Below are 55,616 nucleotides of genomic sequence, written 5' to 3' on the forward strand. Positions count from 1 at the left end.
TGAGGTTTCAGTCGTGTTGCTGGTGTTCCTGTTGCGGAGCCGCATAAGCGCGCAGCACTGCCTGGAGCGCCCCGTCCACAGGGGTCACCGGCAGGGCGCGCCGCAGGGTCACGCCAAGACCCGCGATCAGCAGTGCGAGGAGAAGGCAGCGTGAGGCCGTCCGCATCGTCGGTTCCGAACGGTCGCTGGCGATCTTGGCTTCGCACGGCGACCGCGAGATCGGCCGCTCCCGATCGGGCGGCGGAGTTCCGGTCGAAAGCCTAGCCCCAAAACGTCGAAAGGACCACCGACCCGCAAGTCGATGGTCCTTCGAGAGGACCGGGGCGGCTTCCTGATGGCAGAGCGAGGGGGCGAAGCCCTGCCGGCAGGTGTGCCGCACCGGCCGTGACGAGAAACTACGATACGAGTGATGAAAGTCAACATTCGTCAGCCGTCAGATTCCGGAGGCGCGATGCGTCTGTGCGCATGCGCACATTCCGCAAGGATCGGTGGCCATGCTACAGGCCGGCCATGCTGAGCCCGTCCCGGCCCGACCACCCGTTTCACGCCGCATGAATCCGGTCTTCGCGACGCTGCCCACGACGGTGTTCGAGACGATGTCGCGGCTCGCCCAGGCCCACGGCGCGGTCAATCTCGGCCAAGGCTTCCCCGACGATCCCGGGCCCGCCGACATCCGCCAGCACGGTGCCCGGGCCCTGGTCGACGGCTGGAACCAGTACCCGCCGATGATGGGCGTGCCGGCCCTGCGTCAGGCGATCGCGGCGCATTACGCGGCGCATCAGGGTCTCGCCCTCGATCCGGAGACCGAGGTGATGGTGACCTCCGGCGCCACCGAGGCGCTGGCCGGTGCGTTGCTGGCGCTGGTCGAGCCCGGCGACGAGGTCGTGCTGTTCGCGCCCATGTACGACGCCTACCTGCCGCTGGTCCGACGCGCCGGCGGCGTGCCGCGGGTCGTGACCCTGACGCCGCCGGCGTTCCGCCTCGACGAGGCTGCCCTGGAGGCGGCCTTCAGCGACCGCACCCGGGTCGTGCTTGTGAACAATCCGCTCAACCCCAGCGCCACCCTGTTCGGACAGGACGATCTCGCGCTTCTGGCCCACTATTGCCGCCGCTTCGACGTGACGGCGCTGTGCGACGAGGTCTGGGAGCACGTGGTCTTCGATGGCGCGCGCCATACGCCGCTCATGGCGCTGCCCGGCATGCGCGAGCGGACCGTGAAGATCGGCTCGGCGGGCAAGATCTTCTCGCTCACCGGCTGGAAGGTCGGCTTCGTGATGGCCGATGCCCGGCTGATGCAGGGGCTAGCCAAGGCGCATCAGTTCCTCACCTTCACCACGCCGCCGAACCTCCAGGAGGCGGTAGCGTACGGCCTCGCCAAGCCCCCGGATTGGTTCGACGCCATGCGGGCGGGTTATGCCCGGTCCCGGGACCGGCTGGCCGGCGGATTGCGGGCGCTCGGCTTCGATGTCCTGCCGGCCCAGGCGACGTGGTTCCTCAACCTCGACATCGCGGGCCTCGGCCTCGGGGACGATGCCGCGTTCTGCGAGGCGCTCGTCACGCGGCACGGCGTGGCGGCGATCCCGGTGAGCGCCTTCTACCCCGATGCCTCCATGCGGACCCTCGTGCGCATCTGCTTCGCCAAGGACGACGCCACCCTGGACACCGCCCTCGACCGGATGAGCGGGCTCGCCCGGAGCCGGCCATGACGGACGCGGGGCCATTCCTTGCGGGGATCCGACCGTGGGGCCACATCGTTGAAAGCGATGGCTTCCGCACGGACCGCAACCATGGATTTTACCCAGGCCCCCCCGACCGGCCGCTTCGCCCGGACCGAGACCCGTCCCGGCGGCGAGGACCGCCTCGGCGCCCGCCCGCCCTTCCTGTCGGCGGATCTCGGCCGGGAGGCGAGCCTCGCCCGGCTGGAGACGCTGGCCCACCTGATGGACACGGCCTTCGTGATCCCGGGGATCAACCGGCGGGTCGGGTTCGACGCGCTGATCGGCCTCGTGCCGGTGATCGGCGACGTGGCCGGCATGGTGATCTCGTCCTTCATCGTCTACGAGGCCAAGCGCCTTGGAGCGCCGGGCTGGCTGGTGGCCCGGATGGGGCTCAACGTGGCCTTCGACGGTCTGATCGGCGCGGTGCCGATCGCGGGCGACCTGTTCGACGCGGCCTTCAAGGCCAACCGCCGGAACGTCGGCCTGCTGCGCCGCTGGATGGAGCGCAGCGGCGGCCTGCGCCCGAGCGAGATCGAGGGCACCGCGACCCGGCTCGACGGCTGAGGGGTGTTGGAGGGACGGGCACCGTCCTTCCGCCCACGGGCCCGGCGCGCTTGAAAACCGAGACTGGGCGCTTCCGCTTCTCTTCCTCCCCCCGCAGAGGGGAGAGGGGGATACGTGGAGAGACCTATCCACGTCTCCGACCCAGATGCGTCGGTTGCGCCATCCATAGCGCGGGGTGGCCGAGCCCCCGTCGGCTTGGGAGCCTCCAGCCATGAACGAACTTGCCCGCCCCGGCGACGGCATGGCCGTGCCCGCTCCGATGCCGGGCGCCCAACCGCTCGTCCTGCGGCCGGACGAGGGCGCCCCCCCGCCGCTCGCCCCGGCCGGGCGCCGTGGCCTGTCGCCGATCAACCGGCGGCGGCTCGACAATTTTCGCCGCAACCGCCTCGGTTTCGCGTCGTTCCTGATCTTCACGATCCTGTTCGTCGCCAGCCTGTTCGCCGAGTTCATCGCCAACGATCGGCCGATCCTCCTGTCCTACAAGGGCGAGTGGCTGGTGCCGGTGCTGGTCGACTACCCGGAGGAAAAGTTCGGCGGCTTCCTCGCGCAGACCGATTACCGCTCCTCCGAGATCCGCAAGGAGATCGCGCAGAACGGCTGGGCGCTCTGGCCGCCGATCCGCTTCTCCTACGACACGATCAACGAGGATCTGCCGACCCCCTCGCCGTCGCCACCGACCTGGATGCTCACGGACGCGCAGTGCCGGCCGGTCGCGGAAAAGCTCGGCGGCACGACCTGCGCCGACATCCCCCAGCACTGGCTCGGCACCGACAACACCACCCGGGACGTGCTGGCGCGGGTGATCTACGGCTTCCGCATCTCGGTGCTGTTCGGCCTGATCCTGGCCGCGGTCTCGTCGGCCATCGGCGTGGTGGCGGGGGCCGTGCAGGGTTATTTCGGCGGCTGGGTCGATCTCGCCTTCCAGCGCTTCATCGAGATCTGGGGCGGGATCCCGACCCTCTACCTGATCATCATCATCTCGGCCTTCATCGCGCCGGGCTTCTTCGTGCTGCTCGGGATCATGCTGCTGTTCTCCTGGGTGGCGCTGGTCAGCGTCGTGCGCGCCGAGTTCCTGCGCGCCCGGAACTTCGAGTATGTCCGCGCCGCCCGGGCGCTCGGCCTGTCGAATATTCGGATCATGACGGTCCACCTGCTGCCGAACGCCATGGTGGCGACGCTGACCTTCCTGCCGTTCATCCTGAACGGCTCGATCACGACCCTGACCTCGCTGGACTTCCTCGGCTTCGGCCTGCCGCCGGGTTCGCCCTCGCTGGGCGAACTCCTTGCCCAGGGCAAGGACAACCTCACGGCACCCTGGCTCGGGCTCACGGGCTTCCTGGTGATCGCCGTGATGCTGAGCTTGCTCGTCTTCGCCGGCGAAGCCGTGCGCGATGCATTCGACCCGCGCAAGACCTTTGCCTGACCCTCGGGTTGGCAGGACTTGAGGTTATCGGCGCGCGAATCAGTCGGATGCCCGACGGGGCCGAATGTCGCTGCGGCCCGCGGGTTTCACGAAATCTTGCGCGGAGACTGCTGATGTTCTGTGCAGAGCGCTAAACCCGAACGCTGGACCGTCCGAGACTGCGATCGCCTCGGGGCGTAAAGGTCTCTCCCATCTACGAAAACTAGCTTTCAGGATCCGCCCAGCATTCGCGCGTCAGACCGCGATAAAGCGACTGCGAAGTGCCTTCCCGTTGTCGCCAATGCAACCGCACCCTGTAGAGACGGGCTCTTAATGCACACTTAGACTTATGTCCGCGCGCAGATCCGTATAAGGGTGAGCTTGCTTTTTCCGACCGGTGTCTTAACTCGCGAAAAGAGCGGTTCCCACCAGGTTTTGAAGCAAGGAAGAGAAAATGTCTGACGCTGTGCTGACAGCCCAACTGGATTACATCGAACGGACCGTGGACGTCGTCGCGGCCTACGTTTCCAACAACTCGCTGCCCTCGGCCGAATTGCCCAGCCTGATCGCGAGCATCCACGGCGCGTTGAATTCGATCGCCTCCGGATCGGTCACCCCGGTCGTCGACACGGTCGAGCGGCCGACCCCGGCCCAGATCCGCAAGTCGATCCGGCCCGACGGCCTGATCAGCTTCATCGACGGCAAGTCGTACAAGACGCTGAAGCGCCACCTCACCAAGCACGGCCTGGACCCGCAGACCTATCGCGAGCGCTTCGGGCTGCCGGCCGATTACCCGACCACGTCGGCGAATTACTCGGCGCAGCGCTCGGCACTGGCCAAGAGCCTCGGCCTCGGTCAGCCCGGCCGCGGCCAGCAGGCCGATCAGGACGATGAGGCCGCTGACGATACGGTTTCCGCCGCCCCGCAGGGCCGGCGCCAGGGTGCCGCGGGCCGCGGCCGCCGCAAGAACGAGGCGGCCTGAGGGCTCGCCAGGAGGGTCGGCTCCGGTTCAGGCCGCGAGCCGTCCCTCCAGCGGGAAGACCTTGGCGGGGTTCAGCATCCAGTCCGGATCGAACACCGCCTTGACCCGCATCTGCTGATCGAGATCGACCTGATCGTACTGGAAGCGCATCAATTCGCGCTTCTCGATGCCGACGCCGTGCTCGCCGGTCAGGCAGCCGCCGACCTCGACGCAGAGCTTCAGGATCTCGTCGCCGGCTTCCTCGGCCTTCTGCAACTCGCCGGCCTTGTTGATGTCGAACAGGATCAGCGGGTGCAGGTTGCCGTCGCCGGCGTGGAACACGTTGGCGACGCGCAGACCCTTCCCGGCGCAGATCGCGCCGATCCGCTCCAGCACCGGCCCGAGCTGGCCGGTGGGGATCGTGCCGTCCATGCAGATGTAATCGGAGATCCGGCCGGTGGCCCCGAAGGCCGATTTGCGGCCCTTCCAGATCGCGGCCGATTCCGCTTCCGAGCGCGAGACCCGCAGGCTGGTCGGGCGGAAACCTTCCGCGATGCGCTCGATCCGCGCCAGCATCGCCCCGCACTCGGTATCCGAGCCCTCGACCTCGATGATCAGCATCGCCTCGGCGTCGCGGGGATAGCCGGCCTGGGCGAAGTCCTCGGTGATCAGGATCGCCTCGCGATCCATGTATTCGATCGCCACCGGGATGATGCCGGCCGCGATGATCGCCGCAACGCAATCGCCCGCATCCTCGACCTTCGAGAAGCCGACCAGCGCCGGCCGCGCGCCCTCGGCAGCGCGCAGGATCCGCACCGTCGCCTCGGTGACGATCCCGAGCTGCCCCTCCGAGCCGCAGACGAGGCCGAGCAGGTCATAGCCGCCGGCATCGAGGTGCTGGCCGCCGATCTCCACCACGGTGCCGTCGTTGAGCACCAGGGTGACGCCGAGCAGGTTGTTGGTGGTCACGCCGTATTTGAGACAGTGCGCGCCGCCGGAATTCATCGCGATGTTGCCCGCGATGGTGCAGGCGAGCTGGCTCGACGGGTCGGGGGCGTAGAAGAAGCCCTCGTGGCTGACCGCCCCCGAGATCGCCAGGTTGGTGATGCCGCTCTGCACCCGGGCGGTGCGGTTGGCGAAATCGAGGTCGAGCACCTTGGTCATCTTGCCGACGCCGAGGATGATCGCGTCGGCCTGCGCGATGGCGCCGCCCGCCAGCGAGGTGCCGGCACCCCGGGGCACCACCCGGACGCCGTTGGCGTGGCAATACGCCATGATCGCCGAGACCTCCGCGGTGGTGGAGGGCAGCACCACGGCCAGCGGCATCTGCCGGTAGGCGGTCAGCCCGTCGGTCTCGAAGGCCCGGCGCTCGTCCTCGCTCACCACCAGAGCCTCCGGCGCCACCAGGGGCGCGAGGCCGGCCAAAATCGCCTCGCGCCGGGCGAGGATGGCGGGATCGGGGTCGGGGAAGCGGATCGACATGGGGCTGGAGCCCTCGATTTGTGTGGCGTGCCGGCAGCATGGACCCGGGCGGGCGCGGCTTCAACCGCGTTGCGGGCGGCCGACCTGCGGCGCTGCGTCGTCCCGGCGTCACATTTCAACCACGACGGCTGCCTAGCGTCGGCGTTCACGCTTCGCATCGCCGGCCCGGCCGCCGGGTTCAGAACGGAACCGATGAACGCTCCCGCCTCCAGCGCCCTGCGCGACGACCTCTACGACGCGCCGGCGCCGCATCTGGCCACCACCCGGGATCTCGGGATCCGCAGCCTGCAGCTCGGCATCGCAGCCCTCCAGGAGGCGAGCGCGGCGTTCCAAGGCCGGCTCGGCGTGGCCTTCGAGGAAGCGGTGCAGACGATCCTGCAGAGCAAGGGCCGGGTGATCGTCAGCGGCATCGGCAAGAGCGGCCATGTCGGGCGCAAGATCGCCGCGACGCTGGCCTCCACCGGCACCCACGCGTTCTTCGTCCACCCCACCGAGGCAAGCCACGGCGACCTCGGGATGATCGCCCGGGACGACGTGATCATCGCGCTGTCGTGGTCGGGCGAGACCGCGGAACTGTCGGACCTCGTGGGCTTCAGCCGCCGCTTCTCGATCCCGCTGGTCGCCATCACACGCAACGGCGAGAGCACGCTCGGCCGGGCCGCCGACGTGCTGCTGGAGCTGCCCCGGGTCCGCGAATCCTGCCCGCACGACCTCGCGCCGACCTCCTCCAGCCTGGTCCAGCTCGCGCTGGGCGACGCGCTGGCGGTGGCGCTGCTGGAGCGGCGCGGCTTCACCTCGGCGCGCTTCCACACGCTCCATCCCGGCGGCACGCTCGCCGCCCGCCTCAAGACCGTGCAGCAGGTGATGCACGGGCCGCAGGACATGCCGCTGGTCCACGAGACCGCGCTGATGTCCGAGGTGCTGATCGAGATCGCGGCGCGGCGCTACGGCTGCGTCGGCGTCACCGATGGGGCCGGGCGCCTCGTCGGCATCGTTACGGACGGCGACCTGCGCCGCCACATGGGCCCGGCGCTCCTCGACACGCAGGTCTCCACGATCATGACCCGCGATCCGGTCACCGTGGAGCCGCACAAGCTCGCCCAGGCGGCGCTGGAAGTGATGAACCGTCGGCTCATCACCGCGATCTTCGCGGTCACGGACGGGCGGCCGGTGGGCATCGTCCACGTCCACGACCTGCTGCGCGCCGGCATCGCCTGACCGGCCAGGGCTCTGCCCTGGCGACCCGTCAAAGGGCGACGCCCTTTGGAATCCCGGGTATCACAGCGCGAAATCGGGACAGGCCTTACAGCCGCGCCAGCAGCTCTGCCTTCTTGTCGGAGAATTCCCGGTCGGTGAGCACGCCCCGGGCGTGCAACTCGGCCAGCCGCTCGATGGTGGCGAGCACGTCGCCGGGCGGAGCTTGATCCGGCACGGGTGCCGGTGTCGGAGCCTCCGCCGGATCCGCCTGCCGCGGGGCAGCTGTCTCCGCCTCGATGCGGCGCAGCCGGGCGAGATCGATGGCGCCGGCCTGACCGGTGAAGCCGAGGCTGCCGTTCGCTTGCGAGACCCCCGTGATGTGGTGCTCGCCCGTGTCGTAGACCGCCACGCCTGCCCCCGATTCGACAGCAAGCCGCCGGCTCTCCGGAAAATAGGCGTAGCGCATCCCGTTCTGCGAGCCGGTGCTCGCGGGGGACCCGAGATCCGCCGGCCACCATTCGCCGCCACCACGCCGCGACGCCGGGGCCGTCTCCGAAAATCCGCTCGCCGGCAGCGCGGCGGCGAGTTCGGTGCAGAGGGCATCGACCCGCGCCTTCAGCCCGTTGTCGAACATCCGGCCGACCATCACCATGCCGCCCGAAAACCACTGGCCCATCCCGCCGAGGTCGGGATGGTCGAACTGCGCCATGGTGCCGTGGCCGCGCTCCAGCGCCCGCACGAGGTGACGCACCGCATCGAGGCTGACCCCGTGGCGCTCGGCGACGCTCTGCAGGCCCGAGGCATGGTCGAACCGCCCGTCATCGAGGAACGCGGCGGCCGTGGTGCCGCTGTCGGACGAACCCATGAGCCAGCTCCCGAATGTCATAGGGCGGATAGGACATGCCTGGGCTCGGCTCGAAGATGACGCCGGCCGGGCTCAGGACGGATCTGCAATGCGGACACAATCCGCAGTTGCTGGCACCGGTTCCGGCCCGCGTCAGCCCGCGGCCGGCGGGAACGGCCCCGCGATGGTGAAGTCGGTGATCGGCCGGCGGCCGTTCGGGGTCTCCCGCGGCCGCTGCTCCTCGGTGAGCTCGGCTTCCGGAATCTTGCGGCCGACCGCGAAGGCGGCCTCGATCCGGTGGTTCTCGGGCAGGCGCAGCACTTCCGGGGCGCGGACATGGTCGAAGCCGACCATGCCGTGGGCGTGCCAGCCCTGGTGGATCGCCTGGAGCTGGAACGCCAGGGAGGCGGTGCCGGCATCGAAGGAGTGGCTGTAGGAGGGTTTCAGCTCATCCCCGACCTTCATGAACCCGTTCGAGACCAGGAACAGGATCGCGCCGGTGCCCGAGACCCATTTCTGATTGCCGGGCACCAGCAGGCCGAGGAACGTCTCCCAATGAGCATCGCCCCGGAGCGCGTAGAGGAAGCGCCAGGGCTGCGAGTTGTAGGCCGAGGGCGACCAGCGCGCCGCCTCGATCATCCGCAGCAGCTCGGATTCGGGCACGGCCTCGCCCGTGAAGGCCCGGGGCGAGTGCCGCTTCACGAAGACCGGATCGATGGCGTGGTCGGGCTGGCGGGGCGGGGGCAGGCTCAAGGCTTCGTCTCCGGAGGGCGTGGGCGCCCGACTGGCCGAGCTTGCCCGAAAGGGCCGGTCGGAGGCAACGGCGGCCTCACGCCACGCTGCGCTCGATCTCCTCCTCGTCGCAGATCACGCCGGCATTGCCCTCGAATTCCGCGGCGAGGTCCACGGGCGCGTGGGTCGGGGCCGGGGAGACCCGGTCGCGCGCAAAGGTCGCCAAGAACAGGCGCATGACGTGGCGGACGCCCGCGTCGTTGATGGTGCGCTGGTCCTCGTTGTAGTAGCGCCCGGCATTCACGTTGCTGGTGACGATGTCGTAGGCGGGGAAATAGACCGCCCGCGGGTCGCCCCGGCCGACCACCTCGCCGGCCGCCACCCGCAGCACCGACTTGGAGTAGCTGTTCGACTCCATCACGTGCCGGTCCATGTAGGTGGCGATCATCGGCACCGGCGAGACCGTGAAGATCACCCGCGCCTTCGGGTTCACGCTCCAGAGCCGGTCGAGGAAGCCGTTGAGGTCGCCCAGCACCTCGCCCGCGCCCGCGTTGACGCACGCGTAGAGGTCCGGATCGAAGGTGCCGCCCGCGACGCCGGGGGCGAGCGGCAGCGCCGCGCCATCGGCCCGCCAGCGCCAGCCCTCCGTGAGGCCGAGCGTCAGCACGAACACGTCGAGCGTCTCGAACAGGCGGCGCACCTCGGCGAGATGCGCGTCGCGGGCCGCGATCACCTCGGCCTCGCTGGCGAAGCCCGCCGGCTCGACCGTGGGGCGGAACGGGTCGACGTAGCGGCCGTCGTCGCGCAGCCAGGCCTTCAGCTCCGGCTCGAATTGCCCGTAGGCCCGGTCGAACAGCTGCACGAATTGGCGCGTGTAGTAGAGGTTGCCGTAGCGCGCCGAGAACGTGCCGAACTGGCGGGCATTGGCCTCCTCGGCGCTCATGCCGGGAGTCGGCGGCTCGGTCAGATAGTAGTTGAACCCGGCGCCCCGCACCGCCTCGGCCACCCGCTGCGCGAAGCAGGAGCCGCCGGTGGCGACCTTGTCGGTCGGCGCGATCACGAACGTGTCCTTCGGGTGCGGATTGACCGCGAAGGGCGGCACATTGGTCACGACCTTGCGCCAGAATCGCTCGGCCGGTAGACCCGTATACGGATTCAACGCCATCTTCGAACCCTCTTCCTCACGACGGCGACGGCCCTCGGGACCGCTGACCCGTCTGCTGACACCGGCACGCGACGTGGCCCTGAACGACCTGCCCCGGCGCGCCCGCAGCGCGTTCACGTTTCCGACGTCCAGTTGGGCCCCCACCTGGGCGACACCATGGCGGAACCGCGCCCGCGCCGCCACCGGCCGGGACGGGCCTAGCATCGCGGTGCTGGGCAATTGCCAGGCCCGGGGCGTCGCCCAGGCGATGCGCCTGCTCGCGCCGAAGAGCCCGGTCCGCTACCTGCCCATGGGCTCGCTGAAGCGCGACCACGGCCATATCGACACTCTGGTCCGGACCCTGCGGGCCCACGATCACGTCTTCTCGCAAACCTTCCCGGCCGGGCTGATCCCGGGGGGCGACGCCGCCACCCTGCGGGCCGCGGACCCGCGGCTCAAGCTGTTCCCGTCGATCGTGTTCTCGGCCTTCCACCCCGACATGGTCTATGCCGGCCAAGCCTCGGACCTCGCCGCGCTGAAGCTCGCGCCGTCTCCGATGGGGCAGTACCACTCGGCGATCGTGCTGACCGCTCATCGGCTCGGGCTCGCGCCTGAGCGCACCGCCGCTCTGTTCCGCGAGGATGTCTTCCGGCGCCTCGGCTATCTCGACCATTGGGATCCGGCCGTGCGGGAACTCGTCGGCGCCGCCGAGGCCGTGGGTTTCGGCCTGGAGCGCGAGCTGACACGCTGGGCGCGCCGGGGCGCCTTCATGCACCTGATGAACCACCCGAAGGCGCATGTCGTCGGCGACATCGCCCGGCGCCTGCTCGTGGAGAGCGGGATCGCCCCGGAGCCCGTGGAGATCGAGGATTACCTCGGCGACGAGCTGACCCAGGACGTGATCTGGCCGATCTACCCGGCGGTCGCCGAGCAGTTCGGGCTGACCGGATCGTACCTGTTCAAGGCCAAGGCGGTGAGATCCAAGGTCGTGGGCGAGGCGTTTCCGGTGCTCTACGACCTGCCGGGCTTCATCGCGGCGAGCTTTTCGATCTACGATGCCCTGCCGGCCGGCGACCTCACCTGTCCGCGGGTGGAGGCCTGGCTCGCCGCGCCGGAGATCGTGGCGTTGTTCCGGGCGGGCTGAACCCGCTCAGCCGGTGGCGCAGAGCGGCGCGCCGCGATGCGCCTCACCAAGCCCCTCGACCATCGCGCGAACCAGCCGGTTGACCTCCTGCACCTGGAACGGCTTGCGCAGGAAAAAGCTGCCCGGAACGCCGGTGCGGCCCATCGTGTCGGTCGAGGTGTAGACCACCGGCCGGTCCGGATGGATCGTCCGGAAGGCGTGCGCCACCGTCCAGCCGTCGATCAGGCCGGGTAGATGGATGTCGGTGAACAGCCAGTCGATGGTCGCGCCCTGCGCGCGCAGGAGCGTCAGCGCCGCCTCGCCGGTAGAGGCCTCGACCACCCGGATGCCGTGCGTCTCGCACAGGCTCGCGATGATCTCGAGGAGCAGGTAGCTGTCCTCGACGATGAGGACGCTCTGGGCGGGGCGCATGGCGGGATGTCCGGTGTTCGGGCTGCCGATTAGGGGCGAGATAGGGTTGATGATGTCTTAATCGTCCCCGTCGGTCTGGTACCGGACGCTGCCACACCGGAGCGATGCTGTTGCAGCGCCGCAACCGATCCGCGTGAAATCACCCGTTCGGTCGCGCCGCCCCGGCGCTGCCGCATTCCGGGCGCGTCCCGGGTGCGTCAGCGCACGGCGTCGAGCGGCGTGGATCGCCACCACGCGCCGGTGCCGCCCGGTGGAACCGTCGCTTAACCATCCGCGCCTACCAACGGCATCAGAACGACGCGGACCCGCCTCGAAGACCCGCAGCCGGCCTTCGGCACCGCTCGAGGAGTTTTGACGATCATGCCCCAGCGTTTCCGTGCCGCCGCCCTCGGCCTCGCCCTCGTCGCCGGTCTCGGCCTCGGCGCCTGCAGCAACGACAAGGACCTCGCCGACGCCTCCGCGTTCGGCGCCGGTGCCGCGACGCCGGGCAGCGCCCAGGACTTCGTCGTCAATATCGGCGACCGGGTCTTCTTCGAATCCGATTCCACCGACCTGACGCCCACCGCGACCGCGACGCTGGACAAGCAGGCCGCCTGGTTGCAGCGCTACCCGCGCTACACCTTCATCATCGAGGGCCATGCCGACGAGCGCGGTACCCGCGAGTACAACTTCTCCCTGGGCGCCCGCCGCGCCCAGTCGGTGAACGACTACCTCGCCACCCGCGGCATCACGGGCAACCGGATGCGCACCGTGTCGTACGGCAAGGAGCGGCCGGTGGCGGTGTGCAACGACATCTCGTGCTGGTCGCAGAACCGCCGCGCGGTGATCGTGCTGGACCGCGGCGCCGGGGCGTAACGCAAGGCAGGTTCGCTGGGGCGAAGATCGATTTCCGCCCCAGTTTTGCCGCGGACCGGCGCATCTGTTACGGCCACGCGCCGCCATCGGACCGCAGCTGCCCCATGCTCGCCCGCCTTCGCACCCGTCTCGCCCTCGCCACCGCCCTCGGCACCGCGCTCCTCGGCCAACCCGCCGCCGCGCAGGACGCCTCGGAACTGGTGGTGCGCCTCGGGCGCATCGAGAACCAGTCCCGCGTGATGGCGGGGCAGATCGAGACCCTCCAGTACGAGAACCGCCAGCTCAAGGAGCAGCTGCGCAAGTTCCAGGAGGATGTCGAATTCCGGCTGAACGAGGGTAAGGGCAAAGCCGAGAGCAAGGGCGAGGGTAGAGGCGCCGGCAAGCCCGCGCCTGCGGCCGCGCCGGCCTCCGGACCGGCCGGCACCGTCAACGGCGTCAATCCGGGTTCCGGTCGGCCGGGCAAGCGCGGCGACGCCTTCGACCCGTCGCAAACGCCCGGGGCGCCGGGCGCGCCGATGCAGCTCGGCAGCACCCAGCCCTCCGCGCCGCTGCCGCCGCGGGAGGCCATCGAGGCAACCCAAGAGACAACTCGAGAGACGACCCGAGAGACAACCCAAGCGGCCGAAGCCGCGCCGCGGCCGCAGCGTTTGCCCCAAGGGGCGATCGAAGGGGCCATGGAAGGGACCGTCGAGGGCGAGGACGACGCCGAGGCGGCAGCCCCCGGCTACGACCAGCCGGTCGACCTCCGCCCGCCGGCCCGCACGGGTGCGATCCCGGCCCGGCCCTCCGAGAGCGTCGCCGCCACGCGGACGGGCGATCCGACCACGGATTACGAGGCTGCGGTGGAGCTGTACCGCGGCAAGCAGTACGAGCAGGCCGAGATGGGCCTGCGCCAGTTCATCCAGTCGCATCCCCGCGACAACCGCGTTGCCGGCGCCACCTACTGGCTCGGCGAGAGCTACCTCGCCCGCGGTCGCAACCGCGAGGCGGCCGAGCAGTTCCTGAAGGTCTCGACCGACTACGCCCGTTCCGCGCAGGCGCCCGATGCCATGCTGAAGCTCGGTGTCACGCTCGCCGCGCTCGGGGCCCGCGAGCAGGCTTGTGCGACGCTGGCCGAGCTCGACCGGAAGTTCCCGAACGCCGGATCGGGCGTCCGCCAGGGCGTCACGCGCGAGCAGAAGCGCGCCCGCTGCGGCGCTTGAATCGTATTCGGGATTCCAAGGGGCTCAGCCCTTTGGCGGGGTATCGGGACGGGGCCGTGAGATCGGTCGAAGACCGACAATCGGGCTTTGCCCGAGCCCAGCAGGGCTCTGCCCTGCACCCGCAAAAGGTCTCGGACCTTTTGGATCCATGACGGGCTCTGCGGACGATTCTGTTCTTCAAGCCCTTGAACCCTGGCTCGGGGGCGGGGTGCTGCTTGCCGTCTCGGGCGGCCCCGATTCGAGCGCGCTGATGCACGCCGCCGCCGCTCTGGGCGCGACCGTGCAGGTCGCCACCGTCGATCACGGCCTGCGCCCGGATGGGCGCGCGGAGGCCGAAGGCGTCGCCGCCGCCGCCCGGGCGCTCGGCTTGCCGCACGCGATCCTCGCTTGGGCGGACGCGAAGCCCGGCACCGGCCTTCAGGCGGCGGCCCGGGCCGCCCGCTACCGGTTGCTCGCCGCCCATGCCGCCGCCATCGGCGCGGCCCGCGTCCTCACCGGCCATACCCTCGACGATCAGGCCGAGACCGTGCTGATGCGGCTCGCCGCCGGCAGCGGTCCCGCGGGGCTCGCCGGCATGCGCGTCGAGCGGGCGCTGGCACCCGGAATCTCCCTGGGCCGGCCCTTCCTCGCCCTGCCCAAGGCCGCGCTCGTCGCGTGGTGCGAGGCCCGCGGCATCCCCTACCTGCGCGATCCCAGCAACGCCGACCCGCGCTTCGCCCGGGGCCGCCTGCGCGCGGCCTGGCCGATCCTGGAGCGGGAAGGCCTGACCCCCGCGCGTCTCGCCCGCCTTGCCGAGCGCGCCGCCCGCGACGAGGCGGCGCTGTGCATCGCTGCCGACAAGGCCCTCGAAGCCGCCTGCCTGTCGGCGGATGGCCCGGCCCTGCGCCTCGACGGAACCGTACTGGCCGCCCTGCCGGACGCGATCGTCCTGCGCTGCCTCGACCGCGCCCTGACCCGGGCGGGGGCGGCGCCCCGCCGGCTCGAACGGCTCGAAACTCTGGTCCTCGGATGGCTGCTGCCGGCCCTGCGGGACCGGGTGGCGGTCCGGCGCAGCCTCGCGGGTTTCCTGATCGCAACGGAGCCCGCCGGTACGGTGAGCCTCGCCCCCGCGCCGCCACGCCGGCCGAGGGCGAAGAGTGCTGCCCTCGCCGCAGGGGCGTCGCGATTACTTGGCAAGGGAGGCCCCCCCGCTTACATTGGCGCTGTGTGCACGGATGGACCGGTCGCGCCGGACGACGCGTCCGTCCTGGGGGTCGCACACGCCAAGGATTGATCGATGAACCCGAATTTTCGCAACTTTGCCTTGTGGGTCGTCATCTTCCTGCTTGTGCTGGCCCTGGTCACCCTGTTCCAGAACCCGGGGCATCGGGGCGGCGGCAGCGAGATCGCCTACAGCCAGCTCCTGAACGATGCCGATGCCGGCAAGATCCAGTCGGTGGTGATCTCCGGGCAGGACGTGTCCGGCACCTACGTGGGCGGCGGCAACTTCACCAGCTACGCGCCGAACGACCCGGGCCTGGTCTCCAAGCTTCAGGGCAAGGGCGTCCAGATCACCGCCCGTCCGCCGTCCGACAACACCCCCTGGTTCATCCAGCTGCTGGTCAGCTGGCTGCCGATCCTCGTCTTCATCGGCGCCTGGATCTTCCTCTCGCGCCAGATGCAGTCCGGCGCCGGCCGCGCCATGGGCTTCGGCAAGTCGAAGGCGAAGCTCCTGAACGAGGCCCACGGGCGCGTCAGCTTTGATGACGTCGCCGGCGTCGAGGAAGCTAAGGAAGACCTTCAGGAGATCGTGGAATTCCTGCGCGACCCGCAGAAATTCCAGCGCCTCGGCGGCCGGATCCCGCGCGGCGTGCTGCTGGTCGGCCCCCCCGGCACCGGTAAGACCCTGATCGCCCGGGCGGTCGCGGGCGAGGCCAACGTGCCGTTCTTCACCATCTCGGGCTCCGACTTCGTCGAGATGTTCGTGGGCGTCGGCGCCAGCCGCGTGCGCGACATGTTCGAGCAGGCCAAGAAGAACGCGCCCTGCATCATCTTCATCGACGAGATCGACGCGGTCGGCCGCCATCGCGGCGCCGGCCTCGGCGGCGGCAACGACGAGCGCGAGCAGACCCTGAACCAGCTCCTCGTGGAGATGGACGGGTTCGAGGCCAACGAGGGCGTCATCATCATCGCGGCGACCAACCGCCCCGACGTGCTGGATCCGGCGCTGCTGCGCCCCGGCCGGTTCGACCGCCAGATCATGGTGCCGAACCCGGACGTCACCGGCCGCGAGCGCATCCTGCGGGTCCACGTCCGCAAGGTTCCGCTGGCCCCCGATGTCGATCTCAAGGTGATCGCTCGCGGCACCCCCGGCTTCTCCGGCGCCGATCTGATGAACCTCGTCAACGAATCGGCCCTGCTGGCGGCCCGCCGCGGCAAGCGCATCGTCACGATGCACGAGTTCGAGGACGCCAAGGACAAGGTCATGATGGGCGCCGAGCGGCGCACCCTTGTGATGACCGAGGACGAGAAGCGGCTCACCGCCTATCACGAGGGCGGCCACGCCATCGTGGCGTTCAACGTCCCGGCGACCGACCCGGTCCACAAAGCGACCATCATCCCGCGCGGCCGGGCGCTCGGCATGGTCATGCAGCTGCCCGAGCGCGACAAGCTCTCCATGAGCTTCGAGCAGATGACCTCGCGGCTGGCGATCATGATGGGTGGCCGCATCGCCGAGGAGATGACCTTCGGCCAGGATAAGGTGACCTCGGGCGCGCAGTCGGACATCGAGCAGGCGACGCGGCTGGCCAAGATGATGGTGACGCGTTGGGGCTTCTCGCCCGAACTCGGCACCGTCGCGTACGGCGAGAACAACGACGAGGTCTTCCTCGGCATGTCGATGGGCCGGCAGCAATCGGTCTCCGAATCGACCGCCCAGAAGATCGACGCCGAGGTGCGCCGTCTGGTGGAGACCGGGCTGGAAGAGGCCCGCCGCATCCTCGCCGAGCACAAGGACGATCTGGAGGCCCTGGCCCAGGGGCTCCTCGAATACGAGACCCTCTCGGGCGAGGAGATCCGCAACCTGTTGAAGGGTAAACCCCCGGTCCGCGACGGCGGCGACGTACCGCCGACCCCGGCCCGGGGTTCCTCGGTCCCCTCGGCAGGCCGCGGCCGGCCGAAGGAGAGCGACGGTGGCCTGGAGCCGCAGCCGCAGGCCTGAAGCGCCGGACAAGACGACGATCGAGAGGGGCGCCGCGAGGCGCCCTTTTTCGTGCCTGACAAACCGGAGCCGCTGTCGGCAATTCGGCGCCGCCAGCTTGGCCGGAGACTCGGCCCATCCCATCGAATCGGAAACACAGGCCTCTCCACAAGGCGCTGTCAACCCTCATGCCGGTCTCGACCTATCTCGTCGTCGCCCTCGGCGCCGTCGCCGCCGGCTTCGTGCAGGGGCTCTCGGGTTTCGGCTTCGGGCTCGTCTCCCTGTCGTTTTGGGCCTGGGTGCTGGATCCGAAGCTCGGCGCGTTCCTGGCGGTGTCCGGGGCCTTCACCGGACAGGTCGTGGCCGCCGTCTCGGTCCGGCGCGGCTTCGACCTTCGGCGCCTTGCGCCCTTCGTGCTCGGCGGTCTCGCCGGGATCCCCCTCGGCATCCTCCTGCTGCCGCGGCTCGACGCCGACTGGTTCAAGGCGATCCTGGGCCTGCTGCTGCTGGTCTGGTGCCCGGCCATGCTGTTCGCCCAGAACCTACCCCGCATCACCGTCGGCGGCCGGTTCGCCGACGCGCTGGTCGGCCTTGGCGGCGGCATGATGGGCGCGCTCGGTGGGTTCACGGGGGTGCTGCCCACTCTCTGGTGCACCCTGCGGCGCTACGAGCGCGATGTGCAGCGCGCCGTGATCCAGAACTTCAACCTCGCCATGCTCAGCGTCACGATCGTCACCTACCTGGCCTCCGGCCTCGTCACCCGGGCCATGCTGCCGATGCTGGCCGTGGTGCTGCCGGCGATGCTGATTCCGACGCTGCTCGGCGCGCGGGTCTATCTCGGCATCAGCGAGGCGGCGTTCCGCACCCTCGTGCTGAGCCTCCTGACCCTCTCGGGCCTCGCCCTGGTCGGCGCGGCGCTCCCGCGGATCCTGTAGCGACCGTCGGGCGCTCGGCCCCATTTCGACCGCCTTTGTCGGGAAGCACCGGATGGACCCGGCCGGCAGCGCTGCATCCGGCGTAAACGATTATCTGCTAGCTTTGTCCGGCCGGTGAGACCGCGCCTCGGAGACGACTTCGTGCGAAAGTATTTCGGAACCGACGGTATCCGCGGTCGCGCCAACGGGGTGATCACCCCCGAACTCGCCCTCAAGGTGGGGCAGGCGGCGGGCCTCGTGTTCCAGCGCGGCGACCACCGCCACCGGGTGGTGATCGGCAAGGACACGCGCCTGTCGGGCTACATGATCGAGACCGCGCTGGTCGCGGGCTTCACCTCGGTCGGCATGGACGTGCTGCTGCTCGGCCCCGTGCCGACGCCGGCCGTCGCCATGCTGACCCGCTCCATGCGGGCCGATCTCGGCGTGATGATCTCGGCCTCGCACAACCCGTTCGAGGATAACGGCATCAAGCTGTTCGGGCCCGACGGCTTCAAGCTCAACGACGCGATCGAGCACGAGATCGAGGGCCTGATCGACGCCGACATGCACAAGCGCCTGTCCGGCTCCAACGATCTCGGCCGGGCCAAGCGGATCGAGAGCGTGCATGCCCGCTACATCGAGTTCGCCAAGCGCACCCTGCCGCGGCAGGTGACGCTGGAGGGCCTGCGCGTCGTGGTCGACTGCGCCAACGGCGCCGCCTACCGGGTCGCCCCCGAGACCCTGTGGGAACTCGGCGCCGACGTGATCGCCATCGGCACCGAGCCGGACGGCTTCAACATCAACCGCGATGTCGGCTCCACCGCGCCGGCGGCTTTGGTCGCCAAGGTGCGCGAGCGCCGGGCCGATATCGGCATCGCGCTGGACGGCGACGCCGACCGGGTGCTGATCGTCGACGAGAAGGGGCAGGTGGTCGACGGCGACCAGCTCATGGCGGTGATCGCCCGCTCCTGGAAGGAGGACGAGCGCCTGACCCAGCCGGGGGTGGTGGCCACGATCATGTCGAATCTCGGCCTGGAGCGCTATCTCGGCGACCTCGGGCTGACGCTCGCCCGCACCGCGGTGGGCGACCGCTACGTCCTCGAGCATATGCGCGAGCACGGCTACAACCTCGGCGGCGAGCAATCCGGCCACATCATCATGTCGGACTACACCACCACGGGCGACGGACTCGTGGCGGCGCTCCAGCTGCTCAGCGTGGTGCAGCGTCAGAACCGGCCGGTGAGCGAGGTCTGCCACTGCTTCGAGCCGCTGCCGCAGATCCTCAAGAACGTGCGCTACAAGGCCGGGGAGCCGCTCCGCCAGGACAGCGTGGTGAGCGCCATCGAGCATGCCCGCGAGCGCCTCGGCAATGGCGGCCGCCTCGTGATCCGCCCCTCCGGCACCGAGCCGGTGATCCGCGTGATGGCCGAGGGCGACGACCGCGGCCTCGTCAACGATGTGGTCGACGAGGTGGTCGACGCCGTCACCAAGGCCGCGGCCTGAGTCCGGGGTTTCCAAAGGGCAAGCCCTTTGGCGGGGTTCGGGGGCGGAGCCCCTGAGGTTCGGGCAAGGCCCGATACCAGGGCTCCGCCCTGGACCCGCAAAAGGTCGGAGACCTTTTGAAACCAGGACTTTGAGGATCAATCGTAGGCGGCGCTCAGGTCCGGCGGCGCCGTCATGCGCCAGGCCGCCAGGAGGGCGGTGCGGAGCGTCTCCTCCTCGCACAGGTCGAGATCGAGGTTGGTCCAGCCCCGGCGACCCCAGGCCCCGTCGAGGGGCGTGAACAGGTCCGGCTCGGCCTCGCACAGAGCGGCCTGATCGTCGGGCGCGAGCCGCAGCACCACCCGCGCCTCCTCGACCCACAGGGTCGCGAACACACGGCCGCCGACGCGGAAATCCGGATTGCCGCTATGGGCGCCCGCCACCGCCTCGGGCAGCATCAGCGCTAGGATGCGCACGTCCTCGGGGAGCATGGGCGACTCAGCCCGCTCGGCCCGGACCCGCGACCATCCGAGGCCCGACCCAAAGGCGGTCCCAAGCGGCGGGGAGCATCCGGTTCATGCAGTCTTTCTCCCTGTACAGTGGATCCCCGAAGAGGCCACTGCATGCCTCAATGGAGGCCGGCCAATATTTGTGGAGCAACGGTTTGCGCCGGCGGGTCGAGAACACGCAAGGCTAAGACTTAACGTTAAGCCGGATTTAAGACGTTGCGCGCATTCTTCACAGGCTAACCACAGAGCACGCACGCGGAGCGTCGGGCTCACGGCTCCAGTAAAGGAATTCTTATGGCCCGCTCCAAGCTCAACGCTTTGGTGCGTAGCCTGACGCTCGCGGCGAGCGTCGGCGCGCCCTGCCTCGCCGCTGCGGCAGACCTGCTGCCTCCGCCGCCCCCTCCGCCGCCCGAGCCGATCGAGGTCGGTGGCGGCTGGTACCTGCGCGGCGACGTGGGCGCCAGTGTCTACACCCGCCCCAAGTACAGCGAAGCCTACGATTACACCGGCTACCCGGACGCCAACCGCTCCTTCGGTAACGTGATCGGCGGCGGCGGCTTCGCGGGCGTCGGTGTCGGCTACCAGTTCACCCCGTTCCTCCGCGGCGACATCACCGGTGAGTATCGCTACGCCACCGGCCTGCGCGGCAGCGAGTACTACCGCGGCCCGGACTACGATGACGGCCTCGGCTCCTACGGCGTCAACAAGTCGAGCGGCAACTTCGACTCCGCAGTCGTGCTCGCCAACGCGTATTTCGACCTCGGCACGTGGTACGGCATCACGCCGTTCATCGGCGGCGGCGTCGGCTACGCCTTCAACCACATCTCGTCCTACTCGACCAACCAGCAGTTCACGAGCCCGACCTACGGTTACGATTACGGCAACCCGGTCTATGGCTGCGACTGCGGCGCGCCCTCCTACAACTACAAGCCGGTCTACGACTCGAACGGCAACGCGGTCTACAACACCAACAGCGGCAGCAAGTTCTACAAGGACAAGTCGAGCGGCAGCTTCGCCTGGGCGCTCCATGCCGGTCTCGCCTACAACGTGACCGACGCGCTGAAGATCGAGTTGGCCTACCGCTACCTGAACCTCGGCAAGGCCGAGACCGGCGCCGGCTACGTGCCGTGCTGCACCGGCAGCCTCCAGGCGATCAAGGTGAAGGACATCGAGGCGCACGACGTGAAGATCGGCGTGCGCTACTACCTCGGCGGTATCGTGGCGGCCCCGCTGCCGCCGCTGATGCCGGAGCCGATCCCCGGCCCGCTGGTGCGCAAGTACTGATCGCACTCCGATCTCATCACTGGACGGCGACGGCGCGGATGCCCTCCGCGCCGTTTCGCGTTTCGGTGCTGCCGCGCGGGCCGCGGATGCAGCCGAAGACATGTCGGATGCCGTTCGATGTCGTTCGAGAGACCGCTGACAACAGCGATAGATCAACATTGCGACCTGGAAACTCGTTTCGATCAACGGATGATTAAGGTTACCCGACTATCACGGTGTTGAGGCTCGATCCGCCGCTTGTCACGTCAGTTCCAGGACGATCCCGATGCGTACCGTCACCTTTCCGCTACTGGCGGTTCTCGGTCTCTGCGGTGTCAACACCGCCCGGGCTGCAGACCTGGATTACGATTACCTGCGCGGGGCCGATTACGATCCGATTCCGGCCCCGGTCCGGGTGATCGACTGGAGCGGCGTGTATGTCGGCGGCCATGGCGGCTACACCTCGGCGGCGCTCGGGTTCAAGAACGCGCTCTCGCCGCTGGTCTACGAGCGCTCGCACAACTCGACCGCCGAGTCGGATTTCGGTGCCTCGGGCCTGCTGAGCCCGCCATCGCGGCGCGTCGGCTCCGCGAGCTTCGGTGGCTATGTCGGCTACAACGTCCAGTACGACAGCTTCGTGTTCGGGATCGAGGGCGACTACACGAATTTCGGCCGCTTGGGCTCTTCCTCCGACAGCGTCGGCCGCATCAAGACCAATTCGCTGGGTCTCCAGGAGACCCTCAACCTGAACGGGACCTCCGCAACGCGGATCACCGATTACGGGACGCTGCGGGCCCGCCTCGGCTACGCCATCGACAGCCTCATGCCGTATGTCACGGGCGGCGTCGCAATCGGCCGCGCGCGCGTCGCGGACTCGCTCAGCTACTCCGATTCCGGCTTCGACGTCAGCGCGTACAACGCCAGCTTGGCCGGGACGAACACCTTCGTCAATCAGTTCAGAGCCACGCATAACGATCAGCGGTCGAAGACGAAGGTCGTCGCCGGCGTCGCGCTGGGGGCCGGCATCGAATACGCAATCACGCCGAACATCCTCCTGCGCGCCGAGTATCAGTACGTGCTGTTCGACAGCTTCGACGGGCACAAGGTCAACCTGAACACCGTCCGCGCCGGCGCGGCCATCAAGTTCTGATACGGCACGGTCTGGTCTTGGTTGTCGGCGGGAGCCTGTTCATGCGTGGTCGTCGTCGTCTCGCGGTCGCCGCGGCCCTGCTCGTCGCAGGGCCCGCCCTGGCGTCCCCCGTGGCCTGGCCCGGGGATCGGCCCGAGCCGCGCGTCATCCGCCACAGGGTCCGGGTGCGACCCATTCCGATCGTCCCCCTGGTCCGGCCGCCCGTGCTGGTGCGGGACTACCTGCCGCGCAACCACAACGTCCCGATGTACAACGAGCCGCCCCGCACCACGCCGGCTTGGTGAGGCAACCGCCGGGACGCCGGGCGTTGACCGGCCGGGTCCCTGCCTGCGACGTGTGTCCGGCCTGTCATCGCGCGGTTCGGGCGGGACATCCGCGGCCTTGCACACTCATGGCGGCGGGCGACGGTGTTCGATGCAGCGATGCGCTGCCCCCGCCTCAGCTCTCCAGCTCGCTGTCCCAATACAGATAGTCGAGCCACGTGTGGTGATACTGCTTGTGGTCGAACTCCGGCTGGCGGTGGTGCAGTTCGTAGCGGGTCGGCCGCCGGGGCTCGATCGCCAGCGGCATGTCGGCCTCGGCCGGGGTGCGGTTGGCCTTGCGGAGGTTGCAGGGCGAGCAGGCCGCCACGACGTTCTCCCAGCTCGACAGGCCGCCCCGGGAGCGCGGCACCACGTGGTCGAAGGTCAGGCCCCCCGAGGGCAGCCGCAGGCCGCAATACTGGCAGCTGAAGCCGTCGCGCAGGTAGATGTTGTAGCGGGTGAAGGCCGGGCTGCGGGCGAGCGCCACATAGTTCTTCAGCGCGACGACGCTGGGCACCCGCAGCGACCGTGACGGCGAGCGCGCCTCGACGTCGTAGCTCGCCACCAGGGTGACCCGGTCGAGGAACAGGGCCGTGAAGGCGTCCTTCCACGACCAGAGGGAGAGCGGATTATACGAGAGCGGCCGATAATCCGCGTTGAGGACGAGGGTTTGGAGATCCATCATCGGCGCGACTCTTCAACACTAGCTCTGACGCGGATAACGCGCGGGACCGGGCCGACGCCTCACCGGTCCGTCCGAACCGGCCAAAAGCCGATAGCGGGCGGGCCGGCGCACGGGGCGGCGACCTGGGGGGAGCGGCGGAGGGAGCAACAGGGCGGCGGGCCGGCGCGCGGGGGCGCCAGTCGGGGCGATCAGATCCGGAACGCGGCCGGGCCGAGCCGGCACGATCGCCGGCCAAGCCCTTTCGCGTGATGACGAAAAGGCCCTGTCCATGAGGCGTTCATGTAATCCCAGCATGACGCCCTTGTGAAGCTTTTCCGGGCAGGCCCTGGGGACGCACCCACACGAGGCCTCCGAAAGCCATCCCCGGGCCAAGCCCCCGGGGGGGCCGCCGGATCCGGCGCAGGGCGGGCAGGGGCACGGTTTCGCCCCATTGCTCCCGCAGAGCGCGGGGCTGCCAGGGGGCCGCCCGGTCCCCTAATCGCCGCCGATTCGCCGATGCCGGATGCCGACCGTGCGTCCGGCGCGCCCGACGCGAGGTCGCCCATGACGCGTACGCAAGAGCGTACCTGCAAGCTGGATGGCGGCGCGCGCCCGTCCCGCCTGCCCACCCTGTTTGCCGCCCTGATGCTCGGCCTGGCCGCCGCATCCCCGCCAGCCTGTGCCGAGACGCCCGCCCCGACGCCGGCTCAGGCCCCCGCCCAGGCTCAGGCGCCTGCCGGCAAGCCCGCGGAGGCCAAGCCCTCGGAGACCAAGCCCGCGGAGACCAAGCCCGCTGGGGCCAAACCGACCGCGGCCAAACCCGCCCCGGTCCCGGCGGACGTCCCCGAGCAGTACAAGGCGGTTCGGGCCAAGCTCGACGCCGCCAAGTCCGAACTCGACGCCCGCGAGAAGCAGCTCGGGCATACCGACCTGACGGTGGCCGATCTCACCGCCATCCGCGACAGCGCCGCCGCGGTCACCGACGAGATCCGCGGCCTGGTCACGCGGCTCGACGGCCCCCTCGAGGCGGCCCGCGAGCGGCTGACCCAGCTCGGACCGAAGCCCAAGGACACGCAGGAGAGCCCGGAGGTCGCCGAGCAGCGCGCCGAGCGCGAGGCCGCGGTCACCCGGATCGACGAGAGCCAGCGGCTGGCCCGCTCCCTGGTGGTCCAGGGTGACCAGATCGTCGATCGCGTCTCGAACCGACGCCGCGAATCCTTCACCCGCGACCTGTTCCAGCGCTCGCAGCCGCTGATCGGCCCGGGCCTCTGGGCCAAGGTGATGGCCGACGTGCCGCGCGACACCCGCGCGCTGCAGAGCGCGGTCTCCGATATCGGCCTGCTGTTCTCCCGCAACGGCAGCCTGGGCAATCTGCTGTTCCTGGGGCTCGCCTTCGGAATCTCGGTGGCGCTGTATTTCGGGCGGCGCAACATCGCGCCCCGGGGCGCCCACCGGGACGTGGGCACGACCGATCCGTCGCGGCGCGCGCGCCTGCTCGCCGCCTGGCGGGTGATCCTGCTCGGGACGGTGCCGGCGGTGGCCGGCTCCTACGCGGTCTATTACGCGCTCGATGCCACCAACCTCCTGCCGTCCCGGCTCCTGCCGGTGGCGGCCGCGATCTCCGGGGGGCTCGCCTTCATCGCCTTCGTGGAGGCGCTCTGCGACGGGCTGCTGAGCCCGGAAAAGCCCGCCTGGCGTCCCGCCCCCGTGGGCGACGCGGCGGCCACGCGCCTGACGCGCCTCGCGGTCGGCATCGCCACGGTGGTGACCGTGGTGAAGTCCGTGGAGGCCCTGAATTCCGGGATCTCGGCCGCGCTGCCGATTTCCATCGCGACGCGCGGCCTCGGCGCCGTGGCGACCGCCCTGATCCTGGCGATCGGCTTGCACCGCTTCGCCGATACCGAGCAGGAGGAAGAGGCCTGCTTCGGCCCCTACGTGCCGACCAAGTCGACCACGAGCATCGGCGGCCCGGCCCGCCTCCTCGGCTGGGCCGCCGTGGCGGTGATCGGGCTTGGTGCGCTGGTGGGCTACGTCGCCTTCGCGACCTTCCTGATCGATCAGTTTATCTGGGCCGCCTGCATCTTGGTGCTGCTGTACCTGCTGGTTCAGAGCGTCGATATCTTCATCGGCCGCGCGCTCTCCGACGAGACGCGCCTCGCCACCACGCTCCAGGCCAATACCGGCCTGCGCAAGCGCTCGCTGAACCAGATCTCGGTCCTCGCGACCGGAGGCGCCCGGGTCGTGCTGTTCCTGGTGGCGGCCCTGCTGGTGCTGGCGCCCTGGGGGCTCGATTCGACCGACATCGTCTCCTCGGTCCGGCAGGCCTTCTTCGGCTTCAAGGTCGGCGACGTCACGATCTCGCTGTCCAGCATCGCGCTGGGGATCGGCATCCTGGCGGTCGGCGTGTTCATCACCAAGGGCGTGCAGCGCTGGCTCGAGAACACCTACCTGCCGGCCACCGACCTCGACGCCGGCCTGCGCAACTCGATCACCACGGTGGCGGGCTATTGCGGCTTCCTGCTCGCGCTCGCGCTCGCCTTCTCGTATCTGGGCCTGAGCCTCGAAAAGCTCACCCTGGTGGCCGGCGCCCTGTCGGTCGGTATCGGTTTCGGCCTCCAGTCGATCGTCAACAACTTCGTCTCGGGCCTGCTGCTCCTGTGGGAGCGGCCGATCCGGGTCGGCGATCAGGTGGTGATCGGTGATTCCGAGGGCATCGTGAAGCGGATCTCGGTGCGCTCCACGGAGATCCAGACCTTCGACCGCTCGGCCGTGATCGTGCCGAACTCCAACCTGATCTCCGGCGTGGTGAAGAACCGGGTGCGGGGCGACCGCTCGGGGCGGGTGAGCATCACGGTCAGCGTCCTACGCAATCAGGACCCGGTGCGCGCCGCCGAGATGATCACGGGCTGCGCGATCGCCCATGCCGACGTGCTGAAGGAGCCCGCGCCCCGGGTGGTGTTCAAGAAGATCGGCGACCCGTTCCTCGAATTCGAGCTGCTGGTCTGGATCACCGACGTCAGCCTCGGCCAGAAGGTGCTGACCGACCTGAACTTTTCCGTGTTCGCGAGCCTCTGCGAGGCGGGCTTCATCCCGCCGCTCGGCCCCGGCTCCAGCATCGTGACCGTGCAGGGCCTCGACTCGATGCAGACCGCCATGGGCGAGATCGCCAGCCGGTTCGGGCTGGCGGCGCCGGCCGCCGAGGCCGGGGAGGGGAGCCGGGCGCAGCGGGACCGGAGCCTGCGGAGCGCTGGGGGCTGAGGCGACGAACCCCGGGCTCTGCCTTCAGGAGGAGGGCGCCCCTACGGGCGCGCTTGGGCGGGCCTCAGGTCGAGATGCGCACACGCGCCCTCGGCGGCGAGCATCACCCGTGTCCCGGTCCGCTTCAGCAGGCCCACCTTCTCCAGAGCCGCCACGTCGTCGTGCACGCGTCGGTAATTCCGGCCGAGCGAGCCTGCCAGCGCGGTGATGGAGTCGGCCGGCCCTGCCGCCAGGGCCTCCAGCACCGCGATGCGGGCGGTCGAGAAGGTCTTGAGGAAGGTCGTCCAGTTCTCGAAGGTGACAACACGTTCCGGCTCCACGGCTTCGCCTGCCTCCGCACGCCGCACCGCCGAGAGGAAACGCGCCCGCATATCCTCCACCGACCCGCCGATGACGACGGTCACTTCATCGCTCATCGATCACCTCCGCGCAGCACACCGACCTCGGTCAGGAAGTCATCCAGCAGCGTCTCGAACGTCGTGAACAGGTAGGGCGTTTCCTCCGCACCGCGATGGACGTGATCACCCTTCCCCGCCTCATTGTCGTAAGCCAGGATCCGCTGACCCTCACCACCGTAGAACAGCGAATATTTGAAGCCGTGCACTGAACCACGCACCCGGTCGGGAGGCTGAAGTTCCCACAGTTTGAGCTGAAGGATCATACCATCCGCGAAGACCCTCTTGTCATCGAGCAGGAGTCGCGCGCGTGCCATGGGAGACGAAAAAGCCTCGGACGTTATGACACCGAACGTCATATCACGTCGAGCTGGTGATTCTGCAGCGCGGATGCAGGCGGGTCCGACAATGCCTATATGGCTCCGGCATCCGAGCCGGCTGCCGGGGTGGGGACCAGGAAACGTGGGCGCACGACACAAGAGACGGACCCTGCCGCGGGTGCTCTGCCTGCCGGCGTTGGCGCTTCTCGGCTCCTGCGCCGCCCAGGCGCCGACCTCCTCGGCGCTGCCGAGCATATACCTGCCGCTCGCCAACAACAGCGCGCATATCGATGTCGAGGCGGCCCGCGACATGATCTCGTCGTACCGCCGCAACCGCGGCGCGGCGCCGCTCACCGTCGATCCGGAATTGCAGCGGCTGGCCGAGGCCGAGGCGGCCTCCATGGCGCTGGCCGACCGGCCGAGCCGGGCGCAGACCGTCAAGGCCGCGGTGGAGCGGCTCGGCTACGCGGACGTGAACGCCAACCTCTCGGCCGGCTACCACACCCTGGCCGAGGCCTTTTCCGGCTGGCGCGACAGTCCCCCGCACAACGCCACGATGCTCGACCCGAAGGCGACCAAGATGGGCATCGCCACCGCCTACGCGCCGGGCTCGAAGTACAAGGTCTACTGGGCGCTGCTCACCGCCAAGTAGGGAAGGGGCGGGCTACGGCAGTCCCCTCGCGTTCGGCACGGGCGCCCGGAGCGGCGCGACCGTCACCCGCCGGCCGGCCGGCCTGTCGGGACCGAGAACGACCGGGTAACCCGCGAGGTTAGGACATCTTGCTGAACAAACAGTAAGCGCGGATGTTTCCAACCTGTATCGATCCGTCATCGCGCGTTCAGGCAGAACCTGGCATACGCCTGTCGTACGAGGGGTTTGACGGCAGAGGCGGCGACGCCGCCGGCCAAGCGACCTTCTTAAGAGACGGCGCAGGACCCGGGTCACACGGGCCGCGCCAGGGGTGGCGGAGCGGTCGTGATGGTTCGTCTGTACGGGCGGGTCCTGGGATTTTTGAAGGCGGAGCGGCGGCTGGCGATCGGCTTGGCCGCCACCAACGTCGTGCTGGCGGTGGCGGCCTTCGCCGAACCGCTGCTGATGGGCCGCATCATCGACCAGCTGACTCATCTCAAGCGCGGCGGCGACGCCATGGGCACGATGCTGCCCCTGCTGGCCGCCTGGGTGGCGTTCGGGTTCTTCACCATCGCGGCGGGCGTGTTCATCGCGCTCCACGCCGACCGGCTGGCCCACCGCAACCGTCTGTCCTCGATGGCGAGCTACTTCGAGCACGTGCTCGACCTGCCGCTCGCCTTCCACTCGGCCAACCATTCCGGCCGCGTGCTGAAGGCGATGCTGGAGGGCACGAACGGCATGGCGTGGCTGTGGCTCGGCTTCTTCCGCGACCACCTCGTCGCCCTGGTCTCGCTGGGCGTGCTCCTGCCGATGACCCTGTTGATCAACTGGCAGCTCGGCTCGATCCTGGTGGTGCTGGTGCTCGCCTTCACGGCGCTGACCACCTTCGTGATGCGCCGGACCGAGACGCTGCAGTGTCAGGTCGAGGAATTCAATTCCGGCCTCGCGGCCCACGCTTCGGACGCGCTCGGCAACGTCGCGGTGATCCAGTCGTTCACCCGCGCCAAGGCCGAGAAGGACGCGATGCGCGGCATCATCACCAATCTGCTGGCCGCGCAGATCCCGGTCCTGTCCTGGTGGGCGCTCGCCAACGTGGCGACCCGCGCCTCCGCCACCATCACCATGACGGCGATCTTCGTCACCGGCATCTGGCTGTATCAGGCTGGCACCACCACGGTGGGCGAGGTCGTGGCCTTCATGAGCCTCGCCACCGCCTTCGTGGCCCGGCTCGACCACGTGGTCGGCTTCGTCAACGGCCTGTTCCAGCAGGCCCCGAAGATCGCCGAGTTCTTCGAGATCTACGACACCGTCCCGGCGGTGGCCGACCGGCCGCAGGCCCGGCAGGTGGCGCGGTTCGAGGGCGAGGTCACGTTCGACGACGTCGCTTTCTCGTACGATGGCCGCCGCCGGGCGCTGGACGGCGTGTCCTTCTCGGCGCGCCCCGGCGAGACGATCGCGCTGGTCGGCACCACCGGCTCGGGCAAGTCGACGACGCTGGGCCTCCTGCACCGCAGCTTCGACCCGGCCGCCGGTTCGATCCGGATCGATGGGATGGACATCCGCGACGTCGGCCTCTCGAGCCTGCGCCACAACATCGGCGTGGTGTTCCAGGAGCCGATGCTGTTCGCCCGCTCGATCCGCGAGAACCTGCAGGTCGGCTGCCCGGACGCGACCGACGCCGAGATGCTCGACGCGCTGGAGCGCGCCCAGGCCAGCACCTTCATGGCCCGCCAGCCCGCCGGGCTCGACACGGTGATCGGCGAGCGCGGCCGGTCGCTCTCGGGGGGCGAGCGTCAGCGGCTCTCGATCGCCCGGGCGCTCCTGAAGAATCCGCCGATCCTGATCCTCGACGAGGCGACCTCGGCGCTCGACGCGGCCACCGAGCGCAAGCTCCAGGGCGCGCTGGAGACCGTGATGGAGGGGCGCACCACCTTCGTGATCGCCCACCGGCTGGCCACGATCCGCGACGCCGACCGGATCCTGGTGTTCCACGAGGGCCGGATCGTCGAGGCCGGCACCTTCGACCAGCTGGTCGCGCAGGATGGCCGCTTCGCCGAACTCGCCCGGGCGCAGTTCATGGCGGCCGAGGCCGATGAAGGATTGGCGCTGGCCGCGTGAGGTTGGGCTGCCGCTGGCTGCACCCCGTGCCTTTCGGGACGAGACGCGGGTCCCCTCTTCCTTCAGGAGAGGGGACCCGCGCTTCATTCGGCCGCCACTGTGCCGCGCACGGCGTGCCGATCGAGTAGCCCCACGGGAGAGGGCTTCTCGCGCACGCCAGACACGCGGTGGCTCACACCCACCCGATCCGCGCGAAGAACCCCGCAATCTCCTCCGCCGCCCGGTCGGGATCCTCCCGGTGCGGGAAGTGCCCCACCCCCGGGAACGGCGCCAGATCGAGATCCGAGAAGGTCTCGCCCAGGCGGTCGGTCCAGGCGTAGGGGAAGATCGGGTCGTGCTCGGCCCAGCGCACGCAGGTCGGCACGGTGATCGGCGGCAGGGGCGGGGCCTCGCCCTTGAGCATCGCCACCCGCCCGGCATGGGCCGCCCGGTAATGCGCGAAGCCACCCGCGAGGTTTCCGGGCTTCCAATACGCGTCCACGAAGGCGTCGAGCACCGGATCGAACGCGTCCTTGCGGTGCGACCAGTGCCGCAGGAAGTGCCCGATATAGGCGGCGCAGCTCGCCCGGCTGGCACCGACCAGCTGCACCGCCAGATCCATCTGATTGAACGACTGGTACCAGATCTCGGTGAGACGGTCGGGCGCGGCGAGGCGGGGGCCGATCCCCGGATACACGAAATCGAACAGGACCAGGCCGGCGCAGCGCTCCGGATTCGCCCGGGCGAGCGCCTGGATCACCGCCCCGCCGACATCGTGGCCGACGATGCCGGCCCGCTCGATCCCCAGTGCGTCGAGCAGCGCCACCATGTCGGCGGCGTGATCGGCCGGCCCGAAGGGTCCCACCGGCGTGCCGCTGTCGCCGAAGCCGCGCAGGTCCGGGGCGATCAGGGTGTGGCGGGACGCCAAGCGCGCCATCACGGGTTCCCAGGTCAGCCAGAATTCCGGCCAGCCGTGGAGCAGCAGCAGCGGCGAACCCGTGCCGCAGCGGGCGACGTGCAGGTCGGCGCCCGCGACGGGAACCGTCAGGTGTTCGAGGCCGTCCATTTCCCCTCCATCTCGGCCCGGCGGGCCAGCATCTTCGCCTGCAACCGGCTGCGGCGGGCGGCGATCACCGTGCCGTTGATCTCGCCGCCGAACAGGAACATGGCGGCGAGCCAGTAGAGGAACACGAGGAACACCATCGCGGTGGCCAAGCCGCCGTAGGTGGACGCGTAGGCGTTCGAGAATCGGTCGAGATAATAGCCGAAGCCGAGGCCGGCGAAGAACCACAGGACCAGCGTCACCCCGATCCCCGGCAGCACCGACAGGATCGAGCGCCGCCCGGCGGCGACGAACTTGTGGGCGATGACCAGGATCACGGCGAGCAGCAGCGCGGTGATCCCGATCCGCCCGATCGCCACAGTCAGGCTCAGGGGCTCGAGCCCCGGCGCCACCAGCACGAGGGCGCGCCAGATCAGCGGCCCCAGCACCACGAGCAGCGCGAAGGCCAGCATCGCGAAGGCGCCGCAGATCACGTAGCCGATCGATTCGAGCCGGGTCAGCCACCAGGGCCGGCTCTCCCGCAGCCCGTAGGCCCGGTTCAGCCCGACCCGGAGGCTCTCGACCCCCGAGGAGGAAAAGTAGAGGGCGAACAGCGCGCCGAGCGTCAGCACCCCGCGGCGCTGCTCGGTCAGCACCCGGTGCACCTCGCCGACGATCGGCTTGGCGATCTCCCGGGGCCACGCGTCGAAGATCAGCACCCCGGCCTCGTCGGCGAGCGACTGGGTGCCGAACAGGCCGGCCAAGGCCGCCAGCAGGATCAGGAACGGGAACAGCGAGGTGAGGGTCGAAAGCGCGATGTGGCTCGCGATCGCCCAGCCGTCGTGGGAGACGAAGCGCTGCGCCGCCACGCCCATGATCTGGAATCCGTTGCGGATGGGTTTCACGATGCTCTGACGATCCTCTGGCGGAACGGCTCGCTGATGAACGGCTCGAGCCTTGTTGTGACGCACTCTCCCGTGCCGAGCTGGTATCCACCTCGGTGGAGAGCGTTCCATGCCGGCCCGTCAACGCAGCCGACGCGATCCGGTCCCGAACACGAACCGGTGACGCGCGGATCCCACGCTCCTGGGATGCGCCGGATCGCCGTTGCGACTCGGGGGCCGGATGCGCCTTAGATACCGCTATGCCGACATCCTCACGACCCCCAACGCACGCGGCCAGCCTCCTCCCGGCCCTGTTCGTACCGATCTGGGCGACCGGCTTCATCTCGGCCCGGGCGGTGGTGCCGCACGCGGATCCGCTGGGCTTCACGGCCGTGCGCTTCACGGCGGTCGCCCTGGTGCTGGCGGGGATCGCGCTGGCGTCGCGCGTGCGTTGGCCGGCGGACCGGGCGGGCTGGCGCGATCCCGTCATCGCGGGCTTCCTGATGCAGGGTGTCTACCTGTCGAGCACGTTCTGGGCGGTGAGCCACGGCCTGCCGGCGGGGATCGCGGCCCTCGTCGGCAGCCTCCAGCCCCTGCTGACCGCGCTTCTGGCGCAACCCCTGCTCGGCGAGCGGGTCAGCGCACGGCGGGCACTGGGGATCCTGATGGGCTTTGCCGGCGCGGGCCTCGTGCTGGCCCCGAAGCTCGGCGCCGCCGATCCGTCAGGGATCCCGCCGCTCGCGCTGAGCGTGAGCTTCCTGGCGGTCCTGTCGCTGACCCTCGGCACCCTCTGGCAGAAGCGCACCGGCGGGCGGGTCGATCTGCTCGCCGGGGCCACGCTCCAGTTCGTCGGCGGCATGGCCTGCGCGATCCCGCTGGCGCTCGCCTTCAGCAGCGCGCGGTTCGAATCCGTCGCGCCGGTCTGGCTCGGGCTTGCCTGGGCGGTCCTGATCAACTCGGTGGCCGGCATCCTGCTGCTGCTGGCGCTGATCCGGCGCGGCGCGGTGGCGGGGGTGGCGGCGCTGTTCTTCCTCGTCCCGCCGGTGGCGGCCGTGCTCGGCTACCTCCTGTTCGGCGAGGTGCTGACGCCGCTCCAGGGCGCCGGGATGGCGCTGGCCGCCCTCGGGGTCGCGGTGGCGAGCCGGGGTTGAGACCCTCCGGCCCGAGGCCCGGGTTTCCCAGGGCTCCGCCCTGGACCCGCGAAAGGTCTCGACCTTTCGATACCATGACCTGGGCCTGCGACTGCAGGGCCCGGAAACCCTTCGCCGCCTCGCGGTTTGATGCGCGCGGGCTGGATGGCCCGGGCCGGCACCGAGCGCGACACGCATGGATCAGGATAAGCCCCGCGAGATCCGCCTCGCCCTCGACGCGATTCCCCTCGGCGGCAAGGCCGAGGGCAAGGCGGGCGATGACGCGGTCCTGTTCGTGCGCGACGCGGACGGCGTGCGCGCCTTCCAGGCCAAGTGCCCGCATCTCGGCGCGCCGCTCGCCAAGGGCGAGATCTGCGGCGGACGGCTCTATTGCCCCTGGCACAAGGCCGCCTTCTCGGTCGCCGACGGGAGCCTGGAGGAGCCGCCGGCCCTCGAGCCTCTGACCCGCTATCCCGTGCGGATCGAGGGCGGCGAGGCGGTGGCGACGCTCACGCCCGAACCCGCACCGGCCAAGCGCGCCGCGACCTCCATCGAGACCGTCCTGATCGTCGGCGCCGGCGCGGCGGCGGCCGCCTGCGTGACGACCCTGCGTCGCGAAGGGTTTTCAGGCCGGATCACCATGGTCGGCCGCGAGGCGCACCCGCCCTACGACCGGACCAAGCTGTCCAAGCAGTTCCTGGCCAAGCCGACGCCGCCGGAGAAGACCCTGCTGGAGCCGGACTTTTCCGCGGCCCACGCAGTCGAGCGGATCGCGGCCGAGGCCACCCGGGTCGATCCGGCGACCCGTAGCGTCACCCTGGCGGACGGGCGCACCCTCACCGGCGACGCCCTGCTGATCGCCACCGGAAGCCGCGCCGCGGTGCCGGATTTCGAGGGCACGGACCTCGACGGCGTGATGACCCTGCGCAGCCTCGACGACGCCGTGCGGCTCAGCGAGGCTGCCGGGCACGCCAAGCGCGTGGTGGTGATCGGGGCGGGCTTCATCGGCCTGGAGGCCGCGGCCTTCCTGACCAAGCGCGGTCTGTCGGTGACGGTCCTGTCCCGGGAGGCGATCCCCTTCGCCAAGCGCTTCGGCGCGGATGTTGGAGCGGCGCTGAAGCGCTACCATGCCGGCAACGGCATCACCTTTGTCACCGGCAAAGTCGCGCGGCTCGCCGGTGACGGCCATGTCGCCGCGGTCGAGACCGAGGCGGGTGAAAACCTGCCGGCCGACCTCGTCCTGATCGGTGCCGGGGCGTCGCCCGAGACCGGGATCGTCGCCGGGGTGGAGCCGGACGAGAACGGCGGCCTTCGGGTCGGCGGTGACCTCACGCTCGCCGACCGGGTGTGGGTCGCGGGCGACATCGCCGCCTTCCCGGAGCAGGGCAGCGGGGTAACCGCGCGGATCGAGCACTGGCGGCTCGCTCAGCAGCACGGGACGCACGCGGCCCGGGCGATCCTGGGCGCACAGGGCGACTTCTCCGGCGCGCCGTTCTTCTGGAGCAACCAGGGCGACAAGCGCCTCGACTATGGCGGCTACGCGCCGGATTTCGAGCGGATCATCCTGCAGGGCGATCCGGCCGCCCTCGACTTCATCGCCTACTATGTCCGGGAGGGCCGCGCGGTGGCGGCCTGCAGCATCGGCCGCAACAAGCCCTTCACGGCGTTCCTGCATCTGCTGGGCGAGGGCCGAGTGCCGAGTCCGGAAGCGATCGAGGGCGGCGCCGATTTGGCCGCACAGGTGTGATGGAACCGGCGCCCCCACCTGTGCCTTTCGCTTGACGCTGCCCGCCGTCCGACAAGCCGGGCCGAGCCGGGAGGCCCCATGAACCAGATCCTCGTCGTCGCCCTCATCTGTGCCGCCTCGGTCCAGGCCCCGGACTGCTCGCGCGACACCGCCATCGACGTGGTCACGGGCCCGGCCCACACCCTCCAGGAATGCCTGATCCAGGGCCCGGTGCTTGCCGCCAATGCCGGCTTCAAGGGCGAGGATGGCGCCTACCTGAAGACGCGTTGCGAGCAGAAACGCTGAGCTTGGGCGGGCTCTTCCAGACCTGATCGACCGGGCTCGCCGCGCGCTCTTCCTGGTCCGCAGCAGGGGGAATGAGACGCGCGGCTCTGATGCAGTCCGGTTTTCAAGGATCGTCGCGTAAAGCCGGACGTGATCAGGCAGCCCGCATCGGCCGGATTGTGTCCGAAGTCCCCCGCTCTTCAACTTCAGTTCAAGACGCGGCAAACGAAATCTGCTTCGGCTTGCGCCGCGAACAGGTTAAAAGACACGATCCAGAGAAACGCCACGCGAGCAAAAAACCATGTCCGCATCCCCCGCCATCCAGACCGAGCCGCAGGATCTCGTGTCCCTCACCAAGGCCGCCGGTGAGAGCGCCAAGGCGCTGGCCGCCGAGGCCACGCGCCGGGTCCGCACGCGGATCCTCGGGACGGACGGGCGGATCGACGCGGCCAAGCTCGAAGGCCAGCAGCACGCCGTCCACGGGCTCGCGTGGCTCGCCACCTACGCGGAGGCCGTGCGTGAACTCGGCGCCTATGCCGAGCGCCTCCAGGGCGAGGGCAAGTTCGGTGAGACCGAGTCGCTCCTCGTCCGGATCGGCGCCGGCGAGTATCTCGACCAGCTCTTCTCCGGCATCCCGATGAGCCAGGGCGAGATGGTCCGCCCGATCGGCTCGCTCGGCCTCACCGCCAAGGAGGTGGCGCAGTACCGCACCGATGCGGTCGAGACCCTGATCGGCGAGGGCAATACCCTCGAGAACCGCGCCGCCCTGGTCGCCCAGATGCGCGACGGCAGCGGCTCGGCGACCGTCGGCGCCTCGGGCCTCGACGAGGACATGGAGGCGATCCGCTCCGAGATGCGCCGCTTCGGCAAGGCCGAGGTGGTCGACCAGGCGCACGAATGGCACCTGCAAAACGCCTACATCCCGATGGAGATCGTGACCAAGATGGCCGAACTCGGCGTCTTCGGCCTGACGATCCCCGAGGAATACGGCGGCATGGGCCTGCCCAAGACCGCCATGTGCGTGGTCTCGGAGGAACTGTCCCGGGCCTATATCGGCGTCGGCTCGCTCGGCACCCGCTCGGAGATCGCCGCCGAGCTGATCCTGTGCGGCGGCACCGAGGAGCAGAAGCAGCGCTTCCTGCCCAAGATCGCCTCGGGCGACATCCTGCCCACTGCCGTCTTCACCGAGCCGAACACCGGCTCGGATCTGGCCAGCCTGCGCACCAAGGCCGTCAAGGACGGCGACACGTGGAAGATCAGCGGCAACAAGACCTGGATCACCCATCCGGTCCGCGCCGACATCATGACCGTGCTGGTGCGCACCAAGCCCGAGGAGAAGGGCCACAAGGGCCTCTCCATGCTGATCGCCGAGAAGCCCCGCGGCACCGATGAGGATCCCTTCCCGGTCCAGGGCCTGTCGGGCGGCGAGATCGAGGTGCTCGGCTACCGCGGCATGAAGGAATACGAGCTGGCCTTCGAGGGCTTCGAGGTCCCGGCCGCGAACCTCCTCGGCGAGGTCGAGGGCAAGGGCTTCGCCCAGCTGATGCAGACCTTCGAGTCGGCCCGCATCCAGACGGCGGCGCGCGCCGTCGGCGTCGCCCAGTCGGCCCTCGATGTCGGCCTGCGCTATGCCGAGGAGCGGGTGCAGTTCGGCAAGCCGCTGGTCAGCTTCCCGCGGGTGGCCGACAAGCTTGCCATGATGGCGGTGGAGATCAACATCGCCCGCCAGCTGACCTACTTCTCGGCCCGCGAGAAGGACGAGGGCAAGCGCTGCGACCTGGAGGCCGGGATGGCCAAGCTGCTCGGCGCCCGCGTCGCCTGGGCGGCGGCCGACAACGCCCTGCAGATCCACGGCGGCAACGGCTTCGCGCTGGAATACGCGGTCAGCCGGATCCTGTGCGACGCGCGCATTCTCTCGATCTTCGAGGGTGCGGCCGAGATCCAGGCCCAGGTGATCGCGCGGCGTCTGCTCGAAGCCGCGTAAGGACCGGGCGGCTCCCCGGCCGCCCGGCATCGTCGGGGCTCCGCCTCGACACCCCGCCAAAGGGCCTCAGGCCCTTTGGAAACTCAGATCTACTTGGTGATCTTCACCGAGACCGGGTCGCTCGACGGGAAGGTTTCCTCCAGGGCGTCGTCCAGGCGCTCGTTGAGCTTCTCCTGCTTGTTGTCGGGATGCGCGTTGTCGCCCGCCTTGGCGCTGCCCTGCTGGAAGCCCGGCTTAATCTCGTTCTGCTTCTGCTCGTCGGCCATGTCGCTCACTCGTCCGTGACGGGGGCACGCAAGGTGCCAGTGCGCATCAACGCGGGCGGCGGCGGGTGTTTCCGATCTTTCGGGGACCGCGCGGCAATCCGGCCCCCGATCGCTCACGTCGCCGGGATCGACCGCTCGGCCGCCGCCGCGGCGACCGGATCACGGGCATCGGCGCCGCGCATCACGGTCTCGTAGACCCGGGCCAGGCGGTCGAGATGGGCGTCGAGGCTGAGCGGCGCCGCCCAGTAGCGCTCGTAGGCGGCCCGGCTCATCCGGGTGGCGAGCCCATCGTCCGACAGGCTGCGCAGATGTGCGGCCAGCGCTTCCGGGTCGCCCGAGCGGAACCAGAACCCGGTCTCGCCGTCGACCACCGCCTCCCGGCCCGCGCAGGCATCGCTGACGATCACCGGCGCGCCGCAGGCCAGCGCTTCGTAGACGGTCAGCGGCTGGCCCTCGTACCAGACGCTCGGGAAGACCAGCGCCCGGGCCTGCCGCATCAGCTCCTGCACGGCGTCCGCCGCGCGCCAGCCCAGCATGACGGCCTCGGGATAGCGCGCAGCGAGCGCGGCCCGCTCGGGCCCGTCGCCGACGAAGACCGCCCGCGCCCCCGCCTGCCGGGCCGCCTCGGCGAAGATCGGCGCGCCCTTCTCGGTGGAGATCCGCCCCACGAACAGGAAATCGCCCGGCGGCCCGTCCCGCAGCGGCGCCTGTGCCACCGCGATCGGGTTGTCGATCCGGTGGAACGCCGTTCCCTGGGGCATCAGCGGCCGCACGACCCGCTCCTGCAGGTCGCTGATCGTGATGACGTGCGAAAACAGCTCCGGCAGCCGGGCTACCTGTGTGAGGCCGACATGGCGGACCATTCGGGCGACCTTGCGCGGGTAGCTGCGTGCGTCGCAATTCGCCACGATGCAGGAGGCCGACATCGGCGTGCGGTGGCAGATCCGCTGCTCCGGGTAGGCGTAGAATCCGCCGGTCGGGCAGACCAGGAAGAACTCGTGCATCGTGTACAGGCAGGGCAGGCCCGAAGCCCGGAGCGCCGTGCCGATCGACGGCGAGAGCGCCTTGGCGAAGGCGTGGACATGGACCACGGTGTCGCGCGGGTCGCAGGCGGCGAGTTCCCGCGCGAGCGCCCGGCTCGCCTTGCCGTTCCAGATCGCCTGCGCGGCAAACGCCAGCTTGTTGCGCGTCGTCGAGATATCGTCCTGCTCCAGGCAGACGACCCGGATGCCGGCGGGTGCGAGCCGCGGATCCACCGGGCCGACGGCAGCGAACAGGCTCACCCGGACCCCGCGGGCGGCGAGCCCAAGGGCGGATTCGATCGCCACCTTGGCCTGTCCGCCATTGATCGAGGCGTGGTCTGCGACGAGGACGACGTGCATGGTCGGGTTTCCGACGCTCTAGTTCGGGATTGAGCGTTGTAACGACCCGCGGTTGATCCCCCGTAAACTGGTTTTCGCCATGATCCCGGCTGTCGAGACCGGGGCCGTTTCCATGCACGTCGTGATCCTGGCCGAGTTCGCGTCCGCCAGCGGTGGGGCCGAGAAGGTCGCGCTGGAATCGGCCCGGGGGCTCGCGGAGGCCGGCGTCTCGGTCACTTACCTCCAGGCGGTTGCGGGCGCGGCCGACCCGTTGCTCGATCACGCAAACATCCGGCGGGTGGTGCTCGGCTTGCCGGACATCTGGTCGCTCGGCGGCGCGAAGGCCGCGGCGGCCGGGATCTGGCATGCGGCGGCGGCGCGCAGCCTCGCGGCGGCGCTCGCCGCGTTGCCCGAGCGGCCGGACTGCATCCACCTGCATCAATGGACCCGCGCCCTGTCGCCGGCGATCTTCCCGGTCCTGTCGGGAGCGGGCGTGCCCCTCATCGTCACCCTGCACGACTACGCCCTGGCCTGCCCGAACGGGGTCTATTACCGCTTCGACCGGGCGGAGCCCTGCGGACTCAAGCCCCTGTCGGCCGCCTGCATCGCGGCGCCCTGCGATGCGCGCAGCCGCGCCCACAAGCTGGTGCGCGTCGTCCGGACCGTGGCCCTGCGGCAGGCGGTGCGGGGGCTGCCGCTCCACGTGGTCCATGTCAGCGACGCCAGCCAGCGGCGGATGGGCGACCTTCTCGGCACCTACGCCGTCACCCACCACCGGATCGACAACCCGGTCCGGGTCGCGGAGGGGCCACCGGCCGAGCCCCACCGCGGCGATGCGATCGCGTATGTCGGGCGCCTGACCCGGGAGAAGGGCGCCGATCTGGTCGCCGGGGCCGCCCGCGGGGCGGGCCTGCCCGCCCTGTTCATCGGCGCCGGTCCCCTGGAGGCCGAGCTGCGCGCCCGGGACGGCGTGGAGATCATCGGCTGGCAGAGCCCCGCCGCGGTCTGGGAGATCCTGCGCCGCCGGGCCCGGGCGCTCGCCGCGCCGTCACGCTGGTACGAGACCGGGCCGCTCACCGTCTACGAGGCGCTGGCCGCCGGAATCCCGGTGGTCGCCTCCGGCCGATCCGGGGCCGCCGAGAAGGTCCGCCACGGGCAGACCGGCTTCGTGGTCGCCCCGGAGGTCGGGGCCCTGGCGGCCGCCTTCACGGCCCTGCGGGACGATGCCTGCACCCGAAGCCTCGGCGCGCGGGCCTATGCCGAAGCCCGCGCTGCGCCCATGACGCTGGCGACCCATGCGGCCGCACTCCGGACGCTGTACGGCCAGCTCGCACGCGATGCGGGTGCGGTGCAGCATCACCCGTTACCGGCTCTACTGGAACGCCCGTGAAGCCCATCGATCCGGTAATATGTATTTAGGATACACGACCCGTTCAGCCCCTCTGGACAACAGGACGATTTCTTGTAAACGGATGCGCGCTCCGAATCACCAATCCAGGCGGCCTCTATAAACGGCAAAGCTTCGCCGATGGTCTGGTGTATCGGCCCGGGTCCGGAGATAAATCTTCCGAGATCCTGGATCCGGCATTTTATCGATCCTGCCGAGGGGGTATCCAGCCCCGCAATATGCACTTGACTTCTTGTTGCACTGCAACATATAGAGGCGCGTCACGGCGGACGCAGCTGGCGTCCCGCTCCAATGATCGTTCTGGAGACACAGATGCAGACCCCGAATTTCGAGATGCCGACCGAAATGCGCGACTTCGCCGAGAAGAGCGTCGACCAGGCCCGCAACGCCGTCGGCACCCTGATGGCCAATGCCGTCAAGGTCACCGAGCAGGCCCAGGTCTCGGGCCAGACCTTCCAGTCGACCGTCAGCGCGGCCCTCGCGAAGGGCTTCGACCACGCCCAGGCCAATGCCAACGCGACCTTCGACTTCGCGCAGAAGCTTGCGCGCACGAAGGACCTGCGCGAGGCCTTCGAGCTTCAGTCCGAGTTCGTCCGCAGCCAGTTCGCGGCGTTCCAGGCTCAGGCCAAGGATTACGGCGCCCTCGTCCAGAACGTCGCCCGTTAAGAATGGGTCTACCCCCGGTCCTCACGGATCGGGGGTGTTCTAAAAAGATCCGGGTGGCCGCTTCGGACCGCCCGGATCCAACGATACGACGCCCGAGCGTCACGGGCTCGACCCTGGACGGCGCCGCCAGACCGATTATCGCTTCTGCGGGTCGTGAGCGGACAGGAGGAGATCGCGCGATGGGAAAGCCGCGTCGGCCAAGAGTAGGCCGTTCCAACTGGCAGCCGAAGCCGCCCCTTAATACGGGGATGCCTGCCTCGCTCGCGTCCTTGTCCGAGGCCCCGGTGGACGAGTCGGACGTGTCCGTGGTGGCCCTGTCACGCGCCGGGTTCGCGGATGACGCGCCGGTCTTGGCGTCAGCCCCGGAGATTGATCCCGTCGCCCCGGCCGAGCTGGTGGCGCAGGCCGTGCGGGTCGAACCCCGCCTCGCACCCGAAACCGATACCCCTGACAGCGTTGCCCACGCCGTGAATCCCCCCGAGGCGGATCGCGACGAAGAGGCCGATCAGGACTCCCACGACGATCGTCATGCGCCCGAAAGCGCGGAGCCGGAGACGGCGTTCGCCGCGGCTCCGGCGCCGGATCTCGTCCCCACCGCGATGCCGCGCACCGCGGAGCCCGCGCCGCTGAACCGGTTCGCGTTCGCACCCGACTCAATCGACATGATCGAGATCGGCTCGACCATCGCCCGCTACATGCAAGGCGAGGGCACCGCCGCCCTGGAGCATTTCCGGGCTCTCTCGGATGTCCGCACGCCGGCCGATCTGATTCGCCTCCAAGTCGGCGAGGCCCAGCGTGCCGCCGATGCTTCGCTGACCTGCTGGGTCACGGTGATGGGCAAGGCGAGCCGCGTCGTCGCATTCCGTTGAGACCGGACTTGTCGCCCCCTCGCAAAACGGGTTGCCGGATCGAACCGGGTGCGACAACGCTCCGTTAACCAAGCCGGTCCCATGCCGTATCGGAGGGTATGGGAAACCAAACCGCACCGATGCCGAACTGCGCACGTCTGATCCGATCCGCCTGCTTCTGCCTCGCCCTGGCGCTCATGCCGGTGATGGCCGGTCCGCCCGCGGCCGCGCAGAACGGTGACAAGCCCGCCATCGCCATCGGGGCCGATCTCGCCAGCCAGGGCGGCACGACGCGCCTCACCCTGACCCTGTCCCGGGCCGTGGAGGCCCGCGGCTTCGTGATGGAGCGGCCCGACCGGGCGGTGATCGACCTGCCCGAGGTCAACTTCCAGCTCGAATCGGGCGCGGGCAGCCGCCGGGACGGCCTCGTGCAATCCTTCCGCTACGGCCTGTTCGCCCCCGGGCGGTCCCGCATCGTGATCGACCTCGCGAGCCCCGCCACCGTGGGCAAGATCGAGACGACGACCCGGGCCAAGGACGGCGCCGTGCTGCTCACGATCCCGCTGCAGCGTGCCGACCGCGACGCCTTCCGCAAGGCGGCAGCTGCGGCCGATCCCGCCCCCGCGCAGGCCCGGGCCGCCGCGCCCGAACCCACCGACCAGCGCCCGCTGATCATGGTCGATGCCGGCCATGGCGGCACCGATCCCGGCGCCATCGCGGTGGGCGGCGTGTTCGAGAAGGACATCGTCTTCGGCTTCGCCCAGGCGCTCGTCGAGAAGCTGGAGGCAGGGGGGCGCTACCGGGTCCGGATGACGCGCGACCGGGACGTGTTCGTGCCTCTGGCCGACCGCGTCCGCCTCGCCCGCGAGGCCAAGGCCGACCTGTTCGTGTCGATCCACGCCGATTCGATCTCGGCGGCCCCGCAGGTGCGCGGCGCCACGATCTACACCAATGCCGAGAAGGCGACCGATCTCGAATCCGCCAAGCTCGCCGAGCGCGAGAACCGGGCCGACGCCGCCGCGGGCGCCGAGTCCGCCGAGGCGCCGCCGGACATCGCCGACATCCTTCAGGAACTCACCCTGCGGGAGACCCGCGGGTTCTCGTCGGGCTTCGCCCGGACCTTGATGGGCCAGCTCGGCCCGGTGATGGAGATGAGTTCCAAGCCCCACCGGGAGGCGCGGTTCGTGGTGCTGCGCTCCCCCGATGTGCCGAGCGTGCTGGTGGAACTGGGCTACCTGTCGAGCAAGCGCGACCTGGAGATGCTGCAATCGCCGGAGTGGCGCGCCGGGGTCACCGGCTCCATGGCCAAGGCGATCGACGTGTTCTTCTCCAATCGTGCCAGCCTGGGGCGGCCCGTGATGACGCGTCGCTCGGCCGCCGTCGCCCCAGTTTTACCATAGAGTAAGTGTCGATACGGGCTGTCCGAACGCCCCGTCGCACCGCCGTCGCAACCGGCAATCCGAGGGGGCCTCAGGTGACCATCCGGGGGCCGACCGCATCGTGAGCGGAGCTGCGCGCCGGGTGAGCCGATTCCGGCATGCGGCCGGGCCAGCGACGAGCGGAACACCGGATGCGTCTGATCCTTCGTTTCTTCGGGATCCTGTTCAGCGCCGCCGCGGTGCTGTTCGTGATCGGCGCGGCGGCGGGCGGTTACTTCTACTGGAAGTACAGCCAGGACCTGCCCGACCACGCCGCGCTCGCCAATTACGAGCCGCCGGTGATGACCCGCATCCACGCGGCCGACGGCTCGCTGCTGGCCGAATATGCCCGCGAGCGCCGGCTCTACCTGCCGATCCAGGCGATGCCGAAGATCGTGGTCGCGGCCTTCCTGTCGGCCGAGGACAAGAATTTCTACAAGCATGGCGGCATCGACCCCGAGGGGATCGTGCGTGCCTTCCTGACCAACGCCAAGTCGGGCAAGCGCCAGGGCGCCTCGACCATCACCCAGCAGGTCGCCAAGAACTTCCTGCTGTCCTCCGAGCAGACCTACGACCGGAAGGTCAAGGAGGCGCTGCTGGCGCTCCGGATCGAGTCGGCCTACTCCAAGGACAAGATCCTCGAACTCTACCTCAACGAGATCTTCCTGGGCACCATCGTCCCGGGCCGCAACCTGCACGGGGTTGCCGCGGCGGCGCTCGATTATTTCGGCAAGTCGGTCCACGAGCTGACCATCAACGAGGCGGCCTACCTCGCCGCCCTGCCGAAGGGGCCGAACAACTACCACCCCTACCGCAAGACCCAGGCGGCGCTCGACCGCCGCAACGAGATCATCCGCCTGATGGCGGAGAACAATTACATCACCCGGGATGAGGCGGACGCGGCCAAGAAGATGCCGCTCGGGGTCAACCCGCGGGTCGCCTTCCCGAACGCCGCCAATGCCAACTACTTCACCGAGGAGGTCCGCCGCGAGATCTCCGAGCGCTACGGCGAGAAGAAGCTCTACGAGGGCGGCCTCTCGGTGCGCTCGACGCTGGATCCGAAGATGCAGGCCTGGGCCCGCAAGGCCCTGGTCGACGGCCTCGTCCGCTACGATCAGGCCCATGGCTGGCGCGGCGCTGTCACCAAGGTCGACCTGACCGGGCGCGACTGGGGCATGGCGGCGGCCGAGGTGCCGGCGCTCGGCGACGTGGCGCCCTGGCGGCTCGCCGTGGTGCTGGGCAACGGCGGCGGCGGCGTGCAGGTCGGCCTCCAGCCCAAGCGCGAGGCGTCGGGCCAGGTCGGCAAGGACCGCGAGACCGGCGTGATCACCCCGGACGGGATGCGCTGGGCCGGCCGCGCCAATCTCCAGGCCGGCGACATGGTGTATGTCGAGGCGATCGAGGGCGGGAAGGGCCAGTTCCGCCTGCGCCAGAAGCCCGAGGTCTCCGGCGCCATCGTGGCCATGGACCCGAATACCGGCCGCGTCCACGCGATGGTCGGCGGCTTCTCGTACGACGAATCCGAGTTCAACCGCGCCACCCAGGCGATGCGCCAGCCCGGCTCCTCGTTCAAGCCGATCGTCTACTCGGCGGCTCTGGACAACGGCTACACCCCCGCCTCGATCGTGCAGGACTCGCCGATCACCATCGAGGGCGGCCCCGGCCAGGAGGCTTGGACGCCTTCGAACTACGACGGCAAGTCCGGTGGCCCGCACACCCTGCGCTACGGGATCGAGCACTCGAAGAACCTGATGACGGTCCGGCTCGCCAAGGATGTCGGCATGCCGCTCATCGCCGAGTATGCCCGTCGATTCGGCGTCTACGACGACATGCTGCCGGTTCTGCCGATGTCGCTGGGCGCGGGCGAGACCACGGTGATGCGCATGGTCACCGCCTACTCGATGCTGGCCAATGGCGGCCGGCGCATCCGGCCGACCCTGATCGACCGGATCCAGGACCGCATCGGCGAGACGATCTACCGGCACGACAACCGCAAGTGCATCGGTTGCGACGCCGAGAAGTGGTCGGGCCAGGACGAGCCGAAGCTGGTGGACGATTCCGAGCAGGTGCTCGACCCGCTGACCGCGTACCAGATGGTCTCGATCATGGAGGGCGTGGTCCAGCGCGGCACCGCGACCCTACTGAAGCAGATCGGCAAGCCGCTCGCCGGCAAGACCGGCACCACCAACGACGCCAAGGACGCGTGGTTCGTGGGCTTCTCGCCGGATCTGGCGGTGGGCATCTATCTCGGCTTCGACAAGCCCCGCTCGCTCGGCGACCGCGCCACCGGCGGCGGGCTGGCCGCGCCGATCGCCCTGGAGTTCCTCAAGACCGCCCTCAAGGACAAGCCGCCGACCCCGTTCCGCGTACCCCCGGGCATCAAGCTGATCCGCATCAACCTCGCCAGCGGCACGCGGGCCGGCTCGAGCGAGGGGGCGGGGACGATCCTGGAGGCGTTCAAGCCCGGCACCGCGCCGCCGGATTCCTACGTGGCCCCGTCCGGCGGCAGCCAGGCACCGGCCCCCGCGGCGGCGGCGGTGCCGGCGGATCCCGATCGGGCCGCGCAGGCGGGTGGGCTGTACTGAGGACGGAACCCACGAGAACCGCGCGTCTCCCTCCCCCCTCTGCGGGGGAGGGAGACGCGGCGGACGCGAAGAATCATCTTCGAAACGGCCGCCCAACAAGGCACCCCGCCCAGCGATATGCGACCATCGCAGCTCTGCGCGCTCCTGAGCCCGCACAGAAAAAAGCCGCCCCGGAGGGAGCGGCTTGGAGGAGTCTTCAGGGAGGCATCAAACAGAGCGGACGAGTAGGTCCAACTCCACATCCAGAAAACTGGATGCCTCTTTATCAATCAAAAACCTTAATACCTCGTAAATACCAGTCTTCGCGAGCGATCACGCCGCCAGACTGTCGAACAGCCCGCGCCCGTCGGTGCCGCCGATCAGATCCTCGACGAAGTTCTCCGGGTGCGGCATCATGCCGAGCACGTTGCGGTTCTCCGACAGGACGCCCGCGATCGCGTTGAGCGAGCCGTTGCGGTTGGCCTCGACGGTGATGGTCCCCGCCGCGTCGCAGTACCGGAAGGCCACCCGGCCCTCGCCCTCGATCCGCGCCAGAGTCTCGGGATCGGCGAAATAGTTGCCCTCGCCGTGGGCGACGCAGACGTCGATGACCTGACCCTGCCGGTAGGCGCTGGTGAAGCGGGTATCGGTGCGCTCGACCCGGAGCGTCTGCCGGTGGCAGATGAAGCGCCGGTTCACGTTGCGCATCAGGACGCCCGGCAGCAGGCCGGATTCGCACAGGATCTGGAAGCCGTTGCAGATGCCGAGCACGAGGCCGCCCCGGGCCGCATGCGCCCGCACCGCATCCATGGCGGCCGCCCGTCCGGCGATCGCTCCGCAGCGCAGATAGTCGCCGTAGGAAAAGCCGCCCGGCAGGACGGCGAGGTCGGTGCCGGCCGGCAGCTCGTGATCCGCGTGCCAGACGAGGCTCACCCGCGCGCCCGAGCGGCGCAATGCCCGGACGACATCGCTCTCGCGGTTCGAGCCGGGGAAGACGATGACCGCGGCGTGCATCAGAGCATCTCGATCGTGTAGTTCTCGACCACCGTGTTGGCCAGGAGCTTCTCGCAGGCGGTGCGCAGCGTCGCCTCGGCGGCGGCAGCGTCGGGGGCCGCCACCTCGATGTCGAACACCTTGCCCTGCCGCACGCCCTCGACCCCCTGGATCGCCAGCGACTTGAGCGCGGCCTCGATCGCCTTGCCCTGCGGGTCCAGCACGCCGGTCTTCAGGGTGACGATAATACGGGCTTTCATGGATTCTCGGGTCTCGCGCGTCGCCGGGACGAGGGTCTCACCTGCGGCAACGTTTCACAGGCTGCCGCGGTTCTCTGTAGCAGGAAGGCCGCCGGCCTGTCGAACGCGGGTCGCGTCATCGACGGGGCGAGGCGGCACCCGCGCGCAGCGGTTCGATGCTGATCGCCCGCCGCCAGAGCTGCAGCATGATCCAGGCCGCGAACAGGCTGAACAGACCCATCAGGACATGGCCGACCCGGTCCCCGAGATCGAACAGGCCGGCCAGCGCCCAGCCGGCCGCGATGGCCACAGCGAACACCTCGGTGCCCACGAGGACCATCATGCTCACGATGGTGATGGCGTTGCGCCCGTTCACGCGATCGACCCCTGAAAATAGGACGGGTCCCGGACGAAACCGTCCGAGACCCGCGCAGCTAGCCCGGCAGGGCCGCCGATGCAACCAAGCGCACCCCTGTTAGCGCGGCGCGCGCTTCGCCAGGATCCGCTGCAGCGTCCGCCGATGCATGTTCAGGCGCCGGGCCGTCTCGCTGACATTGCGGCCGCACAGCTCGTAGACCCGCTGGATGTGCTCCCACCGGACCCTGTCGGCCGACATCGGGTTCTCGGGCGGATCGGCCCGCTCGCCGGGCTGCGCCATCAGCGTGCCGTGGATCTCGTCGGCATCGGCGGGCTTGGCGAGATAGTCGAAGGCGCCGAGCTTCACCGCGGTGACCGCGGTTGCGATGTTGCCGTAGCCGGTCAGGATCACGCCGCGTGCTTCCGGGCGGCGCTCCTTCAGGCGGGCGATCACGTCGAGGCCGTTGCCGTCGCCGAGGCGCATGTCGATCACCGCGAAGGCCGGGGCCCGGGCTTCGACGGCCGAGACGCCGTCCGCGACGCTGTCGGCCACCTGCACGTGGTAGCCGCGGCTCTCCATGGCGCGTGCGAGACGGGTCTGGAAGGGCTTGTCGTCATCGACGATCAGCAGGCTGCGGTCGGAGAAGGCGGCCAGTGGATCGGCGTCGCTGAGTACGGCAGCGTCGGTCGCCGCCGCGGTCCCGGGCTGCGTAAGCATCGGGCGTTCCTTTCAGGTTTTCATCGTCAGTTCTTGGTCTGTCCCTTATATAGGAACGACATCGCGCGGGGGCAGGGGGTGTTGGATATTGAGTTCCGGCGAATGACGCGGCGCTGCCCCGCGCTCGAAGATGTGGCGGGCCCAGGACACGCGCACCACCGCCCCGTGGGATTCCGGCGTGGGCACGTTCATCAGCACGAGCTGGGCGCCTGAGCGCTCGATCAGGGTCTTGGCGATGAACAGCCCGAGCCCCAGCCCCGCCCCGACGGTCCCGCCCGATTGCGGCCGGTCCTGACTGCGGGTGGTTACGTAGGGCTCGCCGGCCCGCAGCAGAACCTCGCTGGAGAAGCCCGGGCCGTCGTCCCGGATCTCGAGCCAGACCCGCTCCTGGCTCCAGCGTCCTTCCACGGATACCCGCGCCTCGGCGAAGTCCGCGGCGTTGTCGAGGATGTTGGCGAGACCGAACATCACCCCCGGGTTGCGGCGGCAGGCCGGCTCGGGCCCGTCCCCGAGGCTCGTGATGTCGAGCGCGGTGCCGAGCGCCCGCTGCGGCGCCACCAGCTCCTCGACGAGGTGGCTGAACGTGACCGTCTCCAGGAAGCCGGCGCCGGCGCCGTCGCCGTCGAGCGAGGTGAGCTTGCCCAGGATGCCGCGGCAGCGGTCGACCTGCTCGCGCAGCAGATTCAGATCCTCCGCCACCGCGGGCGAGGCGGTCGGGCCGAGCTGGCGGATCAGCTCCTTGGTGACCAGCATGATGGTGCCGAGCGGGGTGCCCAACTCGTGGGCGGCCGCGGCCGCCAGCCCGTCGAGCTGGGACAGGTGCTGCTCGCGGGCGAGCACGAGCTCGGTGGCGGCCAGCGCCTGGGCGAGGAGCCGCGTCTCCTCCGCCACCCGCCACGCGTAGACGCCCGTGAAGGCGGTGCCGAGCAGGATCGCGGTCCAGACGCCCGAGACGTACAGGAACGGCAATTCGATCCGCCCGTCCGCGAACCAGGGAAGGGGCCGATGGACCAGGGCCAGCAGGGTCGCGAGACCCACCGCCAGCAGGCCGAGCGCCAGCGTCCGCTCCGGCGGCAGGGCGGTCGCCGAGATCAGCACGGGGGCGAGGAACAGCAGCGAGAACGGGTTCTGCAGCCCGCCCGTGAGAAACAGCAGGGCGGCGAGCTGCACGATGTCGAACGCGAGGAGCAAGGCCGCGGAATCGTCGCTGAGCCGGTAGCTCGCCGGGAAGCGGATGCGCAGCGCGAGGTTCAGCCAGGACGAGGTGGCGATCACCAGGAAGCACCAGCCGAAGGGCAGCGGCAGGCCGAGGCCGAACTGCGCCCCGACCACGGCCGCGCTCTGGCCGGTGATGGCGAGCCAGCGCAGGCGGACGAAGGTGTCGAGCCGCAGGTGTCGCGCGTCGCGGACGAGGCCGTTCAGATCGGAATCGGGCATGCACTGCTTCGGTGAGGCGTCGGACGGACTGGGCCGGTACGAACGTTTCGCGACAGCCGGCGACGTTCAAGGCCGGCGATGTCGCGGATGCGGGAGGCCGGCAAGTCTTCCGGGGCAAGTTCTCCGGTGAACGTCATCCGGGGCAAGTCATCCGGGCCGAATCGTCACAGGCGTCATCGTCACAGGGAAATCGTCCCCACCTGGGGATGTTCCATTATCGTTCAGGGTGGAACATTATCCTGCCGATTCTGGTCGGGGGTGTTCGGTGCCGGTTGGCACGCAACACCGAAGGCCGGCGGCAGACCGTGAGGTAACGATGCTCCTGGCCTATTCGATGTACGAGGGCGCCCGCGCCCTGATGACGCCGGCCCGGGTTGCCGCGGATCTCACGCGTTACGGCCTCCAGATTCCCGGCAATCCCCTGGCCTACGGGCCCTACGCGCGGGCGGTCAGCGCCGGCTGCGAGATGTTCGAGCGCGTCACCCGCCAGTACGGCAAGCCGGCCTTCGGCTTCACCGAGACGATGGTCGACGGCCAAGCGGTGCCGGTCAGCGAGCGGGTGGTGTGGGAGCGGCCGTTCTGCCGCCTGATCGCCTTCGACCGCGCCTTCCCGACGCCGCCCACCGAGGCGCAACCGAAGCTGCTGATCGTGGCGCCGATGTCCGGACACTACGCCACGCTGCTGCGCGGCACCGTGGAGGCGATGCTGCCGAACCACCGGGTGTTCGTCACCGACTGGACCGACGCCCGGATGGTGCCGCTGCTGGCCGGCCGCTTCGACCTCGACGACTACATCGACTACCTGCAGGAGATCTTCGCCGTCCTGGGGCCGGATCTGCACGTCATGGCGGTGTGCCAGCCGGCGGTGCCGGTCTTCGCCGCGGTGGCGCTGATGGAGGCGGCCGACGAGCCCGCCGTGCCGAGCTCGATGACCCTGATGGGCGGCCCGATCGACACGCGCCGCTCGCCCACCGCGGTGAACTGCCTCGCGCAGGAGCGCGGCCAGAAGTGGTTCGAGCAGAACACGATCAGCCTCGTGCCGCCGATCTACCCGGGGGCGTGGCGCCGGGTCTATCCGGGCTTCCTGCAGCTCTCGGGCTTCATGGCGATGAATCTCGACCGGCACGTCACCGCCCATTCGGACATGTTCGACCATCTGGTGGGCGGCGACGGCGACTCGGCCGAGAAGCACCGGGAGTTCTACGACGAGTACCTCGCGGTGATGGATCTCACCGCCGAGTACTACCTCCAGACGGTGCAGACCGTGTTCGTGAACCACGCCTTGCCGAAGGGTGAGATGCAGCACCGGGGCGTTCCGGTCGATCTCGGGGCGATCCGCCGCTGCGCGATCCTGGCGGTCGAGGGCGAGAACGACGACATCTCCGGCGTCGGCCAGACCAAGGCGGCGCTCGACCTGACGCCGAACCTGCCCGACGCGCGCAAAGCCTATCACCTCCAGGCCGGGGTGGGGCATTACGGGGTGTTCAACGGCTCCCGCTACCGCACGGTGATCGCACCGCGCATCGCCGCCTTCATCCGCGCCATGCAGGCGGTGCCGGCCGCGCGCGGCGGGCATCTGCGGCAGGTGGGCTGACCGGGCCGCAGGTTTCCCTCTCCGCAGGGGCTTGTGAATTCACGCTGTGCCGACTGCGCCGAGGCTGGACGCAGTTTCCCCCTCGCCCCGCTTGCGGGGAGAGGCGGCAGCCGAAGGTGAGGGGGGCTCGAATGGAGGAGTCCCTTCCGGAGCCGCCCCCTCACCGCCGCTGCGGCTTCGCCTCCGCTTCCCGCACGGACGACGAAGCCCGTGCGGGCCTCTCCCCGCACGCGGGGGGAGGGGGTGTCGCGCGCATCAAACCCGAAATGTGAATATCGTCGTCCGCGGAGGGGGGAGGGAGACACGCGTGCCGTGAAGCGGCCTCGATGACCGCGCGCCCCTCGACCCGTCACAGAACCCGTCGCGGATCGAGCGCATCGCGCAGACCGTCGCCGATGAAGTTGATCGACAGCACGGTCAAAAAAATCGCGCCCCCCGGGAACAGCGCCCAATGCGGCGCCACGTCGAGGTGGTCCTTGGCGTCGAACAGCAGGCGTCCCCAGGTCGGGATGTCGGGCGGGAAGCCGAGCCCCAGGAACGAGAGCGTCGATTCCGCGATGATCGCCGCCGAGACCTCGATCGAGGCGGCCACGATCACCGGCCCCAGCGCGTTCGGCAGGATGTGGCGGCGCACGAGGTGCCCGGTGGTCGCCCCCTGCGAGCGGGCCGCCTCCACGAACTCCTTCTCACGCAAGGTCAGGAACTGCGCCCGCACCAGCCGGGCGACCGGCATCCAGCGCAGGCCCCCGATCACCGCGACGATCATCAGGAACACGCCGCCCTGTGTGCCGAACACGGCCTTCAGGCTGTCGCGGAACAGGTAGATCACCAGCAGCAGCAGCGGCAGCTGCGGCAGCGACAGGAACAGGTCGGTCAGCCACATCAGCACCGGGTCGAGGAGGCGGCGCGACATGCCGGCCAGCGCGCCCACCAGCACCCCGATCAGGCTCGCCACCGCCATGGCGGCGAAGCCGACGGCAAGCGAGATCCGGCCGCCATGGATCATCCGGGCCAAGAGATCCTGGCCGAGGTCGTCGGTGCCGAACGGGTGATCCCAGGACGGGCCCTGGAGCTGGGCCGCGAAGTCGATATCGTCGATGGCGACCGGCCAGAGCAGGCCGCCGAACATCACGCCGGCGACCAGTACGGCCAGCACGCCGACGCTCGCCAGCGCCAGCCGATGCCGCGGGAAGCGCCGCCACGTCTCCCGCCCCGGCGAGGCCGGTGCGCGGGCAGGGGCCATCGCCTCATCGGAGGGCGATGCGAGGGTCGAGCCAGCCATAGAGCAGGTCCGCGACGAGGTTGAACAGGATGACGAGGCCGGCGAACACGAAGGTCACCGCCATCACCACCGGCGTGTCGTTGGCCAGCATCGCGTCGATCAGCAGCGAGCCGATGCCGGGAATCCGGAAGATCTGCTCGGTGACGATGGCGCCGCCGAACACCGCCGGGATCTGGAGGGCGACCAGCGTCACCACCGGGATCAGGGCGTTGCGGGCGATGTGCCGGCGGGTCACCGTGCCCTCGGAGAGGCCCTTGGCGCGGGCCGTGGTGACGTAGTCGAGCCGGGCGACGTCCAGCGCCGAGGCGCGCACGTACCGGGTGTAGGAGGCGGCCTGGAAGAAGCCCAGCACCGCCACCGGCATGATCGCCTGCCGGATGTTCGCCCAGACCCAGGGCAGGCCGGAGCCCGGCAGGTCGGCCTGGTAGACGAAGGGCAGCCAGCCGAGCTTGATCGAGAACAGCAGGATGAACAGCAGGCCGGTGAAGAAGGTCGGCAGCGAGAAGCCCACGAAGGCCAGGGTGTTGGCGACCTGATCGGCCAGCGAATAGGGCCGGCGCGCCGCATAGAGGCCGACCGGCACCGCGATCAGCAGCGCCAGCACCTGGGAGGAGCCGACGATGAACAGGGTCGTCGGCAGCCGCTGCAGGATCAGCGCATCGACGTTGACCCGGCTGGCGAAGGAGAAGCCCCAATCGCCGTGCAGCATGGCGGTGAGCCAGTGCAGGTAGCGGGTGAAGATCGGGTCATCGAGGCCGAACTTCACCCGCAGGGCGGCCCGCACCTCCGGGGGCACGTTCGGGTTGCTGGCGAGTTCGCCGAACGGGTCGCCGGGCGCGAGCGCCAGGACGGTGAACAGGATCAGGCTGATGCCGAGCAGGCTCGGGATCGCGATCAGGAGGCGTCGCAGGATGTAGGCGCCCATGGCCCCGCTCCCGCTCAGGCCTCCCGGTACCAATCGGGCAGGAACGACAGGTCGTTGTCCCAGCCGCTGCGGGGCGCGGTCAGCGTGGCGCCCACCGCCGAGACCTCGGCCCGGTGGATCAGCGGCAGCACGTTCTCGGAGACCGCGAGGTCGTTGCAGGTGATGAGCAGCGCCGCGCGCTTGACCGCGTCGAGCTCGCTCTGGGCGGCGTTGTAGGCCTTGTCGTAGGCGTCGTTGCGCCAGCGCACGACGTTGCGGCCCTGCCACTTGTTGGCTTTCTGGGCGACCTCCCAGGAGGCGTACATCAGCAGCCAGATCGCCGGATCGGCCTGGGTCATGCTGTAGGCGTACATCTCCATGTCGGCGTAGAAATGCGTGCAGGTGTCGGGGTTGGCCGGGTCGGACGAGAAGAACACCGAACCGGTCACGGATTTCAGCTCGATCTCGATGCCGGCCTTGGCGGCCGCCTGCTTGATGATCGCTTGGGTCTTCTGGCGCGGGGCGTTGATCGAGGTCTGGAAGACCAGCTTGAGCTTCTTGCCGTCCTTGGCGCGGATGCCGTCCGAACCCTTGGTCCAGCCGGCCTCGTCGAGCAGCGCGTTGGCGCGTGCCGGGTCGAAGGCGAAGCTGGTATCCTTCGAGACGAAGCGCTCCGGGCCGTTGACCGTGTTGGCGGTGGCCCTGCCGGTGCGGCCGTAGATGAAGGTCTGGATCGACTTGCGGTCGACGAGCAGATTCAGCGCCCGGCAGACCTTCGGGTCCGAGAAGGCGGGGTGCTTCGTCGTGATCGAAGACCGCTCGCCGTCCACCTCGACGTTCGGGTCGGTGGCGTTGAGCAGCAGGAATTCCAGCTTGCCGCCGTACACCACGTCGACCCGGCCCTTGCCGCCGGTCTCCAGGCGCTTCAGCACCTCGTCCTCGATCAGCATGTTCCAGGCGTAGTCGTACTCGCCGGTCTGGAGCACCGCGCGGGCGGCCGAGACCGCGTCGCCGCCGCCCTTCATCTCGATCGTGTCGAAATACGGCCGGTTCGGCAGGTGGTAATCCGGGTTGCGCTCGCCGCGGACGATGTCGCCGGGCCGGAACTCCACGAACCGGTACGGGCCGGTGCCCACCGGGGCGAGGTTCTGCGGCGCGTCGCGGGATTTGGCGCCGCTATAGGGGCCGAACAGGTGCTGCGGCAGCACCATCCCGACGATGCCCACGAAGGCGTCGCACCAGTAGGGCGTCGGCTTGTCGAACACGACCCGGACGCTGAGGTCGTCGATCTTCTCGACCTTGCAATCCTTGTAGGAGCCGGCCGTCACCGCCGCGGTGGCGGGGTCGCGGGCATACGCCCAGGTGAACACGAGGTCGTCGGCGGTGAGCGGCTTGCCGTCGTGCCACTTCACCCCGGGCTTGAGCGTCCAGACCACCGAGCGGCCGTCGGCGGCCAGCGCCCCGTTCTCCTTGGATGGGATCGTGGCGGCCAGCACCGGCGCAAGGTTGCCGTCCGCGTCCCAGGCGGCGAGCGGCTCGTAGAAGATCCGCGAGGCGTCCTGGTCCTTGGTGCCGATCGCGAAATGCGGGTTGATCAGCGTCGGCGCCTGCCACCAGAGCAGCTTGAGCGCGCCGCCGCCGCCGGCCTTGGTCGGCTTGTAGCCGGCCCGGATATCGGCCGCCATCGCGACCCCGTTGCCGGCGAGCATCAGCCCGGCCATCGGCGCGGTGAGGCCCAAAGCCACGATCCGCTGCACGAAGGCACGCCGCGACAGGCGGCCGTCCTTCACACGTCCGATGAGGCCGTGCAGATCCCGCTCGTCCATGATCATTCCTGGTTGCCGCCGCGACCGGCACAGCATCATTCCGAGTGTGCCCTTGGCAAGGGGCGGGCCAGTGACGCGTCCCGCGAAACGTGTTGACGATCCTGCATTCCGGACGCCTTCCTGGCCCCGGCCCTGCATGCAGGAACGCCCGCCAGGGTGCCGCGGGTTCGATCGGTACCACACCGGGAGACGACACGATGGATAACCGCAACACCGTGTGGCGCCATGTCGACGCCCGGAAGGAGCGGCTGATCGCCCTGTCGGAGCGGGTCTGGAGCATGCCGGAGGTCTGCTACACGGAAGAACGCTCCTGCGCCGAGCACGTCGCCGAGCTGCGCCACCAGGGCTTCCGCGTCACCGAGCGGGTCGCCGGCATCCCCACCGCGGTGATGGGCGAGGCCGGCGAGGGCGGGCCGGTCATCGCCTTCCTCGGCGAGTACGATGCGCTGCCCGGCCTGTCGCAGGAGGCGGGCGTGGCCGAGCATCGGCCGATCGAACCGGGCGGGCACGGCCATGGCTGCGGCCACAACCTCCTCGGCTCGGCGGCTCTGCTGGCCGCCACCGCCGTCAAGGACTGGCTCGCCGAGACCGGCACCCCCGGGCGCGTGCGCTATTACGGCTGCCCGGCCGAGGAGGGCGGGGCCGCCAAGGCCTTCATGGTCCGCGCCGGTGCCTTCGCGGATGCCGACATCGCGATCTCCTGGCACCCGGCGAGCTTCTGGGAGGTGGCGCCGCCGGCCGCGCTCGCCAACACGCGGGCGGATTTCACCTTCACCGGGCGGACCGCCCACGCCGCGGCGGCCCCGCATCTCGGACGCTCGGCGCTCGACGCCGTGGAGCTGATGAGCGTCGGCGTGAACTACAT

General features: G+C 69.7%; 51 protein-coding genes (1 of these 51 running past the window's edge). 29 read left to right on the forward strand and 22 right to left on the reverse strand.

Annotated elements, in window-relative coordinates; all coding sequences use genetic code 11:
* Window positions 1-7: 7 nt before the first annotated feature.
* A complete protein-coding gene (locus OXS27_RS13200; RefSeq protein ID WP_243917583.1) occupies window positions 8-166 on the reverse strand; it encodes a hypothetical protein in 159 nt (52 codons plus the stop codon).
* 385 nt (window positions 167-551) lie between these two features.
* Between OXS27_RS13200 and OXS27_RS13205 the strand changes: the two genes are divergently transcribed.
* The 4 genes from OXS27_RS13205 to OXS27_RS13220 all read left to right on the forward strand — a co-directional run bounded on the left by OXS27_RS13205 (window position 552) and on the right by OXS27_RS13220 (window position 4,666).
* Window positions 552-1,706 (forward strand): aminotransferase, encoded by a 1,155-nt coding sequence (locus OXS27_RS13205; protein WP_267356622.1) that lies wholly within the window; start codon window positions 552-554, stop codon window positions 1,704-1,706.
* A gap of 81 nt (window positions 1,707-1,787) precedes the next feature.
* Window positions 1,788-2,282: a DUF4112 domain-containing protein gene (locus OXS27_RS13210; protein ID WP_267356552.1), complete on the forward strand. Its 495-nt coding sequence runs from the start codon at window positions 1,788-1,790 to the stop codon at window positions 2,280-2,282.
* 211 nt (window positions 2,283-2,493) lie between these two features.
* Complete coding sequence (locus tag OXS27_RS13215) at window positions 2,494-3,705, forward strand: ABC transporter permease (RefSeq protein WP_267356553.1); 1,212 nt, start codon at window positions 2,494-2,496, stop codon at window positions 3,703-3,705.
* Between the two features lie 433 nt (window positions 3,706-4,138).
* Window positions 4,139-4,666, forward strand: a complete 528-nt coding sequence (locus OXS27_RS13220) for a MucR family transcriptional regulator (RefSeq protein WP_243917595.1) — start codon at window positions 4,139-4,141, stop codon at window positions 4,664-4,666.
* 27 nt (window positions 4,667-4,693) lie between these two features.
* On the opposite strand, the gene OXS27_RS13225 is transcribed toward OXS27_RS13220, so the two are convergent.
* The gene (locus OXS27_RS13225) at window positions 4,694-6,127 is read right to left on the reverse strand and encodes an FAD-linked oxidase C-terminal domain-containing protein (protein ID WP_243917596.1); all 1,434 of its coding nucleotides are present in this window, start codon (window positions 6,125-6,127) and stop codon (window positions 4,694-4,696) included.
* Window positions 6,128-6,319: 192 nt separating this feature from the next.
* On the opposite strand from OXS27_RS13225, the gene OXS27_RS13230 reads away from it, so the two are divergent.
* Window positions 6,320-7,345 carry a KpsF/GutQ family sugar-phosphate isomerase gene (locus OXS27_RS13230; protein WP_243917598.1) on the forward strand — a complete coding sequence of 342 codons (1,026 nt, stop codon included), beginning with the start codon at window positions 6,320-6,322 and terminating at the stop codon, window positions 7,343-7,345.
* Window positions 7,346-7,430: 85 nt separating this feature from the next.
* On the opposite strand, the gene OXS27_RS13235 is transcribed toward OXS27_RS13230, so the two are convergent.
* The 3 genes from OXS27_RS13235 to OXS27_RS13245 form a co-directional block, all read right to left on the reverse strand.
* Window positions 7,431-8,189: an SHOCT domain-containing protein gene (locus OXS27_RS13235; protein ID WP_267356554.1), complete on the reverse strand. Its 759-nt coding sequence runs from the start codon at window positions 8,187-8,189 to the stop codon at window positions 7,431-7,433.
* 132 nt (window positions 8,190-8,321) lie between these two features.
* A complete protein-coding gene (locus OXS27_RS13240; protein ID WP_243917602.1) occupies window positions 8,322-8,921 on the reverse strand; it encodes a nitroreductase family protein in 600 nt (199 codons plus the stop codon).
* A 76-nt stretch (window positions 8,922-8,997) separates the two neighbouring features.
* A complete protein-coding gene (locus tag OXS27_RS13245) occupies window positions 8,998-10,065 on the reverse strand; it encodes a GSCFA domain-containing protein (protein ID WP_243917604.1) in 1,068 nt (355 codons plus the stop codon).
* Window positions 10,066-10,138: 73 nt separating this feature from the next.
* On the opposite strand from OXS27_RS13245, the gene OXS27_RS13250 reads away from it, so the two are divergent.
* Window positions 10,139-11,188, forward strand: coding sequence for a WcbI family polysaccharide biosynthesis putative acetyltransferase (locus OXS27_RS13250; protein ID WP_243917606.1), 1,050 nt, complete (start codon window positions 10,139-10,141; stop codon window positions 11,186-11,188).
* A gap of 6 nt (window positions 11,189-11,194) precedes the next feature.
* On the opposite strand, the gene OXS27_RS13255 is transcribed toward OXS27_RS13250, so the two are convergent.
* Window positions 11,195-11,599: a response regulator gene (locus OXS27_RS13255; RefSeq protein WP_267356555.1), complete on the reverse strand. Its 405-nt coding sequence runs from the start codon at window positions 11,597-11,599 to the stop codon at window positions 11,195-11,197.
* A 360-nt stretch (window positions 11,600-11,959) separates the two neighbouring features.
* Here OXS27_RS13255 and pal point away from each other — a divergent pair, with 360 nt between their 5' ends.
* The 6 genes from pal (at window position 11,960) to glmM (ending at window position 19,251) form a co-directional block, all read left to right on the forward strand.
* Window positions 11,960-12,454: a peptidoglycan-associated lipoprotein Pal gene (gene pal / locus OXS27_RS13260; protein WP_243917610.1), complete on the forward strand. Its 495-nt coding sequence runs from the start codon at window positions 11,960-11,962 to the stop codon at window positions 12,452-12,454.
* A 104-nt stretch (window positions 12,455-12,558) separates the two neighbouring features.
* On the forward strand, window positions 12,559-13,656 hold the full coding sequence (gene ybgF, locus OXS27_RS13265) for a tol-pal system protein YbgF (protein ID WP_267356556.1): 1,098 nt from the start codon (window positions 12,559-12,561) through the stop codon (window positions 13,654-13,656).
* Window positions 13,657-13,804: 148 nt separating this feature from the next.
* Window positions 13,805-14,929, forward strand: a complete 1,125-nt coding sequence (gene tilS / locus OXS27_RS13270; RefSeq protein WP_267356557.1) for a tRNA lysidine(34) synthetase TilS — start codon at window positions 13,805-13,807, stop codon at window positions 14,927-14,929.
* Between the two features lie 3 nt (window positions 14,930-14,932).
* Window positions 14,933-16,855, forward strand: coding sequence for an ATP-dependent zinc metalloprotease FtsH (gene ftsH, locus OXS27_RS13275; protein ID WP_243917615.1), 1,923 nt, complete (start codon window positions 14,933-14,935; stop codon window positions 16,853-16,855).
* A 167-nt stretch (window positions 16,856-17,022) separates the two neighbouring features.
* A complete protein-coding gene (locus tag OXS27_RS13280) occupies window positions 17,023-17,769 on the forward strand; it encodes a sulfite exporter TauE/SafE family protein (protein WP_267356558.1) in 747 nt (248 codons plus the stop codon).
* Window positions 17,770-17,910: 141 nt separating this feature from the next.
* A complete protein-coding gene (gene glmM / locus OXS27_RS13285; RefSeq protein ID WP_243917619.1) occupies window positions 17,911-19,251 on the forward strand; it encodes a phosphoglucosamine mutase in 1,341 nt (446 codons plus the stop codon).
* Window positions 19,252-19,388: 137 nt separating this feature from the next.
* Here glmM and OXS27_RS13290 read toward each other — a convergent pair whose 3' ends face one another.
* Window positions 19,389-19,721: an MmcQ/YjbR family DNA-binding protein gene (locus OXS27_RS13290; RefSeq protein ID WP_243917621.1), complete on the reverse strand. Its 333-nt coding sequence runs from the start codon at window positions 19,719-19,721 to the stop codon at window positions 19,389-19,391.
* A gap of 312 nt (window positions 19,722-20,033) precedes the next feature.
* On the opposite strand from OXS27_RS13290, the gene OXS27_RS13295 reads away from it, so the two are divergent.
* From OXS27_RS13295 to OXS27_RS13305, 3 genes are all read left to right on the forward strand, one after another.
* The gene (locus OXS27_RS13295; RefSeq protein ID WP_267356559.1) at window positions 20,034-21,023 is read left to right on the forward strand and encodes a porin family protein; all 990 of its coding nucleotides are present in this window, start codon (window positions 20,034-20,036) and stop codon (window positions 21,021-21,023) included.
* Window positions 21,024-21,288: 265 nt separating this feature from the next.
* Entirely contained in the window at window positions 21,289-22,152 is an 864-nt protein-coding gene (locus tag OXS27_RS13300) for an outer membrane beta-barrel protein (RefSeq protein WP_243917624.1), read from the forward strand.
* Between the two features lie 41 nt (window positions 22,153-22,193).
* Window positions 22,194-22,436 carry a hypothetical protein gene (locus OXS27_RS13305; RefSeq protein WP_243917626.1) on the forward strand — a complete coding sequence of 81 codons (243 nt, stop codon included), beginning with the start codon at window positions 22,194-22,196 and terminating at the stop codon, window positions 22,434-22,436.
* A gap of 154 nt (window positions 22,437-22,590) precedes the next feature.
* Here OXS27_RS13305 and OXS27_RS13310 read toward each other — a convergent pair whose 3' ends face one another.
* On the reverse strand, window positions 22,591-23,139 hold the full coding sequence (locus OXS27_RS13310) for an HNH endonuclease (protein ID WP_243917628.1): 549 nt from the start codon (window positions 23,137-23,139) through the stop codon (window positions 22,591-22,593).
* Window positions 23,140-23,682: 543 nt separating this feature from the next.
* On the opposite strand from OXS27_RS13310, the gene OXS27_RS13315 reads away from it, so the two are divergent.
* Window positions 23,683-26,376, forward strand: a complete 2,694-nt coding sequence (locus OXS27_RS13315; RefSeq protein ID WP_267356560.1) for a DUF3772 domain-containing protein — start codon at window positions 23,683-23,685, stop codon at window positions 26,374-26,376.
* A 41-nt stretch (window positions 26,377-26,417) separates the two neighbouring features.
* On the opposite strand, the gene OXS27_RS13320 is transcribed toward OXS27_RS13315, so the two are convergent.
* Both OXS27_RS13320 and OXS27_RS13325 read right to left on the reverse strand, forming a co-directional pair.
* Entirely contained in the window at window positions 26,418-26,792 is a 375-nt protein-coding gene (locus OXS27_RS13320) for a hypothetical protein (RefSeq protein WP_267356561.1), read from the reverse strand.
* A complete protein-coding gene (locus OXS27_RS13325) occupies window positions 26,789-27,130 on the reverse strand; it encodes a DUF6516 family protein (RefSeq protein WP_346733082.1) in 342 nt (113 codons plus the stop codon). Before OXS27_RS13325 ends, OXS27_RS13320 begins: the two co-directional genes overlap by 4 nt.
* A 103-nt stretch (window positions 27,131-27,233) precedes the next feature.
* Between OXS27_RS13325 and OXS27_RS13330 the strand changes: the two genes are divergently transcribed.
* Both OXS27_RS13330 and OXS27_RS13335 read left to right on the forward strand, forming a co-directional pair.
* Window positions 27,234-27,743 (forward strand): CAP domain-containing protein, encoded by a 510-nt coding sequence (locus OXS27_RS13330; RefSeq protein ID WP_243917635.1) that lies wholly within the window; start codon window positions 27,234-27,236, stop codon window positions 27,741-27,743.
* A 327-nt stretch (window positions 27,744-28,070) separates the two neighbouring features.
* Window positions 28,071-29,840 carry a glucan ABC transporter ATP-binding protein/ permease gene (locus tag OXS27_RS13335; protein WP_243917708.1) on the forward strand — a complete coding sequence of 590 codons (1,770 nt, stop codon included), beginning with the start codon at window positions 28,071-28,073 and terminating at the stop codon, window positions 29,838-29,840.
* A gap of 172 nt (window positions 29,841-30,012) precedes the next feature.
* Here OXS27_RS13335 and OXS27_RS13340 read toward each other — a convergent pair whose 3' ends face one another.
* Together OXS27_RS13340 and OXS27_RS13345 are read right to left on the reverse strand one after the other, a co-directional pair.
* Entirely contained in the window at window positions 30,013-30,885 is an 873-nt protein-coding gene (locus OXS27_RS13340) for an alpha/beta hydrolase (RefSeq protein ID WP_243917637.1), read from the reverse strand.
* Entirely contained in the window at window positions 30,864-31,736 is an 873-nt protein-coding gene (locus OXS27_RS13345; RefSeq protein ID WP_243917710.1) for a YihY/virulence factor BrkB family protein, read from the reverse strand. The genes OXS27_RS13340 and OXS27_RS13345 overlap by 22 nt, the downstream gene beginning before the upstream one ends.
* Before the next feature lie 269 nt (window positions 31,737-32,005).
* On the opposite strand from OXS27_RS13345, the gene OXS27_RS13350 reads away from it, so the two are divergent.
* The 4 genes from OXS27_RS13350 to OXS27_RS13365 all read left to right on the forward strand — a co-directional run bounded on the left by OXS27_RS13350 (window position 32,006) and on the right by OXS27_RS13365 (window position 36,870).
* The gene (locus OXS27_RS13350) at window positions 32,006-32,896 is read left to right on the forward strand and encodes a DMT family transporter (protein ID WP_267356562.1); all 891 of its coding nucleotides are present in this window, start codon (window positions 32,006-32,008) and stop codon (window positions 32,894-32,896) included.
* A 175-nt stretch (window positions 32,897-33,071) separates the two neighbouring features.
* On the forward strand, window positions 33,072-34,622 hold the full coding sequence (locus OXS27_RS13355) for an FAD-dependent oxidoreductase (RefSeq protein WP_267356563.1): 1,551 nt from the start codon (window positions 33,072-33,074) through the stop codon (window positions 34,620-34,622).
* 78 nt (window positions 34,623-34,700) lie between these two features.
* A complete protein-coding gene (locus OXS27_RS13360; protein WP_243917642.1) occupies window positions 34,701-34,907 on the forward strand; it encodes a hypothetical protein in 207 nt (68 codons plus the stop codon).
* Between the two features lie 280 nt (window positions 34,908-35,187).
* Complete coding sequence (locus OXS27_RS13365; protein ID WP_267356564.1) at window positions 35,188-36,870, forward strand: acyl-CoA dehydrogenase family protein; 1,683 nt, start codon at window positions 35,188-35,190, stop codon at window positions 36,868-36,870.
* 89 nt (window positions 36,871-36,959) lie between these two features.
* Here OXS27_RS13365 and OXS27_RS13370 read toward each other — a convergent pair whose 3' ends face one another.
* Both OXS27_RS13370 and OXS27_RS13375 read right to left on the reverse strand, forming a co-directional pair.
* The gene (locus OXS27_RS13370) at window positions 36,960-37,136 is read right to left on the reverse strand and encodes a hypothetical protein (RefSeq protein WP_267356565.1); all 177 of its coding nucleotides are present in this window, start codon (window positions 37,134-37,136) and stop codon (window positions 36,960-36,962) included.
* Between the two features lie 113 nt (window positions 37,137-37,249).
* Window positions 37,250-38,518, reverse strand: a complete 1,269-nt coding sequence (locus OXS27_RS13375) for a glycosyltransferase family 4 protein (RefSeq protein WP_267356566.1) — start codon at window positions 38,516-38,518, stop codon at window positions 37,250-37,252.
* Between the two features lie 112 nt (window positions 38,519-38,630).
* Here OXS27_RS13375 and OXS27_RS13380 point away from each other — a divergent pair, with 112 nt between their 5' ends.
* The 5 genes from OXS27_RS13380 (at window position 38,631) to OXS27_RS13400 (ending at window position 45,422) form a co-directional block, all read left to right on the forward strand.
* Window positions 38,631-39,887: a glycosyltransferase gene (locus OXS27_RS13380; protein ID WP_267356626.1), complete on the forward strand. Its 1,257-nt coding sequence runs from the start codon at window positions 38,631-38,633 to the stop codon at window positions 39,885-39,887.
* A gap of 330 nt (window positions 39,888-40,217) precedes the next feature.
* Window positions 40,218-40,571 carry a phasin gene (locus OXS27_RS13385; RefSeq protein WP_243917650.1) on the forward strand — a complete coding sequence of 118 codons (354 nt, stop codon included), beginning with the start codon at window positions 40,218-40,220 and terminating at the stop codon, window positions 40,569-40,571.
* 248 nt (window positions 40,572-40,819) lie between these two features.
* Window positions 40,820-41,440: a hypothetical protein gene (locus OXS27_RS13390; RefSeq protein WP_267356567.1), complete on the forward strand. Its 621-nt coding sequence runs from the start codon at window positions 40,820-40,822 to the stop codon at window positions 41,438-41,440.
* A 119-nt stretch (window positions 41,441-41,559) separates the two neighbouring features.
* Complete coding sequence (locus OXS27_RS13395; RefSeq protein ID WP_267356568.1) at window positions 41,560-42,819, forward strand: N-acetylmuramoyl-L-alanine amidase; 1,260 nt, start codon at window positions 41,560-41,562, stop codon at window positions 42,817-42,819.
* Window positions 42,820-42,989: 170 nt separating this feature from the next.
* Window positions 42,990-45,422 carry a penicillin-binding protein 1A gene (locus OXS27_RS13400; RefSeq protein ID WP_243917656.1) on the forward strand — a complete coding sequence of 811 codons (2,433 nt, stop codon included), beginning with the start codon at window positions 42,990-42,992 and terminating at the stop codon, window positions 45,420-45,422.
* 312 nt (window positions 45,423-45,734) lie between these two features.
* Here OXS27_RS13400 and purQ read toward each other — a convergent pair whose 3' ends face one another.
* From purQ to OXS27_RS13425, 5 genes are all read right to left on the reverse strand, one after another.
* Window positions 45,735-46,415 carry a phosphoribosylformylglycinamidine synthase subunit PurQ gene (gene purQ / locus OXS27_RS13405; protein WP_267356569.1) on the reverse strand — a complete coding sequence of 227 codons (681 nt, stop codon included), beginning with the start codon at window positions 46,413-46,415 and terminating at the stop codon, window positions 45,735-45,737.
* A complete protein-coding gene (gene purS / locus OXS27_RS13410) occupies window positions 46,415-46,654 on the reverse strand; it encodes a phosphoribosylformylglycinamidine synthase subunit PurS (RefSeq protein WP_243917660.1) in 240 nt (79 codons plus the stop codon). The genes purQ and purS overlap by 1 nt, the downstream gene beginning before the upstream one ends.
* A 115-nt stretch (window positions 46,655-46,769) precedes the next feature.
* Window positions 46,770-47,009 carry a hypothetical protein gene (locus tag OXS27_RS13415; protein ID WP_243917669.1) on the reverse strand — a complete coding sequence of 80 codons (240 nt, stop codon included), beginning with the start codon at window positions 47,007-47,009 and terminating at the stop codon, window positions 46,770-46,772.
* 99 nt (window positions 47,010-47,108) lie between these two features.
* Window positions 47,109-47,708 (reverse strand): ActR/PrrA/RegA family redox response regulator transcription factor, encoded by a 600-nt coding sequence (locus tag OXS27_RS13420; protein ID WP_243917671.1) that lies wholly within the window; start codon window positions 47,706-47,708, stop codon window positions 47,109-47,111.
* Between the two features lie 45 nt (window positions 47,709-47,753).
* On the reverse strand, window positions 47,754-49,145 hold the full coding sequence (locus OXS27_RS13425; RefSeq protein WP_243917673.1) for an ActS/PrrB/RegB family redox-sensitive histidine kinase: 1,392 nt from the start codon (window positions 49,143-49,145) through the stop codon (window positions 47,754-47,756).
* A 316-nt stretch (window positions 49,146-49,461) separates the two neighbouring features.
* Between OXS27_RS13425 and phaZ the strand changes: the two genes are divergently transcribed.
* Window positions 49,462-50,739, forward strand: a complete 1,278-nt coding sequence (phaZ, locus tag OXS27_RS13430; RefSeq protein WP_267356570.1) for a polyhydroxyalkanoate depolymerase — start codon at window positions 49,462-49,464, stop codon at window positions 50,737-50,739.
* A 349-nt stretch (window positions 50,740-51,088) separates the two neighbouring features.
* Here phaZ and OXS27_RS13435 read toward each other — a convergent pair whose 3' ends face one another.
* Genes OXS27_RS13435 through OXS27_RS13445 form a run of 3 tightly spaced genes read right to left on the reverse strand, consistent with a single transcriptional unit; the run spans window position 51,089 to window position 54,751 of the window.
* Complete coding sequence (locus OXS27_RS13435; RefSeq protein WP_267356572.1) at window positions 51,089-52,021, reverse strand: ABC transporter permease; 933 nt, start codon at window positions 52,019-52,021, stop codon at window positions 51,089-51,091.
* Entirely contained in the window at window positions 51,987-52,946 is a 960-nt protein-coding gene (locus tag OXS27_RS13440; RefSeq protein WP_243917684.1) for an ABC transporter permease, read from the reverse strand. The genes OXS27_RS13435 and OXS27_RS13440 overlap by 35 nt, the downstream gene beginning before the upstream one ends.
* Window positions 52,947-52,960: 14 nt before the next feature.
* A complete protein-coding gene (locus tag OXS27_RS13445) occupies window positions 52,961-54,751 on the reverse strand; it encodes a peptide ABC transporter substrate-binding protein (RefSeq protein ID WP_267356574.1) in 1,791 nt (596 codons plus the stop codon).
* 197 nt (window positions 54,752-54,948) lie between these two features.
* Between OXS27_RS13445 and OXS27_RS13450 the strand changes: the two genes are divergently transcribed.
* On the forward strand, window positions 54,949-55,616 hold the beginning of the coding sequence (locus tag OXS27_RS13450; RefSeq protein ID WP_267356576.1) for a M20 family metallopeptidase. The gene runs 751 nt beyond the window's last position; the window shows 668 of its 1,419 coding nt (coding positions 1-668); its start codon is at window positions 54,949-54,951; its stop codon lies beyond the right edge, outside the window.

The sequence above is a fragment of the Methylobacterium sp. GC_Met_3 genome, assembly GCF_026540775.1.
Classification (GTDB): domain Bacteria; phylum Pseudomonadota; class Alphaproteobacteria; order Rhizobiales; family Beijerinckiaceae; genus Methylobacterium.

Bases quoted from the DNA above. Each gene is read 5' to 3' on its own strand.
- OXS27_RS13255 (WP_267356555.1), bottom strand. From the start codon at position 11,599: ATGCGCCCCGCCCAGAGCGTCCTCATCGTCGAGGACAGCTACCTGCTC.
- OXS27_RS13440 (WP_243917684.1), bottom strand. From the start codon at position 52,946: ATGGGCGCCTACATCCTGCGACGCCTCCTGATCGCGATCCCGAGCCTG.
- OXS27_RS13210 (WP_267356552.1), top strand. From the start codon at position 1,788: ATGGATTTTACCCAGGCCCCCCCGACCGGCCGCTTCGCCCGGACCGAG.
- OXS27_RS13230 (WP_243917598.1), top strand. From the start codon at position 6,320: ATGAACGCTCCCGCCTCCAGCGCCCTGCGCGACGACCTCTACGACGCG.
- OXS27_RS13385 (WP_243917650.1), top strand. From the start codon at position 40,218: ATGCAGACCCCGAATTTCGAGATGCCGACCGAAATGCGCGACTTCGCC.
- OXS27_RS13295 (WP_267356559.1), top strand. From the start codon at position 20,034: ATGGCCCGCTCCAAGCTCAACGCTTTGGTGCGTAGCCTGACGCTCGCG.
- tilS (WP_267356557.1), top strand. From the start codon at position 13,805: ATGACGGGCTCTGCGGACGATTCTGTTCTTCAAGCCCTTGAACCCTGG.
- OXS27_RS13205 (WP_267356622.1), top strand. From the start codon at position 552: ATGAATCCGGTCTTCGCGACGCTGCCCACGACGGTGTTCGAGACGATG.
- OXS27_RS13390 (WP_267356567.1), top strand. From the start codon at position 40,820: ATGCCTGCCTCGCTCGCGTCCTTGTCCGAGGCCCCGGTGGACGAGTCG.
- OXS27_RS13445 (WP_267356574.1), bottom strand. From the start codon at position 54,751: ATGGACGAGCGGGATCTGCACGGCCTCATCGGACGTGTGAAGGACGGC.
- OXS27_RS13340 (WP_243917637.1), bottom strand. From the start codon at position 30,885: ATGGACGGCCTCGAACACCTGACGGTTCCCGTCGCGGGCGCCGACCTG.
- ftsH (WP_243917615.1), top strand. From the start codon at position 14,933: ATGAACCCGAATTTTCGCAACTTTGCCTTGTGGGTCGTCATCTTCCTG.
- OXS27_RS13320 (WP_267356561.1), bottom strand. From the start codon at position 26,792: ATGAGCGATGAAGTGACCGTCGTCATCGGCGGGTCGGTGGAGGATATG.
- purS (WP_243917660.1), bottom strand. From the start codon at position 46,654: ATGAAAGCCCGTATTATCGTCACCCTGAAGACCGGCGTGCTGGACCCG.
- OXS27_RS13425 (WP_243917673.1), bottom strand. From the start codon at position 49,145: ATGCCCGATTCCGATCTGAACGGCCTCGTCCGCGACGCGCGACACCTG.
- OXS27_RS13370 (WP_267356565.1), bottom strand. From the start codon at position 37,136: ATGGCCGACGAGCAGAAGCAGAACGAGATTAAGCCGGGCTTCCAGCAG.
- OXS27_RS13215 (WP_267356553.1), top strand. From the start codon at position 2,494: ATGAACGAACTTGCCCGCCCCGGCGACGGCATGGCCGTGCCCGCTCCG.
- OXS27_RS13305 (WP_243917626.1), top strand. From the start codon at position 22,194: ATGCGTGGTCGTCGTCGTCTCGCGGTCGCCGCGGCCCTGCTCGTCGCA.
- OXS27_RS13245 (WP_243917604.1), bottom strand. From the start codon at position 10,065: ATGGCGTTGAATCCGTATACGGGTCTACCGGCCGAGCGATTCTGGCGC.
- pal (WP_243917610.1), top strand. From the start codon at position 11,960: ATGCCCCAGCGTTTCCGTGCCGCCGCCCTCGGCCTCGCCCTCGTCGCC.
- purQ (WP_267356569.1), bottom strand. From the start codon at position 46,415: ATGCACGCCGCGGTCATCGTCTTCCCCGGCTCGAACCGCGAGAGCGAT.
- OXS27_RS13395 (WP_267356568.1), top strand. From the start codon at position 41,560: ATGCCGAACTGCGCACGTCTGATCCGATCCGCCTGCTTCTGCCTCGCC.
- OXS27_RS13345 (WP_243917710.1), bottom strand. From the start codon at position 31,736: ATGGGCGTGGCGGCGCAGCGCTTCGTCTCCCACGACGGCTGGGCGATC.
- OXS27_RS13280 (WP_267356558.1), top strand. From the start codon at position 17,023: ATGCCGGTCTCGACCTATCTCGTCGTCGCCCTCGGCGCCGTCGCCGCC.
- OXS27_RS13325 (WP_346733082.1), bottom strand. From the start codon at position 27,130: ATGACGTTCGGTGTCATAACGTCCGAGGCTTTTTCGTCTCCCATGGCA.
- OXS27_RS13380 (WP_267356626.1), top strand. From the start codon at position 38,631: ATGCACGTCGTGATCCTGGCCGAGTTCGCGTCCGCCAGCGGTGGGGCC.
- OXS27_RS13365 (WP_267356564.1), top strand. From the start codon at position 35,188: ATGTCCGCATCCCCCGCCATCCAGACCGAGCCGCAGGATCTCGTGTCC.
- OXS27_RS13300 (WP_243917624.1), top strand. From the start codon at position 21,289: ATGCGTACCGTCACCTTTCCGCTACTGGCGGTTCTCGGTCTCTGCGGT.
- OXS27_RS13350 (WP_267356562.1), top strand. From the start codon at position 32,006: ATGCCGACATCCTCACGACCCCCAACGCACGCGGCCAGCCTCCTCCCG.
- OXS27_RS13360 (WP_243917642.1), top strand. From the start codon at position 34,701: ATGAACCAGATCCTCGTCGTCGCCCTCATCTGTGCCGCCTCGGTCCAG.
- OXS27_RS13355 (WP_267356563.1), top strand. From the start codon at position 33,072: ATGGATCAGGATAAGCCCCGCGAGATCCGCCTCGCCCTCGACGCGATT.
- phaZ (WP_267356570.1), top strand. From the start codon at position 49,462: ATGCTCCTGGCCTATTCGATGTACGAGGGCGCCCGCGCCCTGATGACG.
- OXS27_RS13400 (WP_243917656.1), top strand. From the start codon at position 42,990: ATGCGTCTGATCCTTCGTTTCTTCGGGATCCTGTTCAGCGCCGCCGCG.
- OXS27_RS13375 (WP_267356566.1), bottom strand. From the start codon at position 38,518: ATGCACGTCGTCCTCGTCGCAGACCACGCCTCGATCAATGGCGGACAG.
- OXS27_RS13310 (WP_243917628.1), bottom strand. From the start codon at position 23,139: ATGATGGATCTCCAAACCCTCGTCCTCAACGCGGATTATCGGCCGCTC.
- OXS27_RS13435 (WP_267356572.1), bottom strand. From the start codon at position 52,021: ATGGCTGGCTCGACCCTCGCATCGCCCTCCGATGAGGCGATGGCCCCT.
- ybgF (WP_267356556.1), top strand. From the start codon at position 12,559: ATGCTCGCCCGCCTTCGCACCCGTCTCGCCCTCGCCACCGCCCTCGGC.
- OXS27_RS13200 (WP_243917583.1), bottom strand. From the start codon at position 166: ATGCGGACGGCCTCACGCTGCCTTCTCCTCGCACTGCTGATCGCGGGT.
- OXS27_RS13315 (WP_267356560.1), top strand. From the start codon at position 23,683: ATGACGCGTACGCAAGAGCGTACCTGCAAGCTGGATGGCGGCGCGCGC.
- OXS27_RS13420 (WP_243917671.1), bottom strand. From the start codon at position 47,708: ATGCTTACGCAGCCCGGGACCGCGGCGGCGACCGACGCTGCCGTACTC.
- OXS27_RS13235 (WP_267356554.1), bottom strand. From the start codon at position 8,189: ATGGGTTCGTCCGACAGCGGCACCACGGCCGCCGCGTTCCTCGATGAC.
- OXS27_RS13225 (WP_243917596.1), bottom strand. From the start codon at position 6,127: ATGTCGATCCGCTTCCCCGACCCCGATCCCGCCATCCTCGCCCGGCGC.
- OXS27_RS13335 (WP_243917708.1), top strand. From the start codon at position 28,071: ATGGTTCGTCTGTACGGGCGGGTCCTGGGATTTTTGAAGGCGGAGCGG.
- OXS27_RS13220 (WP_243917595.1), top strand. From the start codon at position 4,139: ATGTCTGACGCTGTGCTGACAGCCCAACTGGATTACATCGAACGGACC.
- OXS27_RS13290 (WP_243917621.1), bottom strand. From the start codon at position 19,721: ATGCTCCCCGAGGACGTGCGCATCCTAGCGCTGATGCTGCCCGAGGCG.